The 55,944-nt window shown below is 73.0% G+C and carries 54 protein-coding genes (1 of these 54 only partly in view); 22 read left to right on the top strand and 32 right to left on the bottom strand.

From position 1 onward, the window contains the following. The 3 genes from PUR61_RS25490 to PUR61_RS25480 all read left to right on the top strand — a co-directional run. Positions 1-18: the end of an alpha/beta hydrolase gene (locus PUR61_RS25490; protein WP_329881726.1), read on the top strand. It extends 1,149 nt beyond the left edge of the window; 18 of the gene's 1,167 nt are visible here — the last part of the coding sequence; its start codon lies off the left edge, out of view; the stop codon is at positions 16-18. Between the two features lie 494 nt (positions 19-512). After that, positions 513-1,268 carry a hemerythrin domain-containing protein gene (locus PUR61_RS25485; protein ID WP_329881725.1) on the top strand — a complete coding sequence of 252 codons (756 nt, stop codon included), beginning with the start codon at positions 513-515 and terminating at the stop codon, positions 1,266-1,268. Positions 1,269-1,549: 281 nt separating this feature from the next. Next, on the top strand, positions 1,550-2,023 hold the full coding sequence (locus PUR61_RS25480; protein ID WP_329881724.1) for a hypothetical protein: 474 nt from the start codon (positions 1,550-1,552) through the stop codon (positions 2,021-2,023). A gap of 91 nt (positions 2,024-2,114) precedes the next feature. Here the strand turns inward: PUR61_RS25480 and PUR61_RS25475 are convergent, their stop codons facing one another. The 3 genes from PUR61_RS25475 to PUR61_RS25465 all read right to left on the bottom strand — a co-directional run bounded on the left by PUR61_RS25475 (position 2,115) and on the right by PUR61_RS25465 (position 4,187). Then, complete coding sequence (locus tag PUR61_RS25475) at positions 2,115-2,717, bottom strand: DUF6891 domain-containing protein (protein WP_329881723.1); 603 nt, start codon at positions 2,715-2,717, stop codon at positions 2,115-2,117. A gap of 138 nt (positions 2,718-2,855) precedes the next feature. Then, on the bottom strand, positions 2,856-3,401 hold the full coding sequence (locus PUR61_RS25470; RefSeq protein WP_329881722.1) for a DUF1707 and FHA domain-containing protein: 546 nt from the start codon (positions 3,399-3,401) through the stop codon (positions 2,856-2,858). Between the two features lie 225 nt (positions 3,402-3,626). Continuing rightward, positions 3,627-4,187, bottom strand: coding sequence for a DUF1697 domain-containing protein (locus PUR61_RS25465; protein ID WP_329881721.1), 561 nt, complete (start codon positions 4,185-4,187; stop codon positions 3,627-3,629). Positions 4,188-4,331: 144 nt separating this feature from the next. On the opposite strand from PUR61_RS25465, the gene PUR61_RS25460 reads away from it, so the two are divergent. Then, positions 4,332-4,802, top strand: a complete 471-nt coding sequence (locus tag PUR61_RS25460; RefSeq protein WP_329881720.1) for a pyridoxamine 5'-phosphate oxidase family protein — start codon at positions 4,332-4,334, stop codon at positions 4,800-4,802. A 72-nt stretch (positions 4,803-4,874) separates the two neighbouring features. Here PUR61_RS25460 and PUR61_RS25455 read toward each other — a convergent pair whose 3' ends face one another. Further along, positions 4,875-5,231 carry an arsenate reductase family protein gene (locus tag PUR61_RS25455; protein WP_329881719.1) on the bottom strand — a complete coding sequence of 119 codons (357 nt, stop codon included), beginning with the start codon at positions 5,229-5,231 and terminating at the stop codon, positions 4,875-4,877. Positions 5,232-5,486: 255 nt separating this feature from the next. On the opposite strand from PUR61_RS25455, the gene PUR61_RS25450 reads away from it, so the two are divergent. Together PUR61_RS25450 and PUR61_RS25445 are read left to right on the top strand one after the other, a co-directional pair. Continuing rightward, entirely contained in the window at positions 5,487-6,704 is a 1,218-nt protein-coding gene (locus tag PUR61_RS25450) for a cytochrome P450 (protein ID WP_329881718.1), read from the top strand. A gap of 227 nt (positions 6,705-6,931) precedes the next feature. Further along, positions 6,932-8,113, top strand: coding sequence for a PP2C family protein-serine/threonine phosphatase (locus PUR61_RS25445; protein ID WP_329881717.1), 1,182 nt, complete (start codon positions 6,932-6,934; stop codon positions 8,111-8,113). Between the two features lie 4 nt (positions 8,114-8,117). On the opposite strand, the gene PUR61_RS25440 is transcribed toward PUR61_RS25445, so the two are convergent. Continuing rightward, entirely contained in the window at positions 8,118-8,372 is a 255-nt protein-coding gene (locus PUR61_RS25440; RefSeq protein WP_329881716.1) for a DUF1049 domain-containing protein, read from the bottom strand. A 167-nt stretch (positions 8,373-8,539) separates the two neighbouring features. Then, positions 8,540-9,952, bottom strand: a complete 1,413-nt coding sequence (gene glnA, locus PUR61_RS25435) for a type I glutamate--ammonia ligase (RefSeq protein ID WP_329881714.1) — start codon at positions 9,950-9,952, stop codon at positions 8,540-8,542. A gap of 310 nt (positions 9,953-10,262) precedes the next feature. Here glnA and PUR61_RS25430 point away from each other — a divergent pair, with 310 nt between their 5' ends. After that, complete coding sequence (locus tag PUR61_RS25430) at positions 10,263-10,730, top strand: RDD family protein (RefSeq protein WP_329881713.1); 468 nt, start codon at positions 10,263-10,265, stop codon at positions 10,728-10,730. Between the two features lie 100 nt (positions 10,731-10,830). Here PUR61_RS25430 and PUR61_RS25425 read toward each other — a convergent pair whose 3' ends face one another. The 7 genes from PUR61_RS25425 to PUR61_RS25395 all read right to left on the bottom strand — a co-directional run bounded on the left by PUR61_RS25425 (position 10,831) and on the right by PUR61_RS25395 (position 18,805). Then, positions 10,831-11,520 (bottom strand): DUF4191 domain-containing protein, encoded by a 690-nt coding sequence (locus PUR61_RS25425; protein ID WP_329881711.1) that lies wholly within the window; start codon positions 11,518-11,520, stop codon positions 10,831-10,833. Between the two features lie 117 nt (positions 11,521-11,637). Beyond that, positions 11,638-11,823: a hypothetical protein gene (locus tag PUR61_RS25420; protein ID WP_329881709.1), complete on the bottom strand. Its 186-nt coding sequence runs from the start codon at positions 11,821-11,823 to the stop codon at positions 11,638-11,640. A 239-nt stretch (positions 11,824-12,062) separates the two neighbouring features. Next, positions 12,063-13,025 carry a lipoyl synthase gene (locus PUR61_RS25415; RefSeq protein WP_329881708.1) on the bottom strand — a complete coding sequence of 321 codons (963 nt, stop codon included), beginning with the start codon at positions 13,023-13,025 and terminating at the stop codon, positions 12,063-12,065. A gap of 197 nt (positions 13,026-13,222) precedes the next feature. Continuing rightward, the gene (gene lipB / locus PUR61_RS25410; RefSeq protein WP_443035234.1) at positions 13,223-13,993 is read right to left on the bottom strand and encodes a lipoyl(octanoyl) transferase LipB; all 771 of its coding nucleotides are present in this window, start codon (positions 13,991-13,993) and stop codon (positions 13,223-13,225) included. 189 nt (positions 13,994-14,182) lie between these two features. Further along, entirely contained in the window at positions 14,183-16,153 is a 1,971-nt protein-coding gene (locus tag PUR61_RS25405; protein ID WP_329881733.1) for a helix-turn-helix domain-containing protein, read from the bottom strand. A gap of 175 nt (positions 16,154-16,328) precedes the next feature. Beyond that, positions 16,329-17,720: an MFS transporter gene (locus tag PUR61_RS25400; protein ID WP_329881706.1), complete on the bottom strand. Its 1,392-nt coding sequence runs from the start codon at positions 17,718-17,720 to the stop codon at positions 16,329-16,331. Positions 17,721-18,043: 323 nt separating this feature from the next. Beyond that, positions 18,044-18,805, bottom strand: a complete 762-nt coding sequence (locus PUR61_RS25395) for a 3-hydroxybutyrate dehydrogenase (protein WP_329881705.1) — start codon at positions 18,803-18,805, stop codon at positions 18,044-18,046. 309 nt (positions 18,806-19,114) lie between these two features. On the opposite strand from PUR61_RS25395, the gene PUR61_RS25390 reads away from it, so the two are divergent. Next, on the top strand, positions 19,115-21,067 hold the full coding sequence (locus PUR61_RS25390) for a regulator (protein WP_329881704.1): 1,953 nt from the start codon (positions 19,115-19,117) through the stop codon (positions 21,065-21,067). A gap of 51 nt (positions 21,068-21,118) precedes the next feature. On the opposite strand, the gene PUR61_RS25385 is transcribed toward PUR61_RS25390, so the two are convergent. The 3 genes from PUR61_RS25385 to PUR61_RS25375 all read right to left on the bottom strand — a co-directional run bounded on the left by PUR61_RS25385 (position 21,119) and on the right by PUR61_RS25375 (position 25,230). Beyond that, the gene (locus tag PUR61_RS25385) at positions 21,119-22,351 is read right to left on the bottom strand and encodes a cation:proton antiporter (RefSeq protein WP_329881703.1); all 1,233 of its coding nucleotides are present in this window, start codon (positions 22,349-22,351) and stop codon (positions 21,119-21,121) included. A gap of 116 nt (positions 22,352-22,467) precedes the next feature. Then, complete coding sequence (locus tag PUR61_RS25380; RefSeq protein WP_329881702.1) at positions 22,468-23,799, bottom strand: NAD(P)/FAD-dependent oxidoreductase; 1,332 nt, start codon at positions 23,797-23,799, stop codon at positions 22,468-22,470. A 525-nt stretch (positions 23,800-24,324) separates the two neighbouring features. After that, positions 24,325-25,230, bottom strand: coding sequence for a TIGR01777 family oxidoreductase (locus PUR61_RS25375; RefSeq protein ID WP_329881701.1), 906 nt, complete (start codon positions 25,228-25,230; stop codon positions 24,325-24,327). Between the two features lie 150 nt (positions 25,231-25,380). Between PUR61_RS25375 and PUR61_RS25370 the strand changes: the two genes are divergently transcribed. Next, complete coding sequence (locus PUR61_RS25370) at positions 25,381-25,890, top strand: GNAT family N-acetyltransferase (RefSeq protein ID WP_443035233.1); 510 nt, start codon at positions 25,381-25,383, stop codon at positions 25,888-25,890. A gap of 226 nt (positions 25,891-26,116) precedes the next feature. Further along, positions 26,117-27,166, top strand: coding sequence for a DUF2510 domain-containing protein (locus PUR61_RS25365; RefSeq protein WP_329881699.1), 1,050 nt, complete (start codon positions 26,117-26,119; stop codon positions 27,164-27,166). A gap of 16 nt (positions 27,167-27,182) precedes the next feature. On the opposite strand, the gene PUR61_RS25360 is transcribed toward PUR61_RS25365, so the two are convergent. The 7 genes from PUR61_RS25360 to cobU all read right to left on the bottom strand — a co-directional run bounded on the left by PUR61_RS25360 (position 27,183) and on the right by cobU (position 36,256). Continuing rightward, positions 27,183-27,698, bottom strand: a complete 516-nt coding sequence (locus tag PUR61_RS25360; RefSeq protein WP_329881698.1) for a DUF4240 domain-containing protein — start codon at positions 27,696-27,698, stop codon at positions 27,183-27,185. Positions 27,699-28,018: 320 nt separating this feature from the next. Further along, a complete protein-coding gene (gene sucB / locus PUR61_RS25355) occupies positions 28,019-29,803 on the bottom strand; it encodes a 2-oxoglutarate dehydrogenase, E2 component, dihydrolipoamide succinyltransferase (RefSeq protein WP_329881697.1) in 1,785 nt (594 codons plus the stop codon). 57 nt (positions 29,804-29,860) lie between these two features. After that, complete coding sequence (lpdA, locus tag PUR61_RS25350) at positions 29,861-31,267, bottom strand: dihydrolipoyl dehydrogenase (RefSeq protein WP_329881696.1); 1,407 nt, start codon at positions 31,265-31,267, stop codon at positions 29,861-29,863. Between the two features lie 474 nt (positions 31,268-31,741). Further along, entirely contained in the window at positions 31,742-33,244 is a 1,503-nt protein-coding gene (locus tag PUR61_RS25345; RefSeq protein WP_329881695.1) for a leucyl aminopeptidase, read from the bottom strand. Positions 33,245-33,547: 303 nt separating this feature from the next. Beyond that, positions 33,548-34,393, bottom strand: a complete 846-nt coding sequence (locus PUR61_RS25340) for an adenosylcobinamide-GDP ribazoletransferase (RefSeq protein WP_329881694.1) — start codon at positions 34,391-34,393, stop codon at positions 33,548-33,550. A gap of 146 nt (positions 34,394-34,539) precedes the next feature. Beyond that, positions 34,540-35,655: a nicotinate-nucleotide--dimethylbenzimidazole phosphoribosyltransferase gene (locus PUR61_RS25335; RefSeq protein ID WP_329881693.1), complete on the bottom strand. Its 1,116-nt coding sequence runs from the start codon at positions 35,653-35,655 to the stop codon at positions 34,540-34,542. 28 nt (positions 35,656-35,683) lie between these two features. Further along, on the bottom strand, positions 35,684-36,256 hold the full coding sequence (gene cobU / locus PUR61_RS25330; protein WP_329881692.1) for a bifunctional adenosylcobinamide kinase/adenosylcobinamide-phosphate guanylyltransferase: 573 nt from the start codon (positions 36,254-36,256) through the stop codon (positions 35,684-35,686). A gap of 121 nt (positions 36,257-36,377) precedes the next feature. On the opposite strand from cobU, the gene PUR61_RS25325 reads away from it, so the two are divergent. Beyond that, a complete protein-coding gene (locus PUR61_RS25325) occupies positions 36,378-36,581 on the top strand; it encodes a hypothetical protein (RefSeq protein WP_329881691.1) in 204 nt (67 codons plus the stop codon). A gap of 25 nt (positions 36,582-36,606) precedes the next feature. Here the strand turns inward: PUR61_RS25325 and PUR61_RS25320 are convergent, their stop codons facing one another. Both PUR61_RS25320 and PUR61_RS25315 read right to left on the bottom strand, forming a co-directional pair. Further along, positions 36,607-37,305 carry a class I SAM-dependent methyltransferase gene (locus PUR61_RS25320; protein ID WP_329881732.1) on the bottom strand — a complete coding sequence of 233 codons (699 nt, stop codon included), beginning with the start codon at positions 37,303-37,305 and terminating at the stop codon, positions 36,607-36,609. A 215-nt stretch (positions 37,306-37,520) separates the two neighbouring features. Then, positions 37,521-38,120 carry a DUF3043 domain-containing protein gene (locus PUR61_RS25315; RefSeq protein WP_329881690.1) on the bottom strand — a complete coding sequence of 200 codons (600 nt, stop codon included), beginning with the start codon at positions 38,118-38,120 and terminating at the stop codon, positions 37,521-37,523. Positions 38,121-38,421: 301 nt separating this feature from the next. On the opposite strand from PUR61_RS25315, the gene PUR61_RS25310 reads away from it, so the two are divergent. Continuing rightward, entirely contained in the window at positions 38,422-39,225 is an 804-nt protein-coding gene (locus tag PUR61_RS25310) for a PspA/IM30 family protein (protein WP_329881689.1), read from the top strand. Between the two features lie 60 nt (positions 39,226-39,285). After that, positions 39,286-39,579, top strand: coding sequence for a PspA-associated protein PspAA (gene pspAA / locus PUR61_RS25305; RefSeq protein WP_329881688.1), 294 nt, complete (start codon positions 39,286-39,288; stop codon positions 39,577-39,579). 112 nt (positions 39,580-39,691) lie between these two features. Here pspAA and nadA read toward each other — a convergent pair whose 3' ends face one another. Next, the gene (nadA, locus tag PUR61_RS25300; protein WP_329881687.1) at positions 39,692-40,876 is read right to left on the bottom strand and encodes a quinolinate synthase NadA; all 1,185 of its coding nucleotides are present in this window, start codon (positions 40,874-40,876) and stop codon (positions 39,692-39,694) included. A gap of 231 nt (positions 40,877-41,107) precedes the next feature. On the opposite strand from nadA, the gene PUR61_RS25295 reads away from it, so the two are divergent. The 3 genes from PUR61_RS25295 to PUR61_RS25285 all read left to right on the top strand — a co-directional run bounded on the left by PUR61_RS25295 (position 41,108) and on the right by PUR61_RS25285 (position 44,226). Then, positions 41,108-42,031, top strand: a complete 924-nt coding sequence (locus tag PUR61_RS25295) for an NADP-dependent oxidoreductase (protein ID WP_329881686.1) — start codon at positions 41,108-41,110, stop codon at positions 42,029-42,031. A gap of 148 nt (positions 42,032-42,179) precedes the next feature. After that, positions 42,180-42,644, top strand: a complete 465-nt coding sequence (locus tag PUR61_RS25290) for an Lrp/AsnC family transcriptional regulator (RefSeq protein WP_329881685.1) — start codon at positions 42,180-42,182, stop codon at positions 42,642-42,644. Positions 42,645-42,843: 199 nt separating this feature from the next. Continuing rightward, complete coding sequence (locus PUR61_RS25285) at positions 42,844-44,226, top strand: pyridoxal phosphate-dependent decarboxylase family protein (RefSeq protein WP_329881684.1); 1,383 nt, start codon at positions 42,844-42,846, stop codon at positions 44,224-44,226. A 49-nt stretch (positions 44,227-44,275) separates the two neighbouring features. On the opposite strand, the gene PUR61_RS25280 is transcribed toward PUR61_RS25285, so the two are convergent. Then, positions 44,276-45,145 (bottom strand): GNAT family N-acetyltransferase, encoded by an 870-nt coding sequence (locus PUR61_RS25280; protein ID WP_329881683.1) that lies wholly within the window; start codon positions 45,143-45,145, stop codon positions 44,276-44,278. A 246-nt stretch (positions 45,146-45,391) separates the two neighbouring features. On the opposite strand from PUR61_RS25280, the gene PUR61_RS25275 reads away from it, so the two are divergent. Then, positions 45,392-45,745: a HesB/IscA family protein gene (locus tag PUR61_RS25275; protein ID WP_329881682.1), complete on the top strand. Its 354-nt coding sequence runs from the start codon at positions 45,392-45,394 to the stop codon at positions 45,743-45,745. 112 nt (positions 45,746-45,857) lie between these two features. Here PUR61_RS25275 and PUR61_RS25270 read toward each other — a convergent pair whose 3' ends face one another. Both PUR61_RS25270 and PUR61_RS25265 read right to left on the bottom strand, forming a co-directional pair. Then, complete coding sequence (locus PUR61_RS25270; RefSeq protein WP_329881681.1) at positions 45,858-46,589, bottom strand: hypothetical protein; 732 nt, start codon at positions 46,587-46,589, stop codon at positions 45,858-45,860. 115 nt (positions 46,590-46,704) lie between these two features. Continuing rightward, complete coding sequence (locus PUR61_RS25265) at positions 46,705-46,923, bottom strand: hypothetical protein (protein WP_327676422.1); 219 nt, start codon at positions 46,921-46,923, stop codon at positions 46,705-46,707. Positions 46,924-47,174: 251 nt separating this feature from the next. Between PUR61_RS25265 and PUR61_RS25260 the strand changes: the two genes are divergently transcribed. After that, positions 47,175-48,152 carry a carbohydrate kinase family protein gene (locus tag PUR61_RS25260; protein WP_329881680.1) on the top strand — a complete coding sequence of 326 codons (978 nt, stop codon included), beginning with the start codon at positions 47,175-47,177 and terminating at the stop codon, positions 48,150-48,152. On the opposite strand, the gene PUR61_RS25255 is transcribed toward PUR61_RS25260, so the two are convergent. Further along, positions 48,145-49,722 (bottom strand): cysteine desulfurase/sulfurtransferase TusA family protein, encoded by a 1,578-nt coding sequence (locus tag PUR61_RS25255; protein WP_443035232.1) that lies wholly within the window; start codon positions 49,720-49,722, stop codon positions 48,145-48,147. The two genes, PUR61_RS25260 and PUR61_RS25255, sit on opposite strands and share 8 nt — an antisense overlap. Positions 49,723-49,958: 236 nt before the next feature. On the opposite strand from PUR61_RS25255, the gene ctaC reads away from it, so the two are divergent. From ctaC to PUR61_RS25235, 4 genes are all read left to right on the top strand, one after another. Continuing rightward, positions 49,959-50,813, top strand: coding sequence for an aa3-type cytochrome oxidase subunit II (ctaC, locus tag PUR61_RS25250; protein ID WP_329881678.1), 855 nt, complete (start codon positions 49,959-49,961; stop codon positions 50,811-50,813). Further along, positions 50,810-52,585, top strand: coding sequence for an aa3-type cytochrome oxidase subunit I (gene ctaD, locus PUR61_RS25245; RefSeq protein WP_329881677.1), 1,776 nt, complete (start codon positions 50,810-50,812; stop codon positions 52,583-52,585). The genes ctaC and ctaD overlap by 4 nt, the downstream gene beginning before the upstream one ends. Further along, a complete protein-coding gene (locus tag PUR61_RS25240; RefSeq protein ID WP_329881676.1) occupies positions 52,585-53,001 on the top strand; it encodes a cytochrome c oxidase subunit 4 in 417 nt (138 codons plus the stop codon). The genes ctaD and PUR61_RS25240 overlap by 1 nt, the downstream gene beginning before the upstream one ends. A gap of 168 nt (positions 53,002-53,169) precedes the next feature. Further along, the gene (locus tag PUR61_RS25235; RefSeq protein WP_329881675.1) at positions 53,170-54,432 is read left to right on the top strand and encodes a L,D-transpeptidase; all 1,263 of its coding nucleotides are present in this window, start codon (positions 53,170-53,172) and stop codon (positions 54,430-54,432) included. A gap of 20 nt (positions 54,433-54,452) precedes the next feature. On the opposite strand, the gene PUR61_RS25230 is transcribed toward PUR61_RS25235, so the two are convergent. After that, positions 54,453-54,836, bottom strand: a complete 384-nt coding sequence (locus tag PUR61_RS25230) for a GntR family transcriptional regulator (RefSeq protein WP_329881674.1) — start codon at positions 54,834-54,836, stop codon at positions 54,453-54,455. Positions 54,837-54,960: 124 nt separating this feature from the next. Then, a partial coding sequence (locus PUR61_RS25225) for a cytochrome b N-terminal domain-containing protein (protein ID WP_329881673.1) occupies positions 54,961-55,944 on the bottom strand: 984 nt, incomplete at its 5' end.

Raw genomic sequence — 55,944 nt, 5'->3', positions numbered from 1 at the left:
GGACCGCAGGCCGACTGAGCCGTGCTCGGGCCGAGCCCCGCCGGCCTTCGTCGACCGCCCGGACGAACCCGGGCGGTCGACCAGATCCCGCAGTGACTCCAGCGGCACGGTTCCCGGGCCGCATCCCTCCTCCTCGTCAGCTCCCGCCGGCCCGCCGGCCTACCGCCGTGCGTCGCCCCGCTTCCGCCCGCCCCCCTTCCGCCCGCCCTCCCGTCCGGCGGGCCGGCGGGCGTCGTCCGGGCGTGGCTGTGCGCCTTCCGGTGACATCCGCCCTCGCCGTCCCTCCTCCGTTCCCCGGTGCGCCGGACGAACCTCATCCCCTGCACGGAGTGGGGCCGGAGGGATCTCGCGTCTCCCGAGAGTCCGGGGGGAACCCTGCGCCGGGCCCCTGACCTGCACGTCAATCGGACATTGATTCCGTCCTGATGTGCTCTGCCCACTGTGGTGGGACAGCCGGCCCGCCAGCTGTGCCCAGGTCGAGCCCAGCCCAGCCAAGCCGTGAAGAGAGTGCCATGCCCAGCCACCTGTTGCCCGTAGCGTCTCCGTCCGTCCCCGCCCAGGGGGGCTCGTCGCGTGAGCGCACCGCCGACGAGGAACCGCAGGCCGTCCGCTTCGCCGGGCTGAAGCTGGTGCACGCCGCGCTCCGCCGGGACCTCGCCCGGCTGCCCAACGCGCTCCGGCTGATCCAGCCCGGCGAGGACGAGAAGGGTGCCGCACTGTTGCGGCACTGGAACTTCGTCACCACCATGCTGACCTGCCACCACGAGCAGCAGGACACCCGGATCTGGCCGATCGTCAGCCGGTTCGCGCCCGAGCTGCGGCTGCTGCTCAACTGGCTGGAGGCGGACCACCACAACCTCGACCACTCCTTCACCCGGGTCACCACCCTGGTCCGGATCGCCAGCCGGGACGCCGGCTCGGTCTGGCCGGTGGCCTATGCGATCGAGGACCTGGCGGCGCGGCTGGAGACCCATCTGAGGATCGAGGAGCGGCAGCTGCTGCCCCGGATGGAGCGGGTCTTCACGGAGAACTCCCGGGTCGGCAGCCTGTCCGAGCTGCTGGACGTGCTGCACGTCGCGGGCGGGCCGGGCACCGCCGACGCGCTCGCCTGGCTGCTGGACGGCGTCGAACCGGCGACGGTCGAGCGGCTGGTGGCGGACTGCGACGACGTGGTGGCCCGGCACTGGCCGCACTGGCAGGCGACCTACCAGCGCTGCACGGCGCCGCTGTGGGGGACGCCCGAGTCCTGGGACGTCGCCGGGGACTGACCCGCGGGCCTTTTTCGTGGCCTCGTTCTACGCGCGTGGCACGGGACGCCGACACATGTCAGTGGCACATGCCGACGCGTCGGGGCACGGTTCGGTGCAGGACGGGCCGGGGGGAGGGCCTCGGTGGAGATCCTTTCGGACCTCCAACTCCGTTCGACCCCTAGGGGTTTCGACCCATCCGTCTCCGGGGTGCGACCGCCCGCGCGGTCCGGGGCCGACCAGGGAGCGGGTACCGCCGAGGGGCGATGGCCGGCGCGGGAGACGCCCCTACCGTCGATGCCATGACCAGTGCGCCGACCGCTTCGCACCGCGACCGCCACCGCCACGACGACCGTGACTTCGACCGATCCGACCACCCCGACCGCCGCGCAGGGCACCGGCCCGCTCCCGGGGCGGCCCGCCGCCTTGGCCCGGTCGCCCGCTCGGCCGCCCTCGCCGCAGGCGCCGTGCTGCTGCTCGGCGCCGGGCTCACCGCCTGCAAGGGCGGCGCCTCGCTCTGCCTCAGCGACGACAGCTGCGACGTCGTCGTCCGCACCGACAACGCCGACTCCACCCACACCGTCGAGGTATTCGGCGGCGACCGGACCGTCCGGCTGACCGTCGGCCGGATCACCGACACCACGGCCGAGGTCAGGCTCGGCGAGGAGACCAGGACCCTCACCGAGGACACCGAGACCGCCGTCGGTACGGCGAAGATCACCCTCCGCCATGCCGACGCACATGGGCACACAGCCGAACTCCACGTCGTCCGCTGACCGTCGGCGCCCCCGCTGCCGCCTCACGACCGCCGGGGAAAGCCAAGGGGGCAGCCGCTGCGGGCACTGTTGCCGTGGTCCCCGAACGCGGTCACTCCGGCAGGCGGTTGAGCCAGACCATCGGCGTGACCGTGATCGCCACCTCCGGCGAGCCGTCCCACTTCACCGGCAGCCCCACCTCCTTGAGCGCCGAGACCACCTCGCGCCCGACCCGGACCGTCCGCCGGACGGCCGCCTCCGTCGACTCGCCGTCCACCTGGAAACCGCCGTACCGCAGCATCAACGAACCGCCGGTGGCGACCCGTTCGGTGTCCTGCTGGTGGAAGAAGACGAAGCCGCGCGAGTCCTCGTCGGCCTCGCCGCCGATCTCCGCATATCCGCAGCTCGCACAGCAGGTGAAGTCCATCGCGGCGACGATGCCCTGCTCCTCCAGGGTGTCGAAGGCGGCCTCCAGCCGGTCGACGTCGGTCGTCTCCGGCCAGGACGCCTGTTCCTCCAGGCGTGCCCGCCACAGCGGAGCGACGATCCGCTCCGCCTCCTCCGCCGTCAGCCCCTGGTCGTCGAGGTCCTCGACCAGGGACTCGACTATCTCGTCCGGCTCCTGGAAGCCGCACCGGATCAGCTCGCGGGCCCGTTCCTCGGCGTCCCGCAGCGCGTCGGCGGCAAGAGTGGTGTGCGCGGTGTCCTGGTCCATGCCCGTATCCAAGCACCTACCGCTGACAATCCGTCCGGCCGTCCGGGGCCCGCGGAGCAGGGCCGCGGACCGGACCGCCGACAGGCCGGCGGACCGGTGCTGCCGTCTCCCCGGTCCGCCCCCTGACGACGCGTCCGCTCAGCCCGCCGCGAGCCGGAACTCCAGGTTGCCGAACCGTACCTGGTCGCCCGGTCGGACCCGCACCCCGCCGGCGATCCGGTACCCGTTCACATGCGTGCCGTTGGTCGACCCGAGGTCGTACAGCACCCAGTCCTCGCCCTCGCGCCGCAGCTCGGCGTGGTGCCGGGAGACCGAGGCGTCGTTCAGCCGCAGCCCCGACCCGGGGATCCGGCCTATCGTCAACTTCCGTGCGCCGACGTGCGGGAGGCTCAGGCCCGGCAGCCGTTCGACGCGCCAGGCCCCGCGCAGCCGCACCCCGAACGCCGACACCCGGCCGACCGCCCGCAGCACGAACCGTCCGACCGGGTTCCCGGCCGGCAGGTCCGCCATCGCGGCGTTCAGCTCGGACCGGCTGCTCGCGTGGAGGACGAGGTCCAGCCGTCCGAGGAAGGTGTCGTGCGACAGCCGGCCGCTGCCGGCGCCGTCCCTCAGCACGTCGAGAGCCTGCTCCCGCTCGGCCTCGGACGGCCGGACCACGTGTGTCCGGATCTCTGGAGACGTCATGGCCTGATTGTCGGCTCGTCTCCGCCCGCCTGTCCAGGCTCCCGTGCGCAGCCGACCGGTCGACCGTGCGCGGCGCCCCCGCCCTGTACGCCGCCCGGTACGCCGCTCGATCCGGCGCGGCTCCGTCCGTCGGCCCCGGCCCGGCGATCCGTACGAGCGGGTGGCCGGGCAGTGCGGCGAGGGAGGCGGACGCGCGGTGGGGCGCGGAGGCCGCCGGTGGCCGGATCAGGTCTTCCTGGCGGCTGCCAGGATCTTGACGGTGGTGTGCAGGAAGCGCGAAGTCGCCGCGCCCCGGTAGGACTTGCCGAAGAGGGAACCGCTGGTCACCCACTTGCCGTCCTTCAGGTGCACCACCACGTAGGCGGTGCCGGCGTCGGCCCCGATCACCTCGTAGTCGCCCTTCGGCGAGGTGTACGGGACCGGGAAGTCCGTGGGCAGCGGCTCGGAGAGGAAGTTCACCGTCAGCCGGACGTCCGGGGTCACCTCGACGCCGGCGAAGGGCTCGGCGGCGAGCACGGCCTCGACCTCGTCGACGGTCCGCAGCAGCACCGGCACGGGATAGCCGAGCGAGTCGGCCAGGTGCTGTTCGATCCGGTCGGTGAGGGCGGCGCGGTCCGCCGGGCCGAGGGCGTCGGCGGCGAAGAAGACGTTGCCGCTCTGGATGTACGAGCCGACGCGCTCCAGGCCGAGTTCGGCGAAGAGGGCGCGCAGCCGTTCCATCCGCACCGTCCGGCCGCCGACGTTGACGGCCCGCAGAAAGGCGATGTACGTGGTCGTGGTGGTCACCCGGCCAGTCTGGCACCGGCCACCGACACCCGGCCCGCGCGCACGCGCCGGTCCTCCGGCCCATGCCCGGGCCTCCCGCGTGCGGCGCGTGCGTGCGCGCCGCACGCCCGGGCGGCCGTCGGTACCGGGTGCCAGACTGGCGCCATGGCTACCTGGCAGGACTTCGAGCACGAGGCGCCGGACCTCGCCCCCGCCGTGCGGGCCCGGTTCGAGGCCAACAAGCACCACGTCCTGGCGACGCTCCGCAAGGACGGTTCCCCCCGGGTCAGCGGCACCGAGGTGGACTTCATCGGCGCGGACCTGATGCTCGGGTCGATGGGCGGAGCGGTCAAGGCCGCGGACCTCCGCCGCGACGCCCGCTTCGCCCTGCACAGCAACCCGAGTGACGAGACGCTCGCGGGCGGTGACTCCAAGGTCTCCGGCCGGGCCGTCGAGTTGACCGACGCCGCCGAGGTCGCCGCTTACGAGGCCGACCTCCCCGAGCCGCCGTCCGGCCCGTACCACGCCTTCCGGCTGGAGCTGGAACAGGTCGTGCACACCACCGTCGAGGACGACGCGGTACGGATCAGCTCCTGGCGGCCGGGCGAGCCGGTGAGGACCGTCGAGCGCCGCTGAGGGCCGTGCTCACCGGCCCGGCGCCCCGGGGGCGGGACTTCCCGGCACCCCGGCGGCGAACCCGTGACGGGCCTACGGCAGGACGGACCTGACCGCCTCGGGAGTCCGCGCGACGAGTGCGTGCCCGTCGTCCGCGGTGATGATCGGGCGCTGGATCAGGATCGGGTGCTCCGCCATGGCCGCGATCCACCGGGCCCGGTCGTCGGGCTCCCGGCTCCACTGCTTCATGCCGAGCTCCTTGGCCACCGGCTCCTCGATCCGGGTGATGTCCCACGGTTCCAGCGTGAGCCGCTCCAGGACCCGCTCCAGCTCGGCGGCGCTCGGCGGATCCTCCAGATAGCGCCGCACGGTGTACTTGACGCCCGCGCCCTCCAGGACGCCGAGCGCGGCACGGCACTTCCCGCAGCGCGGGTTGATCCAGATCTCCATCCCGTCAGCCTACCGACGATCCGCACCCCGGACGCCCGCCCGTGCCGTGCCCCCGTGTCCCCGCGCCCCGCGCCCGTGCCGTGCGTCGGCCCGACGGGCCCGCCGGCACGCCCCGGGGTCGTCGCGCGACTCCCGACGCACGCCCTCCCGTGCTCCCCTCCCCCTGCCTCCCGCACTCCCGCCGACCGGGAACTACCGCCCCCCTGTCGATGGTTGGTCCCCCGAGGGAGTCGGGTCTCTGGAGGGGAGCACCGGATGGACGGCGCAGCGATCATCGAGCAGCTCATGACCACCGAGGGGAGGATCGACCCCTACCCGCTGTACGCGCGGGCCCATGAACTGGGCGCCGCGGCCACGGCCGGCCCGGGCGGGATCATGGCGCTCGGCCATACCGCCGCCAACCAGGTGCTGCGCAACCCCGCCTTCGCCCTGGAGGACGCCGCGACCCTGGCGGGGGCCGAATCCGAGCTGTTCTCGCACGCGTCGATCGCCCTGCTCAGCCGGTCGATCCTGCAGCGGAACGCCCCCGACCACGCCCGGGTCCGTTCGCTGATCGCCTCGGCCTTCAACGCCCGCCGGGTGGCGGCGCTCCGCCCGACGATCGCGACGGCGGTGGGGCGGCTGCTCGGCGAGATGGCCGAGCGGGGTGCCGACGGCTCTCCGGTCGACTTCATGGAGGCCTTCGCCTTCCGGCTGCCGGTCGAGGTGATCTGTGAACTGCTCGGCGTCCCGGCCGCGGACCGATACCGCTTCCGCACCCTGGCGTCGGACCTCACCATCGCCCTGGAGCTGGTCGAGGACCTCGCCGAACTCGAATCCGCCGACACCGCCGCCGAGGAACTGTCCTCCTACTTCACCGAGTTGGTCGCCGAACGACTGGCCCGCCCGACCGGCGACCTGGTCAGCGACCTGGCCCGGATCGCCGCCGACTCCCCGGACCGGATCTCCGGCCAGGAGCTGCTGAGCAACCTCGTCCTGCTCCTGGTGGCCGGATTCGAGACCACCACCAACCTGCTCGGCAACGGCCTCGCCCAGCTCTTCCACCACCCGGAGGCCGCGGACGGGCTGCGCACCGGTGCGCTGCCCCCGGGGCTCTTCACGGACGAGGTGCTGCGCTTCGACTCGCCGGTCCAGCTCACCACCCGGGTCGCCGCCGCCGACGGGCTGACGGTGGCCGACCTGCCCGCGCCGCCCGGCACGGTGGTGTTCGTCATGCTGGGCGCGGCCAACCACGACCCGACCCGCTACCTGCGCCCCGAGCGCTTCGACCCGACCCGGACGGACAGCCAGCCGCTCAGCTTCGGCGGCGGGCCGCACTTCTGCCTCGGCAGTCAGCTCGCCCGCCTGGAGGCGGACGTCGCCGTGCCCGCCCTCCTCGACCGCTTCCCGAGGCTGGCCCCCGGCGGCGTGCCGACCCGCCGTGACCGCCTCGTCCTGCGGGGCTTCGACACGCTCCCCGTCACGGTCCGCTGACGCACGGGAGCCGCCCCTCGGCGTTCGCCCCCGCCCCCGCCCTGGTCCTGCCCTCGGCCACGAGGACTGTTTGGCGGATCGACCACATTTGCGCCGGTTTCCTCCCGTTCGTCTGTCGCTTTACCTATCCTTTGTCCCTAAGGAGAGGGATCCGGGGGGTGCCCGTCAGCCACCCCGTCGGGCTGGGCGGGGTTCGGCTCCCCGAGTCCGCCCGAAGGGAACACCCGATGGACGCCCGCCCCGTGCGCCCCCGCATACCCACGGACGCCCTCCTGCCGTACGCGCTGATCGCCGTCGTGACGGCGCTCGACGTCCTGGTCGGCGCCACGATCCTGCTCGCCCTGCTGGCGGCGCCACCGGCCCTCGCCGCCGTGGGCTCCGCGCCCCGGCGGGTCCTCCTCGTCGGAACCACCGCGCTCCTCGCCTGCCTGGGGGCAGCGGCCGTCAACGGCATCCCGACCTCGGAGCGCGCCTTCGTGGCCTACGGCGCGGTGGTCGCCGTGACGGCCGCGGGCGCCTGCGCCTCCGGCGCCCACCGCCGGGCCGAGGCGCACCGGCGGGACGCCGAGGAGCAGCGCCGCCTGGCCGAGCGCGACCTGGCCGACGCGCAGGCCGTCGCCGACGTCGCCCAGAACCTCATCCTCGGCCCGGTGCCCGCCCGCAACGGTTCGCTCGACCTGGCCGTCTCCTGCACCTCCGCCGCGGCCGGCGCCCGGATCGGCGGGGACTTCTACGAGGCCATCCCGGTGCCCGGCGGTGTCCGCGTCATCGTCGGGGACGTCCAGGGCAAGGGCCTGCCGGCGGTCACCGGCGCCGTCGCGGTCCTCCAGGCGTTCCGCGAGTCCGCCCCCACCACCACGAACGACCTCCGGACCGTCGCCGACCGGATCGAGGAGCGGCTGGCGCGCCGGACCGGCGGGGACGAGTTCGTCACCGCGGTGATCGCCGACTGCAGTCACACCGGCCAGGTCACCCTGGTGAACTTCGGCCACCCGCCGCCCCTGGTCCGCCGGGCGGACGGCACCACCCGCCTCGCGGAGCCGGACCTGCCGGGCCTGCCCCTGGGCCTGCCGTTCCCCGACGCGGACGGCCCCGGGACCTGCACGGTGCGGCTGAGCCACGGGGACCGGATCCTCTTCTACACCGACGGCACCGCGGAGGCCCGCAACGGCGACGGGGACTTCTTCCCCCTCCATGAACGCGGCGCGCTCCTGGACCACGACGACCTGCCCGAGGCCCTCACCGACCTGCGCCGCGCCCTCGTGGAGTACACCGGCAACCGCCTGGACGACGACGCCGCCATGCTCCTCCTGCGCTTCGCCCCCACGGCAGCCGACGCCGCCGCACCGCCGAGCCGACCGAGGGCCCGGATGCGCCCGGCGGCCCCCTCCCGCACACCGCGGCGGTAGGCCGCTAGCCCTTCGGGCGGCGCCGGGCGAGGAAGAAGCCGATGATCAGGCCGACCACCAGGGTCACCGTCAGGACCACCCACAGGGGCATCGTGACGTCGACGACCCACATGGTGATCGAGACCGACTCCGTGTTGGCCGCGATGAACCAGACAGCGAGGACCGCGAGGACGGCGATCCCGATCGTACGCAGCCGCAGGGCCCGGCCCTTGACCGTGACGGTCGGCGGAGCGTGCGGCGGCGGAGTGTTCTTCGCCATGCCCCCAGTATCGCGCGGCTCCCGCCGCCCCACCCGCCCAGTCGCCCGCAGCACGGCGCCGGGCCCCGTCGCACTCCGGTGAGAGCGACGGGGCCCGGGGGCGCCTGCGTGTCCGACCCGCCCGCGCCCCCGGCCGCAGCCGGGACACGCGTCGCGGTGTCCGCGGTCTACAGGTCGTAGTAGAGCTCGAACTCGTGCGGGTGGGGCCGGAGGGCGATGGGGGCGATCTCCTGGGTGCGCTTGAAGTCGATCCAGGTCTCGATCAGGTCGGGCGTGAAGACGTTGCCCGCGAGCAGGTACTCGTGGTCGGCCTCCAGGGCCTCCAGGACGGCCGGGAGGGAGGCCGGCACCTGGGGGACGTTGGCGTGCTCCTCGGGGGCCAGCTCGTAGAGGTCCTTGTCGACCGGCTCCAGCGGCTCGATCTTGTTCTTGATGCCGTCCAGGCCGGCCATCAGCATGGCGGCGAAGGCCAGGTACGGGTTGGAGGCCGGGTCGGGCGCGCGGAACTCGATGCGCTTGGCCTTGGCGTTGGAGCCGGTGATCGGGATGCGGATCGCGGCCGAGCGGTTGCGCTGCGAGTAGACCAGGTTGACCGGGGCCTCGAAGCCGGGCACCAGGCGGTGGTAGGAGTTCACCGAGGGGTTGGTGAAGGCCAGCAGCGACGGGGCGTGCTTGAGCAGACCGCCGATGTAGTAGCGGGCGGTGTCGGAGAGCCCGGCGTAGCCCTGCTCGTCGTAGAAGAGCGGGGAGCCCTCGGTCCACAGCGACTGGTGGACGTGCATGCCCGAGCCGTTGTCGCCGAAGATCGGCTTCGGCATGAAGGTGGCGGTCTTGCCGTTGCGCCAGGCGACGTTCTTGATGATGTACTTGAACAGCATCAGGTCGTCGGCGGCGTGCAGCAGGGTGTTGTACTTGTAGTTGATCTCCGCCTGGCCGGCCGTGCCGACCTCGTGGTGCTGGCGCTCGACCTCCAGGCCGGCCTTGGCCAGCTCCAGGGACATCTCGGCGCGCAGGTCGGCGAAGTGGTCGACGGGCGGGACGGGGAAGTAGCCGCCCTTGTACTTGACCTTGTAGCCGCGCGCGTCGCCCTCGGCGGAGCCGGTGTTCCAGGCGCCCGCCTCCGAGTCGATGTGGTAGTAGGAGGCGTTGGCGCTGGTGTCGAACCGCACCGAGTCGAAGACGTAGAACTCGGCCTCGGGCCCGAAGAAGGCGGTGTCGGCGATGCCGGAGGAGGCGAGGTAGGCCTCGGCCTTCTTGGCGACGTTGCGCGGGTCGCGGCTGTATGCCTCGCCGGTCACCGGGTCCTGGATGAAGAAGTTGATGTTGAGGTGCTTCACCTGGCGGAACGGGTCGAGCCGGGCCGTGGCGAGGTCGGGGACCAGGGCCATGTCCGACTCGTGGATGGCCTGGAAGCCACGGATCGACGAGCCGTCGAACATCAGGATCTCGGACGGGTCGAAGGTCGCCGCAGGTACGGAGAAGTGCTGCATGACGCCCGGCAGGTCGCAGAACCGGACATCGACGAACTTGACGTCGTTGTCCTGAATGAACTGCTTCACTTCGGTGGCGTTGTTGAACATTCGTCCTCCTCGGCGTGCGAATGGGGCTCACCCTAGGAATGGCCCGTTTCCGACCGGTGACCCAGTCGTTTCCTGAATGTTAACCGCCGTTGTCGGGCGGGCGGCAAAGACGTACGGGTCTGGACAAAACGCCTCGCCCTCCCAGGTGGGGCTCTCCAAGTGGTCTGGACCACTTGGAGGGGGTGACGGAAAGCCCGAGTGGCGCGGTTCACTCTTCGGTGGACTACCTCGGGACTACCCCGGGACTTCTCCGGGACTCCTCGGGGGAGCCGGTGGTGGTGCCGGGTGTATGCCCGGTTAGTGTGGATCGGTGGACACCAGAGAAGCGTTGGGATCGTGGATCGACGGCCCGAAAGCGGCCGCCGAGAAGATGGGCGCCGACTTCGGCTACCGCGGTGAGCGCCTCGGGCTGCCTCAGGAGGGCCCCGGCTCGGTCGGCGGCCCCGGCCGCCGGATGGGCGCGCTGTTCGTCGACGGCTGGCTGGTCGCGCTGGTCGCCTTCGGGCTGGTCTCCAAGGGATCCCCGGCCTCGGCGAACCTGTGGACCACCCCGCTGTTCTTCACCGTCACCGTCCTGCTGATCGCCACGACGGGGACGACCGTCGGCAAGCGGCTGTTCGGCCTGCGGGTGGTCCGCCTGGACGGCAGCCGCGCCACCATCCCGCAGGTGCTGCTGCGCACGCTGCTGCTCTGCCTGGTGGTGCCGGCCCTGGTCTGGGACCGCGACACCCGGGGTCTGCACGACAAGGCGGTCGGCACGGTCGAGGTCCGGATCTGACCGCCCGGACCGCGACCCCCTGATCACCGACCGGAAACACGGAACGGCCCCGCTGCGGAGTTACCGCGGCGGGGCCGTTCCGTGTCGTAAGGGGAGGGGGTCAGCGGGCCTGGCCACCCTTGGGCATCCGGGCGCCCTTGGGCATCGGGCCCTTGGGGATCGGCGCCTTGGAGAGCAGGTCGCCCAGCGCCCGCAGGCGGTCGTTGGTCTCGGTGACCTGGGCGGCGGTGATGGCACGGGGCAGGCGCATCAGGTGGATCTGCAGCTTCTTGAGCGGAATCTCGCCCTCGCCGGTGCCCACCACGATGTCGTGCACCGGAACGTCGCCGACGATCCGCGCCATCTTCTTCTTCTCCGACGCCAGCAGCTGGCGGACCCGGTTCGGGTTGCCCTCGCCGATCAGCGCGATACCGGCCCGGCCCACGGCGCGGTAGACCGCGTCCTGGTTACGGGTGACCGCGACCGGGGTGGAGTTCGCGCTCCAGCCCCGTCGGATGTTGTTCAGTACCGCCGCGACCGCTCCCGGCTGCCCCTCCATCTGTCCGAACGCTGCGCGCTCGGCCCGGCGCCCGAAGACGATCGCCATGGCGAGGAACGCCACGATGAAGCCCAGGATGCCCAGGTAGACAGGGTGGTCGATCGCGAAGCCGATGGCGAGGAACACGCCGAAGGTCAGCAGGCCGACGCCGGCGATGATCAGGCCGATCTTGGTGTCGACCTTCTTGGTCATGGTGTACGCCAGGCGGATCTGCTTCAGTCGCCCGGGGTTCTCGGATGTTTCCCTCGCCATAACGCTCATGGTACGTGGCGTGGGTACGGGATATCCAAGCCCGGGTACCCGTTCGCCCCGAACCGTGACCCGTGCGTGCTCGTACCGGCGCCTCGACGGCGTCCCGCAGGGGCTCCGTCAGCGGCCCGCGGCTTTCGCCCGGGCGGTCGCGACGAGCGAGTCCTGCTCCCTGTCCGCCGCGTACTGGCGGTTCTCGCAGACCGCTGACCAGGCATTCCGCCGGGCCTGGCGCTGGCCGCCCGCCAGCAGCACGCTCTCGGCCAGCCGCAGCGCGGTGCCCACCGACCGGATACCGACCCGCATGCCGAACAGCTCCTCTCGTGGCTCGGAAGTTTTCCTGCGAGGACCCGTTCGTCCCCGCGTCCGCGCGGCCACCACGTCTCGTGGCCGAGAAAAATCGAACGACCGCGGCGGACCCATCGTCCCCACCCCGTGTTACCAGTCCGTGACCAGGCAGTCAAAGCCCGGTGAAGCGAAAGGGGCGGAGCCGAAGCTCCGCCCCTCCGATGGCGTAAAACCGTCGGCCCGCACCGGAGCGCGACTCAGACCGCCGCCTGCTCGTGCTGCGCGCGGTGCTCCAGCGCCTGCCGGTACAGCCGCCCGGCGCGGTACGACGAGCGCACCAGCGGGCCGGACATGACCCCGGCGAAGCCGAGCTCCTCGGCCTCCTGCTGCAGCTCGACGAACTCGTGCGGCTTGACCCAGCGCTCCACCGGGTGGTGGCGCAGCGAGGGGCGCAGGTACTGGGTGATGGTGATCAGCTCGCAACCGGCCCCGACCAGGTCGGCCAGCGCCTGGCTGACCTCCTCGCGGGTCTCGCCCATGCCCAGGATCAGGTTGGACTTGGTGACCAGGCCGGCGGCCCGGGCCTGCGTGATGACGTCCAGGGAGCGCTCGTAGCGGAACGCCGGGCGGATCCGCTTGAAGATCCGCGGCACCGTCTCGACGTTGTGCGCCAGCACCTCGGGGCGGGACGAGAAGACCTCGGCGAGCTGCTCGGGCACCGCGTTGAAGTCGGGGATCAGCAGCTCGACGCCGGTGCGGCCGCTCTCGCGGCCCGCCGTCATCGCGTGCACCTGGCGGACGGTCTCGGCGTACAGCCAGGAGCCGCCGTCCGGCAGGTCGTCGCGGGCCACGCCGGTGATGGTGGCGTAGTTGAGGTCCATGGTGACGATGGACTCGGCGACACGGCGCGGCTCGTCGCGGTCGAAGTCGGCGGGCTTGCCGGTGTCGATCTGACAGAAGTCGCAGCGGCGGGTGCACTGGTCACCGCCGATGAGGAAGGTCGCCTCGCGGTCCTCCCAGCACTCGAAGATGTTGGGGCAGCCGGCCTCCTGGCAGACGGTGTGCAGCCCCTCCTTCTTCACCAGCGACTGGAGGGCGTTGTACTCCGGGCCCATCTTCGCGCGGGTCTTGATCCACTCGGGCTTCCGCTCGATGGGGGTCTCGCTGTTGCGGACCTCCAGGCGGAGAAGCTTCCTGCCGTCGGGTGCGACAGCGGACACGTGCGACTCCTAGAACTAGACGGGGTACCCCCAGGGTACGCCTGTGCTTGTACGGCCTTCGTCGGGGCAGCGGCCCTGCAATCGCAGGGCAACAGCGGTACCGGCGGGTAGATTCCCCGGAAGCCGCCCGGGACTTCGAGGTGGCGGCTCCGGGCGCGGGCGTTCGGGGCCGGGCCCCGGTGGGCGGCGGCCGGAGCTCAGCGGCGGAGTGCCGGCTCCGGGAGTTCCGCGAGCACCTCGGCCAGGTGCTTCTCGACCAGCGGCAACGCTTCGGCGACCGGGAGGTCCCGTCCCAGCTCACCGGCCAGCGAGGCGACGCCGGCGTCCCGGATGCCGCACGGCACGATCTTGTCGAACCAGGTCATGTCCGGGTCGCAGTTGAGCGCGAAGCCGTGCATGGTCACCCCGCGCGCGACCCGGACGCCGATCGCGGCGAGCTTGCGGTCGTCGCCGCGCTGCCCGGCGTTGGAGGGCGCGTACTCGGGGCCGGCGAGGCGCGGGTCGATGCCCAGCGGCAGGCCCATCCGCAGCGTGAGTTTGCCGATGTCCACCACCTGTGACGGGTCCACCACCGCGTCCGGGATGCTGTCGCCCAGCACCCAGACGCCGCTGCGGCCCTCGATCCGGGTGGTCTCCACGCCGAACGCGCCGCAGGCGCGGATCAGGGCCTCCTCCAACCGGCGCACGTACGCGATCACGTCGATCGGATCGGGCAGCTTCACGATCGGGTAGCCGACCAGCTGGCCCGGGCCGTGCCAGGTGATCTCGCCGCCCCGGTTGACCTCGACCACCGGGGTGCCGTCCAGCGGCAGGTCGGCGGGGTTGGTGCGCTTGCCCATGGTGTACACCGGCGGGTGCTCCAGCAGCAGCACCGTGTCCGGGATCTCGTCCGCGACCCGCAGGGCGTGCAGCCGCTGCTGCTCCTCCCAGGCCTCCTGGTAGGGCACGGAGCCCTCGCCTATGCCCATCCGCACGAAACGTACGTTCTCGCTCACCAACTGCTCCTTGCCAGGCGTTCGAGACCAACCTGGCCACTGTACGCCCGCCCGCCGAGGGGCCGTCCAGGTGCCTGCGGCCGTGCTCGCCCCCGTGCTCGCCCCCCGTCCCGCGCCCGGCCCGCGCCCGGCCCGCGACCGGGTCGCCGCCGTCGTGGCCGCTCAGGTGTCCGAGAGCAGCTGCAGCCGGAGGGCCAGCTGGAGCTCCAGCGAGCGCTCGGGGTGGTTCCAGTCCCGTCCGAGCAGCACTTCGACCCGGTCCAGCCTCTGTACCACCGTGTTCACGTGGACGTGCAGCTCGTCCTTGGCCCGGGTGAGGCTGCCGCCGCAGTCGAAGTAGGCGCGCAGGGTGCGGACCAGCTCGGTGCCGCGCCGGCCGTCGTAGTCCAGCAGCGGGCCGAGCGTCGCCCGGACGAAGCCGTCCACGTCGTGGCCGTCGCCGAGCAGGACGCCGAGGAAGCCGAGCGCCCGGGCCGAGGCGCCGTCCCCGGCCCGGCCCAGGACCCGCAGTGCCCGCACGCAGCGCAGGCCCTCGGCGTGGGCGGCGGCGAGCGCCACCGGTCCGGCGGCGGGGCGGCCGGCGCCCACGGTGACCGGGAACCCGGCCAGCCGGGCGAGCCGCTCGGCGGCCTGCTCGGCCGCCCTCAGGGCGGCGTCCCCGCCCTCGTCGGCGCCGTCGGGGACGAGCAGCACCACCGCCTCGCCGTGCTCCGCGCTGATCCCCCTGGAGCCGAACAGGTACCGTCCGGCCGCGCCGGCCAGCCGGGAGCGGTCGCCGGCGGCGGTGGAGGCCGCGCCCGCCGTCGTGGTTCCACCGGCCGGTTCGGCGACCAGGACCAGGTGCGGTCGGCCGAGGTCCACACCGAGCCGCCGGCCGCGCGCGGTCAGCCCGGCCGGGTCCCGGTCGGGGGCGGTGAGCAGGTCCGTCAGCAGTTCGCCGCGGACCCGGTTCTCCGTCTCGGCGACCGAACGGCGCAGCAGCAGGAGCAACGCGGTCACCACACCGGCCCGCTCGAACAGCCGCCGGTCGGCGTCGTCGAGGTCCGGGCGACCGCGCAGCACCAGGGTGCCGAGCTGCTCCTGGCCGGCCAGTACCGCGCAGACCCAGGCGTCGCCGTGCGGGACCGAGCGGCCCTCGGCGCGGGACGCGGCGGCGGCTTCGGCGAGCCCGGCTCCGGGCCCGGACCGTCCGGCCAGCGGCTCGCCCTCGGCGTCCAGGACCGTTATCCCGCCGCCGAGGAGGGCGGCCACGGCGGCCGCCACGTCCGGCACCTCGGCACCGCGCAGGACCAGGTCGGTCAGCCGGTCGTGGCCCTGCTCGGCGCGCTGGACGGCGTCGGAGTGGGCGCGGATCAGCGCGTTGGCGGTGTTCAGCTCGCCGAGCGCGGCCCGGGTGTCGGCCAGCGACTTGGCGGTGTCCAGGGCGATCGCGGCGTGTGCGGCCAGGGTGCAGAGCAGCGCGACCTCGTCGGGGGAGAAGGTGCGCGGCGAGCGGTCGGCGGCGAACAGGACGCCGATGACCCGGCCGCCGAGCAGCAGCGGCACTCCGATGATCGCCACCAGGCCCTCGTCCAGGACGCCCGCGTCGATGGTGCCGGTGTGGTGGAACCGGTCGTCGGCGCGGTAGTCGGGGGAGGCGTACGGGCGGGCGGTCTGTGCGACCAGCCCGCCGAGTCCGTCGCCGAGGCTGAGCCGCAGGGTCTGGAAGAGGACGGACACCGAGCCGTCGGTGACCCGCATGTAGGTGTCGCCGGCGGCCTCGTCCGGGAGGGTCAGGTAGGCGGTGTCGGTGCCGAGCAGCATGCGGGCCCGGCGGACGATGGCCTGCAGCACGGTGTCGAGGTCCCGGGAGGCGGCGAGGTCCCCGGCGGTGTCGAAGAGGGCGGTCAGCTCTGCCTCGCGGCGACGGTGCTGACGCAGCGTCCGGTGCACGCGCAGCGCCTGCCAGGTGGCCTCGTCGATCTCGTCCAGGACGGCGGCCGGCGCACCCCGGCGGCGGGCTTCGGCGAGCACGTCGGTGAAGTCCTCGGTGGCGGCGCCGGAGGCGAGCAGGTCGAGGAGCTTCCGGAGCGCCGGCGCCGAGCCGGGCTGAAGGTCGTTCGCGGCGCGGTCGTTCGCGGCGAGGTCATTGATGGCGCGGTCGTTGATGGCGCGGTCGTTCACGGGTGCGGCCGCCAATCGGCAGTGGGTCTCAAGCCCTGGGGAGGGAAGCGCGATCGTAGCTGGTCAGCCCGGGTGCCCGCGGGCGGCCTGCGCTCGCCCGTCGTGAGCGCAGGCCGCCGTACGTCGCGTCAAGCCGCCCGTGGTGTCAGGCGGTTGCCGCCGTCGCCGCCCCCTGTCCGGCCTCCGCCGCCGCGTCCCCCGACGTCTCCTCCTCCGCCTCCGCCAGGTCGTGCCCCCGCGTCTCCCGTCCGCAGAGCACGGCCAGCACGGTGATCACGGCGGCGATCGCCACGTACACCGAGATCGGGGTGGAGTTCCCGTGGTCCTTCAGCAGCGCGGTGGCGATCAGCGGGGCGGGCGCGCCCGCCGCGACCGAGGCGAACTGGGCGCCGATCGAGGCGCCCGAGTAGCGCATCCGGGTGGCGAACAGCTCGGAGAAGAAGGCGGCCTGGGGCGCGTACATCGCGCTGTGGAAGACCAGTCCGACGGTCACCGCCAGCAGGAGCGAGCTGAAGGATCTGGTGTCGACCAGTCCGAAGAAGACGAACGCCCAGGCGCCGACGCCCACCGCGCCGACCAGGTACACCGGTTTGCGCCCGACCCGGTCGGAGAGCGCCCCGAAGACCGGGATCAGGGCGAACTGGATCGCCGAGGCGATCAGCACGGCGTTGAGCGCGGTCTGCTTCGGCAGGTGGACGTGGTTGACGGCGTAGGCGAGGACGAACGTGGTCATGACGTAGTACGAGATGTTCTCCGCCATCCGGGCGCCCATCGCCACCAGCACCTCCCGCCAGTGGTGTCGCAACACCGCCACCAGCGGCGTCTGTTCGGGCTTCCCCAGGGCCGCCTCGCGCGCCTCGGCCCGGGCCAGGGCCTGCTTGAACAGCGGCGACTCGTCCACCGCCAGCCGGATCCACAGCCCGACGCCGACCAGCACCGCCGACAGCAGGAACGGCACCCGCCAGCCCCAGGAGAGGAAGGCCTCCTCCGACTGCACGGTGGTCAGCAGCGACAGGACGCCGGCCGCCAGCAGGTTCCCGGCCGGTGCGCCGCTCTGCGGCCAGGACGCCCAGAACCCGCGCCGCCGGGCGTCACCGTGCTCCGACACCAGCAGCACCGCGCCGCCCCACTCGCCGCCGAGCGCGAACCCCTGCACCAGCCGCAGCACGGTGAGCAGGACCGGCGCCGTCGCCCCGATCGAGTCGTACGTCGGCAGACAGCCGATCAGGGTGGTCGACCCGCCCATCAGCAGCAGGCTCACCACGAGCAGCTTCTTCCGCCCCACCCGGTCCCCGAAGTGCCCGAACACCAGGGCCCCGAGCGGCCGGGCCGCGAACCCGATGGCGTAGGTGAGGAAGGAGAGCAGCGTGCCGGTCAGCGGATCGCTGTTCGGGAAGAACAGCTTCCCGAACACCAGCGCCGCCGCTGTTCCGTACAGGAAGTAGTCGTACCACTCGATCGTCGTTCCTATGAGGCTGGCGGCCACGACTCGTGGCAGTGAACCTCTCGTGTCCTTCGGGGCGTCGGCGCTGCTCATGGTCACCACTTCCGGCTGGGGGACGGTGTTGCCACAAGGTAGGAACTCCCCTGCCCGGATCCTATGGTGGAGGCCGATACATCAATGGGCGGCGATATGGGCGGGGGGGCCATAGGCCGCGGAGGGTGGGACGCCCGACCGCGCGGTTGACGCGGCAGTCGCGATGCCCCGACGAGCCGGCGGGGCCGCCGACGAGTGGTTGCGACCACGGCACCTGCGCGGTGCTCCGACCGGGGATCTCCGGGCACTTGCCGCTGCGGACGCTGAGCAGTCGGCGGTCCTCGGCCCCGGCCCACTTCTGCTCGCCGGTCTTCGCCGCGCGGTCAACGGGCGGTCCAGCCGCCGTCGATCGGGAGGCTGGCGCCGGTGACGTAGGAGGCGTGCGGGGAGCAGAGCCAGAGGACCAGCCGGGCGACCTCGTCGGGTTCGATCAGGCGCTTGACGGCGGTGCGGTCGAGCATGATCCGTTCCACCACCTCGCCCTCGGGGATGCCGTGGGCGAGTGCCTGGTCGGCGATCTGACGCTCCACCAGGGGGGTCCGGACGTAGCCCGGGTTGACGCAGTTGCTGGTGACGCCGTACGGCGCGCCCTCCAGCGCCACCGTCTTGCTCAGCCCCTCCAGCGCGTGCTTGGCGGTCACGTAGGCGGACTTGAAGGCGCTGGCCCGCAGGCCGTGGACGGAGGAGACGTTGACCACCCGCCCCCACTCCCGCGCGTACATCTGCGGGAGGGTCCGGCGCAGGATCCGGAACGGCGCCTCGACCATCACCCGCTGGATCAGCAGGAACCGGTCGACCGGGAACTCGTGCAAGGGTGCGACGTGTTGGAGGCCCGCGTTGTTGACCACGATGTCGGCGTCGGCCGGCAGCGCCTCCACCGCCTCCGGGTCGGAGAGGTCGGCGACGTGGGCGACGCCGCCGATTCGCTCGGCGAGCCGGCGGGCAGGCTCGGCGGCGACGTCGACGACGTAGACCCGGGCGCCGGCCGCGGCGAGGGCTTCGGCGCAGGCGCGGCCGATGCCCGAGGCGGCCCCGGTGACCAGGGCGGTGCGGCCGTCGAGCGGGCGGTCTGAAGTGGTGTCCATGGCCCAGAACGGTAGGAATCCGGCGGCTTCCCTCCTATGTGGCGAACCCCTACAGCATCAGGGTGAACTGTGGTGATCGCCGTCATGACGGTCCATGGGCGGGAGGAGTCGTGAAAGCCAAACCGATCGCTGGGCGTCTTCCCCACAATGGGCGCGGATGCTTCACCCGTTCGGAGGATTGCTCGGTCAGAACCACCCATAGCGCCCGAATGCTCGCTACATTCACGCCGATTCCCGACAGGGGGCGTCGCCACAGGCAGCCGAACCGCTGGTGGAGCCGGTGCGGCGTCCGAGAGGTGTTGACTGACTATGCCCCAAAGGCCTGTAACCGACAGCCCGGCGTACGGACCGCTCGACCCGCTCGACCAGCACCGAGGTCCGGTCGGCCGGGCCCTTCCGGACGCCCCCGACACCCCGACCGCCGACGAGCTGCGGCTTCCCGTCCAGGCCACGCCCGACCGGCACCCGACCGTGCTCGCCACCGCCGACGAGCCGCCCCGGCCGGCCCAGGTCGACCCCGCGGGCGGCCGTCCGGCGGGCCGGACGGGAGGTCAGTCGGGCGGCCACTCCGGGTCGGCCACGCAGAACCTCCAACTGGCCGCCCTGATCGAGGAGGCGGGCTTCTCGCACGCCGGGCTGGCCCGCCGGGTCGACCAGCTCGGCCTGGAGCACGGCCTGGACCTGCGGTACGACAAGACCTCGGTCACCCGCTGGCTCCGCGGCCAGCAGCCGCGCGGCGCCACCCCGGCACTGATCGCCGAGGTGTTCACCCGCCGGCTCGGCCGCCGCCTCACCGCCCAGGACCTCGGCCTGGACGCCTGCGCCCCGGTCTACGCGGGCCTGGAGTTCGCCGAGACGCCGCAGGAGGCGGTGGACATCGTGGCGAGCATGTGGCGCAAGGACAACGGCCCGCAGTCGGAGCTGCGCCGGATCGCCTTCACCCCGGCCGGGCTGGTCGTGCCGAGCCGGGACTGGCTGATCGGCCGGACCGACGAGCGGGTCGCGCGGGACGGCTCCACCCTGGCCAGGCCCGATCCGGGCAGTGGCGCGCCGTCCGCCGGACCACCCGGCCCGGGTGCGCCCGGCGGCCCCGCCGCGCCTCCGGCCCGCGGCTCCGCCCCGGGCACCTCCGGCACGCCCGGAACGGGCCTCGGCCGGGCTGCGACCCCGGCCGGATCGGCCACCGGAGCGGCCCCGGCCGCCGCGGGCACGCCCGCCGGGGCGACTGCGGGGCCCGCCTCCGGGGCGGCCGCCGGCACGACCGCGCTCGGCCGGGTGCCGACCCAGAGCCGGCGTCCGCCCATCGCCGTCGAGCCGCCGTACCACGACCCGGCCCGCGAGCCCCGCCCGGCGCTGCGGGTCGGCCGGGGGGACATCGCGGCCATCCGCGCCGTCGGCGACCTCTTCCGCGCGCTGGACCACGCCTACGGCGGCGGCCACGCCCGCCAGGCGCTGGTGCGCTACCTGGAGAGCGAGGCCGAGCCGATGCTGCGGGGCCGCTACGGCGAGCAGATCGGCCGCGCGCTGTTCGGTGCCGTCGCGGACCTCACCCGACTGGCCGGGTGGACGTCCTTCGACATCGCCGCGCACGGCCTCGCCCAGCGCTACTTCGTCCAGGCCCTGCGGCTCTCCCAGGCCGCCGGCGACCGCGCGCTCGGCGGGTACGTCCTGGTGACGATGAGCCAGCAGGCCGTGCACCTCGGCCACGGCCGGGAGGCCGTCCAGCTGGCGAGGGTCGCCCAGCAGGGCGTCGGCGGAGCCGTGCCGCCCACGGTGCAGGCGCTGCTGCACGCCGCCGAGGCGCGTGGGCACGGCCTGCTCGGCGACGTCCGCTCCTGCACCACCGCGCTGGTCCGCGCCGAGCGGTCGCTGGCCGCGGCCCGGGCGGGCGACGAACTGCCCTCCTGGGCCCGGTTCTTCGACGAGGCCCAGCTCTCCGACGAGTTCGCCCACTGCTACCGGGACCTCCAGCAGTGGCGGACGGCCGCCCAGCACGCCGAGAAGTCGCTGCGGCTGCGCTCGCCCGCCTACGCCCGGAGCCGGATCTTCTGCCGGCTGGTGCTGGCCACCGCCAGGCTCGGGATGGGCGACCTCGACGAGGCCTGCGGCATGGCCACCGACGCGCTGCGGGCGGCGGGGGAGATGCGATCGGCCCGCTCGCTGGAGTACGTGCGGGACTTCCACCGCCGGCTCACCCCGTACCGGGGCAGTCCGGTGGCCCGGGCGTTCGAGGAGACCGTCCGTCAGGCGGGGGTGATCTGATCGGCATACGCCCGAGCCCCGGGCGGCGGAGCGCCTACCGGTTCTCGGTGTTCACCAGCTCTCGGCGTTCACCCGTGGCCGGTCGCCCTCGCCGGCGGCCGGCGGGCGGGCGTCCCCGCGCAGTCGCTGGGCGGTGAGCGGGAAGCCCAGCACCGAGAGCATCCCCGCGCCGACCAGTGCGGCGGCCGTGGAGGACGGCAGGTGCCCAGAGTCGACCTCGATGGTGGTGATGACCACGACCAGTGGCAGCGCCGTGGCGCCGTACAGCCCGAGCGCCACCCGGTCGCGCCGTCCGAGCCCGACCGGGGCGATCAGCGCCGCGGGCAGCCCGCGCACGGCCAGCAGCAGGGTCAGGAAGAGCGGGACGAGCAGCAGCGTGCCCGGATCGTCCAGCAGCGCCGAGAGGTCGAAGTTCATCCCGCTCACGACGAAGAACACCGGGACGAGGAAGCCGAAGCCGATGCCCTCCAGCTTGGCCTCGATCACCTCGCCCTCGGCCTCCGGGACGTCGGACAGCAGCAGCCGGGAGACGATGCCGGCGGTGAACGCGCCGAGCAGCATGTCGAGGTCCAGCCAGAGCGCGGCCGCGACCATGGTCGCGAGCGCGAGGATCACGGTACGGACGGCGAACTGGCCGGAGGTGCGCAGCGTGCGCCGGATCAGCCGGGTCATCCGGACCGGCCGGGCGCGCCGGGCGTAGCCGATCGCGACGGCGGTGATCACCGCGAAGGCGGCCAGGATGACGGCGGTCCTGGCCGGGGTGTTGCCGCTGAGCAGGACGGCGATGGCGATGATCGGCCCGAACTCGCCGACCGCGCCGGTGGCCATCACCAGCGAGCCGAACGGGGTGGGCAGCTCCCCGGAGTCGCGCAGGATCGGCAGGATGGTGCCCAGTGCCGTGGTGGTCAGAGCCAGCCCGGTGAAGGCGCCGTCCAGTGGGTCGGGGTTGACGAGCGCCCCGACGCCGAGCGCGGCCACCAGGGTGACCAGCCACGCGGTGCCCGCCTGCCGGAGCGGGCCGCCGCGCAGCTTGGCGAAGTCGATCTCGTACCCGGCCAGGAACATCAGCATGGCCAGACCGAGCTGGGAGAGCGCGTCGACGAAGTCGTCGGTGCGCACCCAGCCCAGGACGTCCGGGCCGATCAGGACACCGAGCACGATCTCGAACACCACGGTGGGAACGGCGATCCACCGCAGCAGCCGGTCGGCGAGCAGCGGCGCGGCCACCGCGGCGGCCGGGACCAGGATCAGCGCGAGCGGTTGGACCTCAGGCCCGGCGCTCACCGGGCGTCCGGCGGAAGGGGAGGAACCATCCGATCAGCGGTCATATCGGCATACTGGCACGCGGCCGGGCCCCTCTCCGGCAGCCCGGCCGCGTGCCGGTGACGGCAACGGGCCCGTCAGGCCGCCGCCTCCGCCTCCCGCACGGCCAGCGGCAGCCCGAGGTCACGGACCACGGCCTCGGCGGCCCGGCGCCCGGACACCAGCGCGCCCTGCACGCTGCTGGTGTCGCGGTGGTCGCCGCAGACGTACAGCCCGGCCAGCAGCCGGACCGGCCGCCGGGTGTTGTGCGGCGGGGGCATGGCCGGTACGGCGTCCGGGAGGTGCCGCACGCTCAAGAACTGCCAGCCCGCCACCGGTGTCCCGTACAGCTCCGCCAACCGTCCGCGGACCGCGGGTTCCAGCGCGGCCGGCCCGCCGGCGTCGAAGCTGCGGCGGCCGAGCACGGTCGTGGCGATCAGCGCCTGCCCGGCCGGCGCGTACGACGGGTGCAGCTCGCTGAGCACCAGCGAGTGCGAGACCAGCGACTGCTGACCGTTCGGGCGGTCCCCGTCCAGGAGGAGGACCGCCTCGCCGAGCGGGCTCCGGTCGGCCGCGTGGTAGAAGGTGGTGACGGGGTGGAAGCCGGGCAGCCGCAGGCCCGGCAGCAGGCCGGTGGCGGACCGGGGGTCGGTGGCGACCACCACGGCCTGGGCGTTGATCCGCCCGTGCCCGACGGTCTCCACGCCGTCGGCCGCTATCGAGGTGACCCGTACGCCGGTGCGTACGGTGCCGGCGGGGAGGGCGGCGGCCAGTTGGGTCGGCACGGCCGCGATCCCGCCGGCGGGCAGACAGAGCCGGCCGCGCGCGTAGCAGCGGAGCACCAGGTCGGCGACCCGGCTGCTGGTACCGAGGGCCGGGTCGCTGAGCAGGGCGCCGAGCAGCGGTCGCAGGAGGCCGTCGACGGTCCGCGGGGCGAGCCCGCGGTCGGCGAGAGCCCGGGCGGCAGTGGTCTCGGGTCGGGCCTTGAGGCGGGCGGCGGGGGTCGCCGCCAGCCGGTTGAGCCAGCTGCCGAGCCGCGCCTTGTCCAGCGGACTGCCCAGTGGGGCCCGGGCGGCGGCCTGCCGGGCGGTGGTCAGTTGTGGGTCCCCGACCCGGTACCGGCGCCCGGCGCTGTGCACGAGGACGCCGGGGGCGAGCGGGCGCAGTTCGAGGCGGTCGAGGTCGAGCACACGACGCGGCTCGGGGAAGGCGGTGTTCAGCAGGTGGCTTCCGTGGTCGAGCCGGAATCCGTCCAGCTCGTGGGTGGCTGCTCGGCCGCCGATCCGGTCCGAGGCCTCGAAGACCTGGACGGTCAGGCCGTGGCCGGTGAGGACGCGGGCGGCGGCCAGGCCCGCGAGTCCGGCTCCGACCACAACGACGTCCGGATCGGACTGCCGGCGGGTGCGGCGAATGAAGTCATACGTGGGCACGGGTGGCTCCCTCCCTGGTCCCGGGGTTTCGGGCCGGCGCAGGTAGCGGGGTGCTGGGACACGGTCCGACGATGTGATGCCCAGTCAGTGTGAGGGTCAGACAGGCGCATCGGGCCCGATCCGAAGCCGGGAAGAGGAGTGACAGCATCCGGTGGGGGCTCGGTCACGGACTGTGATTCGATCCGGGTGGGATTCCGGCCCGGCGGGCGCGCACGGTCACCAGGGGCGCGCAACGCGCCCGCAGCGTGCTCCCGTGCGCCCCCTCACGGAGCCCCGCCCGGACTGCGTCGGGCATATGCCCATGGCCAGGGCGGACGTCGTACGGCGCCTACGCGGTGGTGGGGGGACCGCGCATCGGCGCCGCGGCGGTCGTCGAACCCGTCGCGCCCGCCGCCCCCGGTCGGCCCGCTCCGCCCGCCCCCCGGCCGCCGCCCCCCGCTCCCGGCGGCCCTGTCCGGCGGCCCGTCCCCGCAGCTCCCGCTCCCGGCGTCGCACGCCCCGCCCCGTTCCCGCCGCGCCGTCGGGTCAGAGGGCCGCCCGCACCGCCGAATCCACGTCGGGATGCCGGAACCGGAAGCCCGCGTCCAGCAGCCTCCGCGGCACCACCCGGTGGCTGCCGACCACTTCGACCGCCAACTCGCCCAGCACGGCGTCCAGGAGTGCCTTGGGCACCGGGAACGGCGTCGGCCGGTGCAGCTCCCGGCCGAGCGCCGCCGTCAGCTCGGCATTGGTCACCGGCTCCGGGGCGGTGAGGTTGAACGCGCCGCTCAGGTCCTCCCGGTCGATCAGGAACCGCAGCGCCGCGACCTCGTCGGCCAGGGAGATGAAGCTCCAGTACTGCCGGCCGTCGCCGAGCCGCCCGCCGAGGCCGAGCCGGAACAGCGGGAAGAGCCGCCCGCCCGCGCCGCCGTCCGCCGAGAGCACCAGCCCGGTCCGCGGGTGCACCACCCGGACCCCGGCCCGCTCGGCCGCTCCGGCGGCGGCCTCCCACTCGACACAGACCTCGGCCAGGAAGTCGTCCCCGGCGGGCGACTCCTCGTCGATCACCCGGTCCCCGGTCTGTCCGTAGAAGCCGACCGCCGACGCGCTGAGGAAGACCCGCGGCGGCTCGGTGAGCCCGGCCACCGCGGCGGCCAGCGTCTCGGTGCCGAGCACCCTGCTCTCCCGGATCTCCCGCTTGTAGGCGTCGGTCCAGCGCCGGTCGCCGACCCCGGCGCCGGCCAGGTGCACGACGGCCTCCACCCCGGCGAGCCCGGCCCGGTCGACCTGACCCAGCAGCGGGTTCCAGCCGATGGCGGTGGTGCCGTCCGGTCGAGGGCCGGTTTTCGAGCGGTGCCTGACCAGCCGTACCACCTCGTGGCCGTCCGCCAGCAGCGAGTCGACGAGTGCCGAGCCGATCAGTCCCGTGGATCCTGTGACCGCGATTCTCATGCGGACATCCTCGCAGCCGGGACCTCGCAGACCCGGGCGCTGCCGGCCGGAGCGTCGCCGGCCGGGGCGCGGCCCGCCCGGACGTCGCGCCCGGACGTCGAGGCACCCCACCCGGTAATTCCGTGTACGCCCGGGGCCCCGCTGATTAGCATGACGCGCATGCGCGAAGCCGACGATCTGATCATCCGTCCCGCTCAGGCCGAGGACGAGAAGGAGCTCTCCGCCCTCAACCGTGCGGCGTGGACCTGGCTGGCCGACGTTGCTCCACGGCCCGACGAGGGTGCGGACGTGTTCGACGAGCGCCACAGCCCGGACCAGTTCCTGCTCGCCGTGCTCGCTGACCGCGTCGTCGGCTACGTCCGGGTCGTCCCGCCCACTCCGCTGGCCAGCAACGCGCACGTGCGCCAGATCCAGGGCCTCGCGGTCGACGCCGGGGCCCGGGGCCGCGGCGTCGGCGTCGCGCTGGTCGAGGCCGCCTGTGCCGCGGCCCGCGAGCAGGGCGCCCGCCGGCTCACCCTGCGCGTGCTCGGCCACAACGCTCCGGCGCGCAGCCTCTACGAGCGCTGCGGCTTCGTCGTCGAGGGCTCGATGGCCGAGGAGTTCCTGATCGACGGCCGGTACGTCGACGACATCCTCATGGCCCGCACCCTCACGGCCTGACCCCACGCCGCGCCCGGCCCCGACCTCTCGGCCCGACCCCGGCCCTCCGTGGGGCGGAACGGCCCGGCGGCGGGGCCGCCCGCCCAGGGCCGCCCCGCCCCCGAACCCGCTTCCGCCGCCCCACCAGGCGCGTTACCGGCGAGTCGTCAGATCCGGACGCGGGTGGTGCAGAGTCGTGACAGACCCGGCCTGTCTGGACCGTCACCCGGACGGGTACGGTACGGCCGTGAGCAACTCGACGCCTCCGGGGTGGTACCCGGTACCGGGTGCGGACGGCACGGCCGGTCATGAGCGCTGGTGGGACGGCAACGCCTGGACCAGCGAGGTGCGGCCCGTCCAGGCGGGCGGCGGTCAGATTGCCGACGCCCCGACACAGGTCTCCTGGCAGAACCCGACGCAGGCCTCCGCGCCCCCCTCCTACGGTTACGGTGCGGCGCAGCAGGGGCAGCCCGGGTACGGCTACCCGACGCAGAACCCGCCTTCCTACGGCTATCCGCAGGCCGCCTACACTCCCCAGCCCCAGTCGAACCGGATGAAGACGGGTACGGCCGTGGCCATCGTGGTCGGGGTGCTGGCCGTGGTCGGTGTGGTGGCCGCCATCGCGCTCAACAGCGGCGGCGGCACCCCGACGGCCGGTCCGACCACCCCGGTGGCGACCGTGACCGTCACGGACACCCCGAGCCCCACGGCCACCCGCACTCCGACCCCGACCCCGACTCCGACCCCGACCCGGGGAACCACGCCCACGACAACCGCGCGCCCGGCGCCGGCGGTCAAGGACACCGTGGCCGACCCTCAGCACGCCATCACGGTGCCGGTCTTCGACGGCTGGGACGCGACGACGGACGGCGCGCACTCGACGGTCTTCCTCGGCAGCGGCCGGTACACCTGCCCCGGCGGGGGATCCTGCATCCGCGGACAGTTCTCGGTCGAGAAGGACACCGTCTCGGGCGCCTCGGCCCGGGCGGCGGCCGAGGCCGCGATGCCCACCTACGCCGCGGCGATCTTCAGCAACATCTCGTCGCACACCGACGCCGGTTCGTCCAGCACGACGGTCGCGGGCATCTCCGGCTACGCGGTGCGCTGGCACATCGTCACGGCGGACGGCAGCAAGGGCTACGTCCTGATGGTGGCGGTGCCGGCCAAGGGCGGGGGCTACGTGGCCTTCGAGGGCGGGGTCGACGACGCCGCGGGCGCGCCCGACCCCACCGTGCTGGACCAGATCCTCAAGGGCATCAAGCAGGACACCGGCGCGGCGGGCGGCTCCACCACCTGACCGCCCGCCGCGGGGCTCAGTCCCCGTACCGCTCCCAGAGCTTGGGGAACCGTTTCGCCATGACGTCGGGGTCGTCGAAGTCCAGGGCGGCCCCGTACGGTCGTGCGGGCTGCCGCTCGCCCACCTCGGGCAGCGGCAGTCCGGTCAGCTGCTCGTACGCCTCGTCGGCGGCGTAGCCGAGGTCCTCGGCCTCGCCGTCCTCCTCCTCGTCGAACTCGGGCAGCAGGTCCGCCAGGTCGTCCGGTTCGTGCAGCCCGCCCTCGAACACGTCCCGGCCCTGGCCGATCAGCCAGCACCGGAAGTAGTCGAAGGTGTCCTCGGAGGCGCCGTCCAGCAACAGGTACGCCGCGCCCCACAGGTCGTGGCGGTAGGCGCGCTGGAACCGGGCCTCGAAGAGTCGCGCGAAATCGATCACGTCGTCCGGGGCCAGCAGGGCGAGCCGTTCCACCAGGCGTTCGGCCTGTTCGTCCGGATCGCCGTCGGAGGCTTCCCGGGTTTCGTCGATGATCTGCCAGAAGTCGGTCTCGTCCATCACCGCTCCAGCATCCCTGTTCCCCCGCACGTGCGCATGCGATGGTCGTGCGAATCACCCTGAACCACGCGAAAATCTCGAATCCGCGGGGAGATCCGTGGCCGCAGGCCGGTCCGCACCCGTCGGTGAGCACCGCCGGCGAGTACCCGTCGGCCCGAACCCTCCGGCGGGCACCCGTCGGTCCGCGCCCCCCTCGGGAGGCACCCGCCGGCGAGCGGCTGCCGGCAGGCAGCACCGGGAGCGGCTCCGGGGAGCGCGGAACCCCGCGCCGTCCGGGGACGACACGGGGTTCCGGTACCGCTGTGTACCTGCGGGGACCCTTACAGGCCGAGCTCGACCTCGAACTCGCCGGCCTCCAGGATCTCCTTGACGGCCACCAGGTAGCGGGCGGCGTCGGCGCCGTCCACCAGGCGGTGGTCGTAGGAGAGCGACAGGTAGGTCATGTCACGGATGCCGATGGCTGTGCCGCCGTCGGCCTCGATGACGACCGGGCGCTTGACGGTGGCGCCGATGCCCAGGATGGCCGCCTGGTTCGGCGGCACGATCACGGTGTCGAACAGCGCACCGCGCGAACCGGTGTTGCTGATGGTGAAGGTGGCGCCGGACAGCTCGTCCGGGGTGATCTTGTTGCCGCGCACCTTGGTGGCCAGCTCCGCGGTCTTCTTGGAGATGCCGGCGATGTTGAGGTCGCCCGCACCCTTGATGACCGGGGTCATCAGACCCTTCTCGGAGTCCACCGCGATACCGATGTTCTCGGTGTCGAAGTAGGTGATGGTGCCCTCGGCGTCGTTGATCCGGGCGTTGACGACCGGGTTGGTCTTCAGCGCCTGGGCGGCGGCCTTGACGAAGAACGGCATCGGGGACAGCTTCACGCCCTCGCGGGCGAGGAAGCCTTCCTTGGCCCTGCCGCGCAGCGACATGATCTTGGTGACGTCGACCTCGACCACGCTGGTCAGCTGGGCCTGCTCGTGCAGGGCCTTCAGCATGTTGTCGCCGATGACCTTGCGCATGCGGGTCATCTTGACCGTCTGGCCGCGCAGCGGGGACGGCGCGGCGGCGGCCTTCGGCGCGGCGGCCGGGGCGGCAGCGGCGACGGGGGCCGGAGCGGCCTTGGCAGCCTCGGCGGCGGCCAGGACGTCCTGCTTGCGGATACGGCCGCCGACACCGGTACCGGTGACGGAGGCCAGCGCGACGCCCTGCTCGGCGGCGAGCTTGCGGACCAGCGGGGTGACGTAGGCGTCACCGGCGTCGGCCACCGGGGCGGCCGGCGCGACCGGGGCAGCCGGAGCGGCGACCGGGGCAGCCGGGGCAGCCGGAGCCGGGGCAGCGACCGGTGCCGGTGCCGGGGCCGGGGCCGCCGGGGCGACCGGGGCCGGAGCGGCGACCGGTGCGGCCGGAGCCGGGGCCGGGGCAGCCGGGGCGACGGGGGCCGGAGCCGGAGCAGCCGGAGCGGCGACCGGAGCCGGGGCAGCACCCGCGGCACCGATCAGCGCGAGCTGGGCGCCGACCTCGGCGGTCTCGTCCTCGCCGACCAGGATCTTCACCAGGGTGCCGGCGATCGGCGACGGGATCTCGGTGTCGACCTTGTCGGTGGAGACCTCGAGCAGCGGCTCGTCGACCTCGACCGTGTCACCCTCGGCCTTCAGCCAGCGGGTGACGGTGCCCTCGGAGACCGACTCGCCCAGTGCGGGCAGCAGCACCGGGGTGGCGTCGCCGGCCGGGGCGGCCGGGGCGGCAGCCGGGGCCGGAGCGGCGGCCGGCGCCTCGGCGACCGGGGCCGGGGCGGCCGGAGCAGCCTCGGCGACCGGAGCGGCCGGAGCCGGAGCGGCCTCGGCGACCGGAGCCGGAGCGGCCTCCGGGGCACCGGAGCCGTCGTCGATGATCGCGAGCTCGGCGCCGACGGCGACGGTCTCGTCCTCGCCGACCTTGATCGAGGCCAGGATGCCCGAGGCCGGGGCCGGGATCTCGGTGTCGACCTTGTCGGTGGAGACCTCGAGCAGCGGCTCGTCGACCTCCACGCGCTCACCCTCGGCCTTCAGCCAACGGGTGACGGTGCCCTCGGAAACGCTCTCGCCCAGCGCGGGCAGTGTTACTGAGACCGCCATGGTTTCAGCGACTCCTATCAAGTCTTGCGTACTGGAAGTTTGGGGGGTGGGGCGCGATCAGTCGTGCGCGTGCAGCGGCTTGCCGGCCAGCGCCAGGTGCGCCTCGCCCAGAGCCTCGGACTGGGTCGGGTGCGCGTGGATGAGCTGCGCGACCTCGGCAGGCAGAGCTTCCCAGTTGTAGATCAGCTGAGCCTCTCCGACCTGCTCGCCCATCCGGGCGCCGACCATGTGGACGCCGACCACGGCGCCGTCCTTGACCTGGACGAGCTTGATCTCGCCGGCGGTCTTCAGGATCTTGCTCTTGCCGTTGCCGGCCAGGTTGTACTTGAGGGTGACGACCTTGTCCTTGCCGTACAGCTCGACGGCCTTGGCCTCGGAGATGCCGACGGAGGCCACCTCGGGGTTGGAGTAGGTCACGCGCGGGACGCCGTCGTAGTCGATCGGCACCGGCTTGAGGCCGGCCAGGCGCTCGGCGACCAGGATGCCCTCGGCGAAGCCGACGTGAGCCAGCTGCAGGGTCGGGGCGAGGTCGCCGACGGCCGAGATGGTCGGCACGTTGGTGCGCATGTACTCGTCGACGAGGACGTAGCCGCGGTCCATCGCGACGCCGTTCTCCTCGTAGCCGATGCCGGCCGAGACCGGGCCGCGGCCGATGGCGACGAGCAGCAGGTCGGCGTCGATCTGCTTGCCGTTCTCGGTGGAGACGCGCACACCGGTCTCGGTGTACTCGACGCCGGAGAAGCGGGCCTTCAGCTCGAACTTGATGCCACGCTTGCGGAAGGCGCGCTCCAGCAGCTTGGAGGAGTTCTCGTCCTCCAGCGGGACCAGGTGCGGCAGGGCCTCGACGATGGTGACCTCGACGCCGAACGACTTCCAGACCGAGGCGAACTCGACGCCGATCACGCCGCCGCCGAGGATGACGGCCGACTTCGGGATGCGGTCGAGCTTGAGCGCGTGGTCCGAGGAGATCACGCGGTTGCCGTCGATCTCCAGGCCCGGGATCGAGCGCGGCACGGAGCCGGTGGCCAGCACGATGTGGCGGCCCTCGACGCGCTGGCCGTTGACGTCCACCGAGGTCTGCGAGGAGAGCTTGCCCTCGCCCTGGATGAAGGTCACCTTGCGGGACGCCACCAGGCCCTGGAGGCCCTTGTACAGGCCGGCGATGACGTCGTCCTTGTACTTGTGGACGCCGTTGATGTCGATGCCCTGGAAGGTGGCCAGCACACCGAACTCGGCGGCCTCCTTCGTCTCGTCGGCGATCTCGGCCGCGTGCAGCAGCGCCTTGGTCGGGATGCAGCCGCGGTGCAGGCAGGTGCCGCCGAGCTCACCCTTCTCGATCAGGGCGACGCTCAGGCCCAGCTGGGCGGCGCGGAGCGCCGCGGCGTAACCGCCGCTTCCGCCTCCGAGAATGACTACGTCGAAAACGGTGCTGGCGTCGTTCGCCACGTCACGTCCTCCATGCAATGGGGTGTGGATCGCCGGGCCGGTCACGGTCCGGTAGTTCGGAAGCCTTTGTGGGGCGCCCAGTCGTGCCGGAAATACATCTTCGCACTTGTTCGCGGCGGCTGATGTCCGGGTCCGCCCCAGGGGTGTCCCGAGGGGCGGTCGCAGGGGTGGGGGCACCCCGGACGGAGGGGCATCGTCGCAGCTCAGGGCGGTGTTGACAGCGGGCCCGACGGAGTCGTCCGGGCCTGCGGAGCGCCCGGTTCCGCAGTGCGGAACAAAGTTTCGCCCGCAGCGAACAGGGGTGCGGACTCCCCGCCGTGTCCCCTACCGGCCGGTAACCGACTCGGGCGCGAGGCTCAGTCGGACGATGACCGCCGGGCGATGACCGCCGGCGCGAGGGCTGCCGGGTGGGGGGAAAGCCGGACGGGGTCCGGCGCGCTCGCGCCGGACCCCGCCCCGCCTTCGTCCCGCGCCCGCGGGCGCCGGTGTCGGTCAGGCCTTGCCGCCCGCCGCCTTCTGCTCGGCGAAGCGGACCAGGGTGCGGACCGCGGTCGCGGTGCCGCCCTTGGGGGTGTAGCCGAACGGCGCGCCCTCGTGGAACGCCGGACCGGCGATGTCCAGGTGCGCCCAGTCGATGCCCTCGGCCACGAACTCCTTCAGGAAGAGCCCGGCCACCAGGCCGCCGCCCATCCGCTCGCCCATGTTGGCCAGGTCGGCGATGGTCGACTCGGTCATGCCCTTGCGCAGCTCGGGCGGCAGCGGCATCGGCCAGGACTGCTCGCCCACCTCGCCCGAGGCGGTGTGCAGGGTCGAGCGCAGCTCGTCGTTGTTGGCCATCACGCCGAAGGTGCGGCTGCCCAGCGCCAGCATCATCGCGCCGGTCAGCGTCGCCACGTCGACGATGACGTCCGGCTTCTCCTCACCGGCCCGGACGATCGCGTCGGCCAGCACCAGGCGGCCCTCGGCGTCGGTGTTCAGGACCTCGACGGTCTTGCCGCCGTACATCCGCAGCACGTCACCCGGGCGGGTCGCCGAGCCGGACGGCATGTTCTCGGCGAGCGCCAGCCAGCCGGTGATGTTGACGGCCAGGCCGAGGCGCTTGGCGGAGACCACGGCGGCGAACACCGCGGCGGCACCGGCCATGTCGCACTTCATGGTCTCGTTGTGACCGGCCGGCTTCAGCGAGATGCCGCCCGAGTCGTAGGTGATGCCCTTGCCGACGAACGCCAGGCTCGCCTTGGCCTTCGGGTGGGTGTACGCCACCTTCACCAGCCGCGGCGGGTTGGTCGAGCCGTTGCCGACGCCCAGCAGGCCGCCGAAGCCGCCCTTGAGCAGCGCCTTCTCGTCCAGGACCTCGACCTTGAGGCCGTGCTCCTTGCCGGCCGCCTGGGCGATCGCGGCGAAGCCCTTCGGGTTCAGGTCGTTCGGCGCGGTGTTGACCAGGTCACGGGCGCGGTTCATCTCCTCGCCGACGACGAGGGCGCGCTCGACGGCCGCCTTGGCGTCCTTGCTGCCCTTGCGGGTCGAGAGCAGGATCAGCTCGCCGACCGGCTCCTTGCCGCCGCCGCTCTTGTAGGTACCGAACGCGTAGGCGCCGAGCAGGCCGCCCAGCGCGACCGCCTCGGTCTCCTCGGCCGACTCGGCCGGAAGGGCCAGCGCGGCCTTCTTGCTGCCGGCGAGGGCCCGTGCGGCGACACCGGCGGCGCGGCGCAGGGCCTCCAGCTCGTAGGAGCCCTCGGCGGCGTCACCGAGGCCGACCGCGAGCACGAGTGCGGCCTTCAGACCGGCGGGGGAAGGCACCTTGACGGCCTCGCCCTCGGCGCCGGTCGCGCCCAGCGTGCTGAGGATCTCGGCCAGCTTGCCCTCGAACGCCTCGCTCACGGCCTCGGCGCCGGGGGCCAGCACAATGCCCTTGGGGCCCTTCGCGACGCCGATCACCAGGGCGTCCGCACGCAGCGAGGCGGCGGAGGAGGTGCTCACAGACAATGCAGTCACGTAATGCGTCCTGTTCTTTCGCGGTCCACGGCCGGTCGCGGCGCGGGTGCCGCACCGGCGCAGCCCGGAACCGCCGGCCGGGCCGTCCGGCCGGCGCCCGCCGGACCCGGGGCCCCTGGCTGTGTGCCCCCGCCGGCTCCGCGGCGGACGCATACACCAGAGGCCCCGGCGCCCCAACGCGCGTCGGCCGGGCAGGACCTGCGACGGTGCAGGGCTGCGATGCTCCCCGCATGGTAGTCCGCATGCCGAGATCACGCGCCGCCCGGTGTACCGCCTCCGGGTGCCGGGGTTCCGGCCCCGTCCTCAGCCCGCCAGGGCGAGGACCAGCAGCGCACCGGTCGCGGCGGTCTCCGCCATCGCGCCGAGCACGTCGCCCGTGATCCCGCCGAAGCGTCGTACGCAGCGTCGCAGCAGGATCCAGGCGCAGCCCGCACCCGCGACAACGGCCAGCGGCAGTCGCAGGGATGACCATCCGTCAACGGCCCCGGCGGTCGCGGTCAGGAGCGCCGCCGCGGCGGTCGACAGCGTCGCCGCAGCCGGGGTCACCGTGCTCGCCACCATCGCACCGAGCCCGCCCGGGCGGGCGGCCGGCACCGACCGCAGGCATCCCCAGGTGAGCGCGCACCGCGCGGCCACCGCCGCCGCGAGCACCGCCAGCGCGCCGCGCAGGGGGGAGACCGCGAACTGCCCGGCGAGTGCGGCGACCTGCGCCAGCAGGACCAGCACCAGGGTGAGGACGCCGAACGGCCCGATGTCCGACTGCTTCATGATGCGCAGTGCGTCCTCGGCCGGTCGGCCGCTGCCCAGGCCGTCGGCGACGTCGGCGAGCCCGTCCAGGTGCAGTCCGCGGGTCAGTGCCGCCAGTACCCCGACGGCCGCGACCGCGCCGAGCGGGCCGCCCGCGCGCCAGGCCACCAGCGCCCCGGCGCCCGCGGCCGTCGTGCCGAGGACGAGTCCGACCAGGGGGGCGGCGAGCATCGCCCGGCCGCCCGCGGCCCGGTCCCAGCGCTCGACCCGGACCCGCAGGACCGACAGCGTCCCGAAGGCGAACCGCAGGCCGTCCACCCACCCGGCCCGCCCGTCCGGTTCCCGCTCGCCCGGCCCCTGTGCGCCCGGTCCCGGTGCGTCCGGTCCCCGCTCGTCCGTCATCGTCCGCGCCTCCACCGTGACCAGCCTCCCGCATTCCCCGGCGGTCCGCCCCCGCGCACGGCGAAGGCCCCCGGTCCGCCGGACCGTCGTCGTGGACGGCCGGCGGGCCGAGGGCCCGGGGTGTGTCTGACCGACTCCCGGCCGTCCTACAGCCGACCGAGCAGCTCCGCCGCCGACGGCAGCTTCGCCGGCTCCTTCGGTGCCGCCTGCACGAACGGCGCCGGCACCTTCTCCGCGAGCGTGTCCGACGCGGCCTGCAGCAACGGGAGCGCCATCAGCGCACCCACGCCCTCGCCCATGGTGATGCCCTGCTCCTGCAGCGGCGTCAGCGTCAGCCGGTCGTACGCCTTCGCCTGCGCCGGCTCGCCGCTGGACTGCCCGGCCCGCCACCACTCGGGCGCCCGGAACGCGATCCGCTGCGCGACCAGGGCGCACGCCGACGAGACCACGCCGTCCAGCACCACCGGCAGCTTCCGTACCGCGGCCTGCAGCAGGAACCCGGTGATCGCCGCGAAGTCCGCACCGCCGGTCGCACCGAGCAGTGCCAGCTGGTCGCCCAGCACCGGCCGGGCCCGCCGCAGCGAGTCCCGGACGGTCGCGCACTTGACCATCCACACCTTGTCGTCGACGCCCGAGCCGCGGCCGGTGACCGCCGCCGCGTCCGTCCCGCAGAGCGCGCCGACCAGCACCGCGGCGACGGTGGTCGCGCCGACCCCGAGGTCGCCCAGCACCACCAGGTCGGTCCCGGCGTCGGCCTCCTCGTCGGCCACGGCGATCCCGGCCCGGAACGCCTTGACGGTCTCCTCCGGGCTGAGCGCGTCCTCGACGTCGATCCGCCCGGAACCGCGCCGCACCCGGTGGGCGGTCACGTCGTCGGGGAAGTCGGTGGGGTCCGCGTCGACCGCGACGTCGACCACCCGTACCTCGGCACCGAACCGCCGGGCGAGCAGGGCGACGGGCGCGGTGCCGTCGAGGACGGCCCGGACGCGCGCAGCCGTACCGCCCTGGGCCGGCAGCCGGGAGACGCCGAGGGCCGCCACCCCGTGGTCGGCGGCGAACAGCACCACCTTGGGAGCCGAGAGCGGCCGCACGGGGGAGCGCCCCTGCACGGACGACAGCCAGGCGCCCAGCTCCTCCAGCTTGCCGAGGCCGTTGCGCGGCCGGTCCAGCTCCTGCCAGCGCTCCTCGGCGGCGCGCCGGGCACTCTCGTCGGGGCGTTCGACGAGCGAGGAGAACGTATCGAGATCCACGGTCGTGTCCATCGTCCGGAAGGCTACACGCCGCAGGTGTTCAGCCGACGGGCGGCTTGACGGTGAGCACCTGCCCGGCCACCACCAGGAGCACGCGCTCGGACGCGTCGGCGACCGCCATGTTGAGCCGGCCCAGGGTGTCGCGGAACCGGCGCCCGGCGGCGGTGGCCGGGACGACCCCCATGCCGACCTCGTTGCTGACCGCCACCACCGGCCGACCGGTCGCGGCCCACGCCGCGGCCAGCGCGTCGCAGCGGGCCTGCACCGCCGCCTCGCCCCCGTCGGCCCAGACCCGGTCGTCCCAGGCGCCGCACTCGTCCATGACGGAGGTGAGCCAGAGCGCCAGGCAGTCGATCAGCACCGGCGCCGGGTCGGCGGCGTCCGCCAGCACCGCCTCCAGCGCGCAGGTCTCGGCGGTGCGCCAGCTCGCCGGCCGCCGGTCCCGGTGCAGCGCCACCCGCTGGGCCCACTCGGCGTCCCCGTCCCGGGTGCCGCCGGTGGCCACGTACAGCACGTCCCCGTACGGGGCGAGCAGCTGCTCGGCCCTGGTCGACTTGCCGGACCGGGCGCCGCCGAGGAGGAGCGTGCGGGGCAGCGGGGCGTCATCAGTCATGCGCCCCATCCTCTCCCACCGCGCATACCGAAGATCCTGGTGGGCAACCTGAGGACTTAGGCTGCGCAGCACAAGCGCGTCATCAGCGATCGGCAGTGATCGCCAGTGGGAGGAGCCGGGCATGGTCTGGACGTGGCGGTACGAGAAGACGGACGGCACCGCGGTGGCCCCGGGCGACGGCCAGGTGGAGGAGTTCGCCGGCCAGGGGGACGCCGAGACCTGGATCGGGGAGGCCTGGAAGCAGCTGGCCGAGGACGGCGTGGACACCGCCGTGCTGCTGGACGACGGCCGTGAGATCTACTCGATGAGCCTGCACGAGGGGTGAGGCCCGGGGGTGACGGCTCCGGGAGCTACTTCATCCCGATGACGTGGAGCAACGCGGCGACCTGCCGGTAGGGGTCGGTCCGGCCGGCGAGCTCCTCGGCCTCCAGCAGCTGGGCGAGCTGCCGGCCGTCGACCGGCGGCGCCGCGTCGTCGGGCGCGTTGTCGGTGAAGACCCGGACGCCGTACCAGTGCCGCAGCGGTACGGACACCTCGGAGAGGGTCACCGCGAGGTCGGTGATCCGGTCGGCGCGGGCCGCCAGCCCGAGCCGGTTGTAGTACCGGTCGCTCTCGAAAGCGTGCAGGGCGGCCCGCCAGTCGCCGGCGGCGGCGGGCCGCAGGGCCAGCGCGTCGCGGTTGCGGACCAGCAGCGAGAGCAGCCCGCCGGGCGCGAGCAGCCGGGCGAGCGAGGCGATCATCGGATCGGGGTCCGGGAGGTACGTCAGGACGCCGTGGCAGAGCACGACGTCGAAGCTGCGGGCGCCGAACCAGCGTCCGCACTGGTGGCCGTCGCCGATGAGCAGCTGGATCCGGTCGCGGACCTCGTCCGGTTGCTCGGCCAGGGCCCCCTGGGCGACGCCGAGCGCGTCCGGGTCGGAGTCGATGCCGGTGACGTAGTGGCCGGCCCGGGCCAGCCGCAGTGCCTGGGTGCCTTGACCGCAGCCGATGTCGAGGACGCGCTGGGCGCTGCGCCCGGCGAGCTGCTCGGCGAGCTGCCGGGCGACCATCTCCTGCCGGACGAGGTTGCGCAGGGTGCCGAGGCGCTCCAGCCAGTGGCCGGTGCCGCCGGCGAAGGAGCCGCTGCGCGAGGGCAGCCGGCGCTCGTGGCCGGCCCGCTCCTGGGCGAACCGGTCGTGGCCGCCGTCGCCCTGCCCCGGGAGCGCGTAGAGGCCGGGCCCGTCCCAGACGGGAGGGGCCCAGCCGGAGTCCACCGGTTCGGCGGTCAGGGCTTCTCTCCGCGCCGCACCTGCGGCTTGGGCAGCCGCAGCCGGCGCATCTGCAGGATGCGCATCAGGCCGTAGGCGACCGCGCCGCGGGTGTTCTGCCCGGCGAACCGCTCGGCCAGCTGCTTGCGCAGACCGAAGCCGAGCCGGACGAAGTCCAGGATCACCAGGACGAAGAAGAGCAGGAACAGCACCGTGGAGAGCAGCTGGAGGGCCTGCACCTTGACGATGCTGAGGACCAGGATGAGGACCGCGGCGGGGAGGAAGAACTCGGCGAGCGACCAGCGGGCGTCGACGTAGTCCCGGGTGAACTTGCGCACCGGGCCCTTGTCGCGGGCCGGCAGGTGGCGCTCGTCGCCCTCCAGCAGCGCGGTGCGCTGCTTCTCGCGCTCGGCGCGCATCCGCTCGCGGGCCTGTCGGGAGGCCTCCTTGCGGTCCTTGGGCACGGTCACGCGGGTACGCCGGTGGGCTTCGGCCTCACTGCGCTTGGGCGTGGGCCGGCCCTTCTTCGCCTGCGGATCGCGGGGCTGGGTCGTCTCGTCCTGCTTCTCCAGCACGGCGGCGGAGGCAGCGGCATCATCTGAACGGCGTCGGAACACACCACCAGCGTACGGGGTGCGGGGTGGCTTCTTCCGATGTCCCCGGACCCAAACGCATATCGATCGGGTCGGATACCCCGCCGGTACGGGTTTCCCGGGGGTTTCCCGTAGGGGATCACTCCGCCGACCGGAGCGTGGGACTAGGACGGTATCCACCCCGCGGAGGAGGCCGTACGGGGGTCGGCTGTAGCAGGCTTGTTGCAGGCAGGTGCACTGCGGCGACGGGCTCGCTGCACATACACTCGTCGTGTCTGGTAACGAGATAGAGACCGCAGGCCGGAGAAGGGGGCACCCGAGGCCCATGAGCGACGGAATCATGAAGCGTATGGGGCTGATCTTCCGCTCCAAGGCGAACAAGGCCTTGGACCGCGCGGAAGACCCGCGAGAGACGCTCGACTATTCGTACCAGAAGCAGCTTGAGCTGCTGCAGAAGGTGCGACGGGGCGTCGCGGACGTGGCCACCTCGCGCAAGCGTCTGGAGCTCCAGCTGACCCAGCTGCAGCAGCAGTCGGCGAAGTACGAGGACCAGGGCCGCAAGGCGCTCTCGCTCGGCCGGGAGGACCTCGCCCGCGAGGCGCTGACCCGCAAGTCGAACATGCAGTCCCAGATCAACGACCTGCAGACGCAGTACCAGCAGCTGCAGGCCGAGGAGGAGAAGCTCACGCTCGCCTCCCAGCGGCTGCAGGCCAAGGTGGACGCCTTCCGCACCAAGAAGGAGACCATCAAGGCCACCTACACCGCGGCCCAGGCACAGACCCGGATCGCCGAGTCCTTCTCCGGTATCTCGGAGGAGATGGGCGACGTGGGCCTGGCCATCCAGCGGGCCGAGGACAAGACCGCCCAGATGCAGGCCCGGGCCGGTGCGATCGACGAGCTGCTGGCCTCCGGCGCGCTCGACGACGCCAGCGGTCTCGGCCGCAAGGACGACATCGAGGCCGAGCTGGAGCGCGTGGCCGGCGGTTCCGACGTCGAGCTGGAGCTGGCCCGGATGAAGGCCGAGCTGACCGGTGGCTCCCCGGCCTCCGGCCCGCAGGCCATCGAGCAGGGCCGTCCGCAGGACGCGGCCCCCCAGCAGGACTCCCCGCGCATCAACTACAACAAGTGATCTGAGCTCCACCCCGGAACACCTTCGGGAACATTCCCCAGGAACAGGGAGACGCACGGCATGATCATGAGGGTCATGGGTGAGGGGCAGTTCCAGGTGGGCGAGACCCATCTGAACCGGCTCAACGAGCTCGACGACGAGCTCCTCACCGCACTGGAGTCGGGGGACGAGGAACACTTCCGCCGGGCGCTCGGTGAGCTGCTCGGCGCGGTGAAACAGTTCGGCACCCCACTGCCGGACGACTCCCTGGAGCCGTCCGACCTGATCCTCCCGGATGCCGATGCGACGATCGACGAGGTCCGGCAGTTGCTGCGGGACGAAGGTGACGGCCTGATCCCGGGAGTTTCCGGATAGCCGCCGTCTCCGCGCCAGACACCAGGGCGGGCCCCCTCCACCAGGGAGGGGGCCCGCCCGTCTGCGGTCCCGCACCGGCCGGCCGCGACCGCGACCGGTGACGCCGGGCCCGCTACGGCAGGGCCAGCATCCGGTCCAGCGCCGCCTTGGCGTACTTCTCGGTCTCCGGGTCGACCCGGATCACGTTCGGCACCCGGCCCTCGACCAGCGACTCCAGCGCCCAGACCAGGTGCGGCAGGTCGATCCGGTTCATGGTGGAGCAGAAGCAGACCGCCCGGTCGAGGAAGACGATCTCCTTGTCCGGGTGCGCCTTGGCGAGCCGGCGGACCAGGTTCAGCTCGGTGCCGATGGCCCACTTGGTGCCGGGCTCGGCGGCGTCCAGCGCCTTGATGATGTACTCGGTCGAGCCCACCATGTCGGCCGCCGCGACGACCTCGTGCTTGCACTCCGGGTGCACCAGGACGGTGACGCCGGGGATCCGGGTGCGGACGTCGTTCACCGAGTCCAGGCTGAACCGGCCGTGCACCGAGCAGTGGCCGCGCCAGAGGATCATCTTCGCGTCGCGCAGCTGCTCGGCGGTGAGGCCGCCGTTCGGCCGGTGCGGATTGTAGACGACGCAGTCGTCCAGCGAGAAGCCCATGTCCCGCACCGCGGTGTTCCGGCCGAGGTGCTGGTCGGGCAGGAAGAGCACCTTCTGGCCCTGCTCGAAGGCCCACTCCAGGGCCCGCTTCGCGTTGGAGGAGGTGCAGATGGTGCCGCCGTGCCGGCCGGTGAAGGCCTTGATGTCGGCGGAGGAGTTCATGTACGAGACCGGGACGGTGACGTCGGCTATACCGGCGTCGGTCAGCGCGTCCCAGCACTCGGCGACCTGCTCGGCGGTGGCCATGTCGGCCATCGAGCAGCCGGCCGCGAGGTCCGGCAGCACGACCTGCTGGGCGTCGCCGGTGAGGATGTCGGCCGACTCGGCCATGAAGTGCACGCCGCAGAAGACGATGTACTCGGCCTCCGGGCGGGCCGCCGCGTCGCGGGCGAGCTTGAAGGAGTCGCCGGTGACGTCGGCGAACTCGATCACCTCGTCGCGCTGGTAGTGGTGGCCCAGGATGAAGACGCGGTCGCCGAGCGCGGCCTTGGCCGCGCGGGCGCGCTGGACGAGGTTCGGGTCGGAGGCCGGTGGGAGGTCGCCGGGGCACTCGACGCCGCGCTCGCTGTTCGGGTCGGCCTCGCGGCCGAGCAGCAGCAGAGCGAGCGGCGTCGGAGTGGGGTCGACGCCGTAGGTCTCGGTGATGGTGGTGGTCACGGGCGAGTGCCCTTCTGTGCGGCCGATCGGGCGTGCAGCCTTTTCGTCTATCTGACGCAATCTATGATAACCGGTTAGCGTCAGAGTGACGATGGCCGTCCTGTCGATGTGACGAGAACCGCTTGCCGGTTCGGAGCGCCGCGGGGGGTGCGCGGTGCGGCCGGAGGGAAGTTGCGACCCGGTCCGGCGTGGCCGAGCCGGGATCCGGCCGGACCGCGTTTGGCTGGGTGCATGAAGGCAATCGCGATCCGCCGCTACGGCGGCCCCGAGGTGGTGGAGTACACCGACCTCCCGGACCCGAAGGTCGGCCCGGACTCGGTACTGGTGCAGGTCAGGGCGGCCGGGGTCAACCCGGTGGACTGGAAGGTGCGGGACGGCAGGCTGGACGGTCTGCTCGACGCGCACTTCCCGCTGGTGATGGGCTGGGACGCGGCCGGGGTGGTGCGCGCGGTCGGCGGCGGGGTCACCGAGTTCGCTCCCGGCGACGAGGTCTACGGCTACGTCCGCAAGGACGCGGTCGAGCACGGGACCTACGCGGAACTCGTCGCCGCGCCCGTCCGCACCCTGGCCCGCAAGCCGGCCGCGCTGGACTGGGCGCAGGCCGGCGGACTGCCACTGGCCGGGCTCACCGCCCTCCAGGCCCTGCGGGCGGTCGGCGTGAGCGCGGGTGACACCGTGCTGGTGCACGCCGCCGCGGGCGGGGTCGGCCACCTCGCCGTCCAGCTCGCCCGGGCCGCCGGCGCCCGGGTGATCGGCACCGCGGGCGAGCGCAACCACGCCTACCTGCGCGGTCTCGGCGCCGAGCCGGTGGCCCACGGCGAGGGCCTGGCGGACCGGGTCCGCGCGCTGGCGCCGGAGGGCGTGGACGCCGCGCTGGACCTGGTAGGCGGCGACGCCGTCGAGGTCTCGGCCGGTCTCGTCGCGGATCCGGCGCGGATCGCCTCGGTCGCCGACTTCGGCGTGAAGGCGCGCGGGGGTCACTACGTCTGGGTCCGTCCGGACGCCGCCGGGCTGGCCGAGCTGGCCGAGCTCGCCGACGAGGGGCGGCTGACCGTGACCGTGGCGTCCACGTTCCCGCTGGCCCAGGCCGCCTCGGCCCAGGCGCTCAGCGCGGAGGGCCGGACCCGGGGCAAGATCGTGCTGCTGGTGGACTGAGGCGCCGGGGCCGGTCGACCGAAGCCCGTCATCTGCGAGCGGTGGACTCGGTCCTGTCATCCGCCAGAATGGTGCAGAACCGTTTCGGCGGGCCGTTGTCGCCCCGCCCCCGTCCCCGATGCCGCACGACCCGTGGAGCCCCGCACCGATGAGCAGCAGCCGAGCGCACGAGACGGTCGGGGCCTCCCTGGACGAGACCGACCGCCTGCTCCTCGCCCGGCTGGCCCGCGACGGCCGCGCCTCGTACGCCGAGATCGGGCTGTCGGTGAACCTCTCCGCCACCGCGGTCCGCCGCCGGATCGACCGGCTGCGGGCGCGCGGGGTGGTCCGCGGTTTCACCGTGGTGCTCGACCCCTCCGTCCTCGGCTGGCAGACGGAGGCGTTCGTCGAGGTCTACTGCCGCGAGCGGACCGCGCCCGAGGAGATCCTGGCCAGCCTGCGCCAGTTCCCCGAGGTGATCGCCGCCTGGACGGTCACCGGCGACCCGGACGCCCTGGTCCACCTGCGCGCCGCCGACATGCGCCATCTGGAGGCGGTCATCGAGCGGATCCGCCGGGAGCCCGGCGTCCAGCGCAGCCGTTCCTCCGTCGTCCTCTCCCAGCTCATCGGCTGACCTCCGGACGGCCCGGTCCGGCCCTGCGCAGGAATCCTGCGCGGGGCGCGTCGAAGACGCCCGAAACCTGCCTGACCGGCCGCGATCCGACGCGCGGCGGAGGCCCCGCGCTGCCTACGCTGATCACGTCCGGCAGAACGGTGCCCGTTCCCGTGCCGTCGGGCCCTCCCCGACCCCCCCACAGCCGAGAGGGACACCCGTGTCCGCAGCACCCGACCGCATGCACCGGCCCGACAGCGACCTGGTCGACCTGGTTTTCGACTACATGCGCGACCGTCTGCAGTACGACCCCGTCCCGCTCGACCACCCCGGCGACGGGGAGCACCTGCGTACCCAGCTGTCCGGCCTGATCAACCAGGACGGCAACGACCCGGCCGACGTGCTCAAGCTGTACGACCACGAGCTCTCCCGCGCGGTGATCTCCGCCGACAGCCCGCGCTACCTGTCGTTCATCCCGTGCGCCCCGACCAAGGCCGCGCTGCTCTTCGACATGGTCGTCTCCTGCGCCTCGCTCCAGGGCATCTCCTGGCTGGAGGCGGCCGGCGCCATCGCCGCCGAGAACCAGGTGCTGCGACTGATCGCGGACCGCGCGGGCATGCCCGGATCGGCCGGCGGCACCTTCGTCTCCGGCGGCTCGGCCGGCAACCTCTCCGCCCTCGTCGTCGCCCGCGACACCGCCCGCCGCCGCCTCGCCGAGCAGGGGCTGCCCAGCGGGCCGGAGGTGCGGCTGCGGGTCGCCGTCGCCGACCAGGTGCACTCCTCGGTCAAGAACACCTTCAACATCATCGGCGTCGAGGCCTTCAAGGTCCCGACCGTGAACCGCCGGTTCACCGGCGAGGCGCTGCGCACCGCCCTGGCCGCCGACCCGAACCCCGAGACCGTGATCGCGGTCGTCGGCACCGCCGGCACCACCAACGAGGGCATCGTCGACGACCTCCAGGGCCTCTCCGAGGTCGCCCGCGAGCGCGACCTGTGGTTCCACGTGGACGGCGCCTACGGTGGCGCGGGCCTCTTCGCCCCCTCCGTGCGCGCCCGCTACAACGGCATCGAGCACGCCGACTCCTTCGTGGTGGACCCGCACAAGTGGCTGTTCGCCCCGTTCGACTGCGCCGCGCTGATCTACCGCAACCCCCAGCTCGCCCGCGCCGTGCACACCCAGGACGCCTCCTACCTGGACGTGCTGCACACCGAGGGCGACGAGTGGAACCCGACCGACTACGCCTACCACCTGACCCGGCGGGCCCGCGGCCTGCCGCTCTGGTTCTCGCTCGCCGTGCACGGTGTCCAGGCGTACACCGACGCCATCGAGGCCGGCCTCGAACTGGCCCGGGACACCGCGCAGCTGATCCGCGACACCGAGCACCTGGAGCTGCTGTTCGACCCGCAGCTCTCCGCCGTCTGCTTCAAGCGGACCGGCTGGACCAACGCCGACTACTACCGCTGGTCGCAGCAGCTGCTCGCGGACCAGATCGGTTTCGTCACCCCCACCGGCTGGGACGGCGAGACGGTCGCCCGGTTCGCCTTCCTGCACCCCGGGACCACCATGGAGATGGTCCGCGAGATCCTGGACACGATGAGCTGAGGTCACGCTCGCCGAACCCCCGCCGGGCCCGCCCGGCGGGGGTTCGGCGTCACAGCAGCGCGCCGTTCGGCAGGTACGGCGCCGGCGGGCGCATCCCGCGCAGGCCCAGGTAGCCGCGGGTCTCCAGGGTCAGGCCCAGTTCCAGCCCGACGTCCAGCGCCCACTCCTGCTCGGCGGTCAGGTGGTCCACCCGGGCCTCCGTGCCGTCCGGCACCCGGGCGAGTGCCTCGCGCAGCAACCGGACGGCGATCCGCTTCGAGGACGCCGCCAGCAGCCTGATCTCGCCGCCGTCCCGGTAGCAGTAGCCGCTGCCCGCCAGCGCGTCCGCGACCAGCAGTTCCTCGCAGTGCGCCAGCATCAGCTCGTGGTCCGGGCCGTGCGCGGCGCCGCGCAGCCGCCGGTCCACCGAATCCAGCAGGTGCCGGTGCGAGGCGTTGCCCGGGTGCACCGGGATGTCCCCGGGGTCGAGCAGCCCGGCCCGGTCCACCTTGCCGGTCAGCCGCATCGCCGGGTGCAGGGTGAACCCCGCCAGCCGGTAGCGGCGGGCGGCCGCCGGGGACGGCGGGGCGCAGAGCATCCCGCGCAGGCAGCCCCGCCCGTACGCGGCGGCCCGCTCCAGCAGCAGCCGGCCCACCCCCCGGCCCTGTGCCCCCGGCACCACCGCGAACAGGGCTAGCACCCACACCCCCTCGCGGCGCAGCGACAGCACCGTGCCGATCGGCTCGCCGCCGATCTCGGCCAGCCAGCAGCCCTGCGGGTCGGTGCGGACGAGATGTCTGGTCCGGGCCAGCGGCAGGACCGGGGAGCGGGTCCGGTCACCGGCCCCGGGGGAGTCGGGCAGCGAGGCGGAGGCGGCGCGGGCGATGTGCTGGACGACCTCCGCGTCGGCGGCGGTGTCCTGGACCAGGCGCAGGATCATGGCGTCCATCCTGGCGGCCCGGGTGTCGCCGCGGGGCCGGTTCGCCGGGATCGGACCGCTCGGGCGGTGACCGTTCGCCCCGCCGGTGTGCGAGCATGGGGAGCGTAGGGGAGCGGCTGGCACACCCGGCCCACGGAAACCCCGCCGCCACGAACCAGTCGAAGACGTTCGCCGTCCGGGAAATGAATCCGGGCGGTTGTCGGTTGGTACTGGCGGCAGACCGTCGTCAAGACCGGGAGAAAGCAGATGACCGTCCAGGACGAGACCACCGTAGAGAGTGGCATCCTCCTCACCGACGCCGCCGCGGGCAAGGTCAAGGCCCTGCTGGAGCAGGAAGGCCGCGAGGACCTCGCACTTCGGGTCGCCGTCCAGCCCGGTGGCTGCTCCGGCCTGCGTTACCAGCTGTTCTTCGACGAGCGTTCGCTCGACGGCGACGTCCTCAAGGACTTCGACGGTGTCAAGGTCGTCACCGACCGGATGAGCGCCCCGTACCTGGGCGGCGCCACCGTCGACTTCGTCGACACCATCGAGAAGCAGGGCTTCACGATCGACAACCCGAACGCCACGGGCTCCTGCGCCTGCGGCGACTCGTTCAACTAGTCGTCCGAATTCGTTCGGTCGATGATCTGAACGACGGCGGCCCCGGGACTCCCGGGGCCGCCTTCGTCGTGTCTGCGGGAACGTTTCCGCAGAGGGTGCGCGGGGTCTTCCGCTACGGGGTGCCCGCGATCTCCGGTCCGACCGGCTCCGCCCCGACGTGCGGGTCGGTCTCCAGCGGCACCTCACGGCCGGTCGCCAGGTCCGTCACCGTGCGGCCCTGCAGGGGCTGCTTCAGGTCGGACACCACCGTCTGCCGCTTGGCCAGATCGGCGCAGGCCTGCCCGGCCGGGACCGGGGCCGCGACGGTCACCCGGATGTCGACCCGGCCCGGGTGCGACTCGTCGGCCTTGAGCGCGTACCGCTGGCAGATCCCGCCGTAGAACCAGACCGTCAGCCTGTTGCCGTCCACCCGGTAGGTGATCGCCGGGTGCACCTGCGAGCCGTTGGGCGGCGGCTCGCCGACCGCGATGCCGTTGCCGCCGGGGGGAGTCTGCGCCGGGGTCGGCGTCAGCGCCGGTGCCGGGGTGGTGGTGGCCGGTGGCGGACTGGCCGGCCGCGGATCGGGGGCGGTCGCCGTGGGATCGGCCGGCGGGGTGGTCACCGGAGCCGGGGCCGACGGGGACGCCGGGGCCGACCCGGGCGCCGACGGGGTCTCGGCGGTGCCCGCCGCGGGAGGGGCGGGCGCGCTCGCCGAGGGCACCGCGGTACCGGAGGCCGCCGCGTCCGAACCCGACTTCGCTCCGTCGCCGCACCCGGCCAGCACGGTCGCCGCCGCCAGTACCAGACCCGCCAGTGTCACCGCGCGTGCCCGGCCGGAACGCCGGGGCATCGTCTCCAGATCCATCTGTACTTCCTCCCGAGGGCTCAGCGGCACGCCTCCGGGGCCGCACCGCGCCGATGTGACGTGCGCCGGACGAATCCGGTTCCCGTCCGAGCCCGGCGGGTGCTCCGGCAGGGGCCTACAGCCCGTACTCGGGCATCCCCGCGACCAGCCGCTGGGTCCGCGAGGGGACCCTGAGCGCCGCCCGGGCGGGTGCGGCGTCCTGCGGACCGGTCGCCAGCAGCGGCCAGAACCGCCTCAGTCGCCGCGAGGAGTCCACCAGCGCGTCCAGCGAGTCGCCGTCCGCGTCGCCGAGCAGGGCGGGCGGGACCCGCAGCGGGTGGTGACTGGGCATCATCGGCCATCACTTCCGATCCACCGGTGCCGTGACGGGGGTGCCACGGGCCTGGGCGGGGCCGGGAACGGCCCCCTGTCTGCGACCCTAGGCCGGTCGTCCGGCCCCCACCAGAGCTACCGGTTGGTAGTACACCGTAGGGGGCGGAGGGTGCCGCCGAAGGCGTTCTTGCTGGCTCCCGCCCCCTGCCGGGTACCGTGAGTGGGTTCACCCACCGCCCTTCCACGGCCCTGCCGCCCTTCTGAGGAGACCCCGTGCGTATCGCCGTCGCCGGCTCGATCGCGACCGACCACCTGATGACCTTCCCGGGCCGGTTCGCCGACCAGCTCGTCGCCGAGCAGCTGCACACCGTGTCGCTGTCCTTCCTGGTCGACACCCTGGACATCCGCCGCGGCGGTGTCGCGCCCAACATCGCGTTCGGGATGGGCGTCCTGGGCCTGCGCCCGGTCCTGGTCGGCGCGGCCGGCGCGGACTTCGCGGAGTACCGCAGCTGGCTGGAGCGCAACAACGTGGACTGCCGGTCCGTCCACATCTCCGAGACCCGGCACACCGCGCGCTTCATGTGCACCACGGACGAGGACCACAACCAGATCGCCTCGTTCTACACCGGCGCCATGGCGGAGGCCCGCAACATCGAGCTCAAGCCGATCGCCGACCGGGTCGGCGGCCTGGACCTGGTCCTGATCGGCGCGGACGACCCGCAGGCGATGGTCCGCCACACCCAGGAGTGCCGCACCCGCGGCTACGCCTTCGCGGCCGACCCCTCCCAGCAGCTGGCCCGCCTCGACGGCCACGACATCCGCCAGATCGTCGACGGCGCCGCGTACCTCTTCACCAACGAGTACGAGGCCGCGCTGATCGAGACCAAGACCGGCTGGGACGCCGACGAGATCCTCGGCCGGGTCGGCACCCGGATCACCACCCTCGGCAGCAAGGGCGTCCGGATCGACCGCAAGGGCGAGACCCCGATCGTGGTCGGCTGCGCGCCCGAGAACAGCAAGACCGACCCGACCGGCGTCGGCGACGCCTTCCGGGCCGGTTTCCTGGCCGGCCTCTCCTGGGAGCTGGAACTGGAGCGCGCCGCCCAGCTCGGCTGCATGCTCGCCACCCTGGTCATCGAGACCGTCGGCACCCAGGAGTACGAGCTGCGCCCGAACGCGTTCCTGGAGCGCTTCGAGGGCGCCTACGGCGCGGAGGCGGCCGCCGACGTCCGGGCGCACCTGGTCAAGTAGTCCGCCGCACCAGGTAGGCCACGCCCCGGTCGCCCCCGTACTCGGCGGCCGGGGCCTCGCCCAGGTACTCCTGCCCGCGCATCCCGCACCAGGCGGGTACGTCCAGCCGGGCCGCCTCGTCGTCCGCCAGCACCGCGACCGTCCCGCCCAGGGGGACTCCGCCGATTCGCCGGGACAGCTCGATGACGGGCAGCGGGCAGCGCTTGCCGAGGGCGTCGAGGACGGTCGTCCCCCCGGCCGCGTCCGGATCCCCGCCCGCGTCCGGCTCCCCGGCCGGACCCGAGGGACCGGACTCCGGCGCGCGCTCCGGGGGCGGCGTCAGGTCCAGCCCCAGCGGGGCGCGGACACCGGCCACCAGGCCGGGCAGCACGGTCAGGAAGCGCTCGACGTCCGCCTCCGCCGCGCCGAACGGCAGCGAGACCCGGACGTTCCCCTCGGTGAGGACGCCCATGGCGGCCAGGACGTGGCTGGGGGTCAGCGTGGACGAACTGCAGGAGGAGCCGGAGGAGACCGCGAACCCGGCCCGGTCCAGCTCGGTCAGCAGCACCTCGCCGTCCACGTACAGACAGGAGAAGGTGACGACGTGCGGCAGCCGCCGCACCGGGTCGCCCACCACCTCCACCTCGGGCACCAGCTCCGGCACCCGGGTCCGGATCCGTTCGACCAGCGCGTGCAGGCGGGCGTTCTCCCGGTCCGCCTCGGCCCGTACCGCGCGCAGGGAGGCCGCCGCGGCCACGATCGCCGGCACGTTGACGTACCCCGGGACCCTGCCGCCCTCGCGCTCGTCGGCGGGCAGCGGCGAGGAGTACCGGACGCCCTTGCGCACCGCGAGCACCCCGACCCCGGCAGGTCCGCCCCACTTGTGCGCGGAGGCGGCCAGCAGCGACCAGCCGCCCGGCACGTCCACCCGCCCGGCGCTCTGCGCGGCGTCCACCAGCAGCGGCACGTCCCCGCACACCTCGGCCACCTCGGCGACCGGCTGGACGGTGCCGACCTCGTGGTTGGCGGACTGCAGCACGGCGAGCGCGGTGTCCGGCCGCAGCGCCGCCGCGAACCCCCCGGGGGCGGCCCGGCCGTACCGGTCCACCGGGACGACCGAGACCTCGCCACCGGCGGCCTCGTGCCGTTCCGCGGCGTGCAGCACGCCGGAGTGCTCGACGGCCGAGTGCACCAGGTGCCCGCCGCGGCGCCGGTTCCCGGCCAGGGCGCCCAGCACACCGAGGTGCACCGCCTGGGTCCCGCTCGCGGTGAAGGCGATCTCGTCGGCCCGGCAGCCGAGGACCCCGGCCACCGTCTCGCGGGCGGCGTCCAGGAGCATCCGGGCCTGCCGCCCGGACCGGTAGAGCCGGGCGGGGTCGGCCCATCCCTCGTCCAGGGCGGCGGTCAGCGCCTGCCGCGCGACGGGGTGGAGCGGTGCGGTGGAGGCCACGTCGAAGTACACGGTCACATTTAACGACACTCCCGGGTGTATTCCGGCGTGCCCCGGGTGCTTACCGACCGTCAGTCGATCACCCCGAATGTCCGAATAGTCCACGTCCGACGGACTGTCACGTACGTCGTCCGAGGTCATCCCCCGATCGGGCGTACGGACCCCTAATGCCTAGGATGACCTGCGGCGCAGCCCCTGCCGGGCCTGATCGGGTGTCCGGGCGGCGCGTTACCGGGACCTGCCCGTCAGCAGCGCATAAGGCTGGAGTAGGGTTTGGCCCGCATAAGCATTCAAACCGTGCCCGTGGTCGGGTCGCCGGGAGGCAGCAACCTCTCCGGGGCGACGCGAAGGCGGGCGAGACTTCGGGAAGGCGCTACGTGAGTCCCAACGGCTCCGACCGCTCGCCGCGGCGCACGATGCGGCGGAAGCTGCCTCAGGCGCTGGCACTGGGCCTCGTCATCGCGACCGCCACCGGCTGCTCGGCCAACGACCTCCCCAGGCTTGGCCTCCCGAGTCCTGTCACCGAGGAAGGGCCCCTGGTCCTCCACATGTGGCAGGGCTCCTGGATCGCGGCGCTGGTGGTCGGCGTACTGATGTGGGGTCTGATCATCTGGAGCGTGATCTTCCACCGGCGCAGCCGCACCGGCGTGCAGATCCCTCCGCAGACCCGGTACAACGTGCCCATCGAGGCGCTCTACACCGCGGTCCCCATCATCATCGTGTCGGTCCTCTTCTACTTCGTCGCCCGCGACGAGTCGAAGCTGATCGCCGTCTCCGAGAAGCCGCAGCACACCGTCAACGTGGTGGGCTTCCAGTGGAGCTGGGCGTTCAACTACGAGAACACCGAGAACCCCGACCCGGCCAACCAGGACGCGGCGTACGACGTGGGCACCCCGCAGGCGGCGCCGACCCTGTACCTGCCGGTCAACGAGACGGTGCAGTTCCGCCTCACCTCTCGTGACGTCATCCACGACTTCTGGCCCATCAACTTCCTGATGAAGATGGACGTCGTGCCGGGCGTGGTGAACAAGTTCGAGGTCACCCCGACCGTCAAGGGTGAATACATGGGCAAGTGCGCCGAGCTCTGCGGCGTCGACCACTCGCGCATGCTGTTCAACGTGAAGGTCGTCGACCGTGCCGAGTACGACCTTCACCTGAAGGAGCTCCGGGCCAAGGGGCAGACCGGCGCGGTGCCCTCCGGCATCACGACCATGGGAAGTGAAGAGAAGTGACCATCCTCAACGAGCCCGCCGCGGCCGGCGGGGGCGCCGGGGCCGTCACGGTCGGGGCGCAGCGGACCCGGAAGCCGGGTTCCACCATCATCAAGTGGCTGACCACCACTGACCACAAGACGATCGGCACCCTCTACCTGGGCACGTCGTTCGCCTTCTTCCTGATCGGTGGCGTCCTCGCCCTGGTCATGCGCGCCGAGCTCGCTCGTCCCGGGACCCAGATCCTGTCGAACGAGCAGTTCAACCAGGCGTTCACCATGCACGGCACGGTCATGCTGCTGATGTTCGCGACGCCGCTCTTCGCCGGCTTCGCGAACTGGATCATGCCGCTCCAGATCGGTGCCCCGGACGTCGCGTTCCCGCGTCTGAACATGTTCGCCTACTGGCTGTACCTGTTCGGCTCGCTGATCGCCGTCGCCGGCTTCATCACCCCGCAGGGCGCCGCCGACTTCGGCTGGTTCGCCTACGCGCCGCTGTCGGACGCGGTCCGCTCGCCGGGCATCGGCGCCGACATGTGGATCATGGGTCTGGCCTTCTCCGGCTTCGGCACGATCCTCGGTGCGGTCAACTTCATCACCACGATCATCTGCATGCGCGCGCCCGGCATGACGATGTTCCGGATGTCGATCTTCGTCTGGAACGTCCTGCTGACCGCCGTGCTGGTCCTGCTGGCCTTCCCGGTGCTGGCCGCCGCGCTGTTCGCCCTGGAGGCGGACCGCAAGTTCGGGGCCCACGTCTTCGACCCGGCGAACGGCGGGGCGCTGCTCTGGCAGCACCTGTTCTGGTTCTTCGGTCACCCCGAGGTGTACATCATCGCGCTGCCGTTCTTCGGCATCGTGTCCGAGGTCATCCCGGTCTTCAGCCGCAAGCCGATGTTCGGCTACTCCGGCCTGATCGCGGCCACCATCGCGATCGCCGGTCTGTCCGTGACGGTGTGGGCCCACCACATGTACGTCACCGGCCAAGTGCTTCTGCCGTTCTTCTCGTTCATGACCTTCCTGATCGCGGTCCCGACCGGTGTGAAGTTCTTCAACTGGGTCGGCACCATGTGGAAGGGCTCGCTGAGCTTCGAGACCCCGATGCTCTGGACGGTCGGCTTCCTGGTGACCTTCCTCTTCGGTGGTCTGACCGGTGTCCTGCTGGCCTCCCCGCCGATCGACTTCCACGTCTCGGACTCGTACTTCGTCGTCGCCCACTTCCACTACGTGGTCTTCGGCACCGTCGTCTTCGCGATGTTCGCCGGCTTCCACTTCTGGTGGCCGAAGATGACCGGCAAGATGCTGGACGAGCGCCTCGGCAAGATCACCTTCTGGACGCTGTTCATCGGCTTCCACACCACCTTCCTGGTGCAGCACTGGCTCGGCGCGGAGGGCATGCCCCGCCGCTACGCCGACTACCTGGCGGCCGACGGGTTCACCACCCTGAACACCGTGTCGACCATCGGCTCCTTCCTGCTCGGCCTGTCGATCCTGCCGTTCCTCTACAACGTCTGGAAGACCGCCAAGTACGGGGAGAAGATCGAGGTCGACGACCCGTGGGGCTACGGCCGTTCGCTGGAGTGGGCGACCTCCTGCCCGCCGCCGCGGCACAACTTCCTCACGCTGCCCCGGATCCGCTCGGAATCCCCGGCCTTCGACCTCCACCACCCGGAGATCGCGGCGCTGGACTACCTCGAGAACCACGGTGAGCCGGCCAAGCACCTCGCCGGTGTGACCCCGGCGAAGTACGACGCCCCGCAGCTGGGCAAGGGCAAGAAGGGTGGGGACGCCTGATGAAGGAACAGGGCAAGATCTTCCTGGGCCTGGCGGTCTTCGTGCTGGCCATGGCCATCACCTACGGGCTGTGGACCAACAACTCGGACACCGGCATCGAGGCGGCGGGCACCACCGCGCTGTTCCTCGCCTTCGCCCTCTGCGCCTTCATCGGGTACTACCTCGCCTTCACCGCCCGCCGGGTGGACAGCGGCGCGGGTGACAACCCCGAGGCCGAGGTCGCGGACGACTCCGGCGAGCTGGGCTTCTTCGCCCCGCACAGCTGGCAGCCGCTCTCGCTGGCGATCGGTGGCGCACTGGCCTTCCTCGGTGTGATCTTCGGTTGGTGGCTGCTGTACTGGTCGATCCCGGTGATCCTGATCGGCCTCTTCGGCTGGGTCTTCGAGTTCTACCGCGGCGAGAACCAGAACCAGTAGGTCCCCGCCACTCGCACAGGGCCGGGTATCCCGCACGGGATGCCCGGCCCCGTTGCGTCCCCGGAGTGACGGGCTCACCCTCCCGGCGCAACGGCGCGCCGCCCGGATGTCGCTCGGCCGGACCGGTTCCTACGATCTGATCAATCGTGCGAACCCCCGGAGGCGGTCATGGCCGACAGGCGCGGAATCGCGGGTATCGGCGGCATCTCGCTGGCCCTGGCAGTGCTGGCCCCGCTGGCCGGCTGCACGTCCGGAAGCGGCGACGACCTCGCCGGGACCGTCCGTACGGTCGACGCCGCGCGGCTGGTCCATCTCTCGGCGACCGAGCAGGTGGACCCGTCCCAGCCGGTCACCGTCACCGCCGAGCAGGGCAGCCGGCTCACCGACGTCACGGTGGTCGGCCCGGACGGCCGGGTGGTCGCCGGGCGGCTCTCCGAGGACCAGCGCAGCTGGCAGACCACCGGGCGGCTCAAGGCCGCCACCACGTACACCGTCCGGATCGCCGCCGACGACGGCAAGGGCGGCCGCGGTGAGACCACCGCGGGGTTCGCCACCGTCGCCGCCCAGCGGCTGCTGGCCGCCAAGCTCGGTCCGGACTCCTCCGGCAGCGGCGTCTACGGGGTGGGCCAGCCGCTCACCGTCCAGCTCTCCGAGGCGGTGAAGGACCCGCAGGCCCGCCAGGAGGTGGAGCGGGCCCTCACCGTCACCTCGCAGCCGGCCGTCACCGGCGGCTGGTACTGGGTGGACGACAAGAACCTGCACTTCCGCCCGGAGCAGTACTGGCCGACGGGCACCACCGTCAGCCTCGCCTTCGAGGGCACCGGCAGCCGGATCGCGGACGGCCTGTACGGCGGCGACCGGGCCGCGCTGGCGCTGCGGATCGGCGAACGGGTCGAGACCGTGGTGGACGCGGCGGCCCACGAACTCACCCTGAAGCGTGACGGCCAGGTGGTCCGGACGATCCCGGTCACCACCGGTAAGCCGGGGTTCGACACCCGCAACGGCGTCAAGGTGGTGCTCGGTCAGGAGCGCAAGGTCCGGATGAGCGGCGAGACGATCGGGATAGCGGCCGGCAGCGAGGAGTCGTACGACCTCGACGTCGAGTGGGCGACCCGGGTCACCTGGAGCGGCGAGTACGTGCACGCGGCGCCCTGGTCGGTGGGCGCTCAGGGGGTCGAGAACGTCAGCCACGGCTGCACCGGCATGAGCACCGAGAACGCCCGCTGGTTCTACCAGAACACCAGGGTGGGGGACCTGGTGACGGTGGTGAACAGCCGCGGCAAGGGCATGGAGTCGTTCGGCAACGGCTTCGGGGACTGGAACATCGCCTGGACGGACTGGGTCGGGCACAGCGCCCTCGGGCAGCCCGTCAGCACCACCGCGCCCGTCACCCGGGCCCCCGCCACCGGGATGATCGCCCCGCAGCTCTGAGGGGCCCGCCGGGCCCCTCCTCAGCCCTCGCCCGCCCCGTCGCGGTAGGCCAGCCGGAGCGCGGTGTCCACGGCCCCCAGGGCGTCCGGCAGTGGCAGCCCGAGCCGCCTGACCCGCTCGGCGTACTCGGCGGCCGCCGCGGCGGCCAGCCGGTGCGAGGCGTCGCCGACCGCGGCGATCAGGGTGCCGCGCCGGCCGTGGGTCTCCACCACGCCGTCCGCCTCCAGCTCCCGGTAGGCGCGGGCGACCGTCCCGGCGGCCAGCCCCAGTTCCTCGGCCAGCGCCCGGACGGTGGGCAGCCGCAGCCCGGTCGCCAGCTCGCCGCTGCGGGCCTGCCCGGAGATCTGGGCGCGGATCTGCTCGTACGGGGGAGTGGTGGAGGCCGGGTCGACGGACAGCTGCACGGAAGGGCTCCTGAGGTTCGGGCGGGTCGGGGTCGGTCGGGATCGGGGCGGAACAGCCCGAGGGCCGCCGACCAGATGAACTCTGGTCAGCGGCCCTCGGGGGTGACGCGGGGTGCGTACGGGATCAGTGGTGGCCGTGGCCGCTGGTGATCTCGTGGTGCTCCTCGGCGGTGGGCTTGGAGATCTGGCTGCCCTCGCCGTAGAAGCCGCGGGAGAGCTTCGCCCGGGTCCGGGTGATGACGTTGGCCTTGCGGGCCACGCCGTTCTCGTCCGTCGCGGCCGGCAGCTCGAACGGCTGCTGCTGCTCGTGCGCGGTGAGCGTGTGCAGCTCCTTCTGCGGCAGCTGGGCGTGCACCTCGATGAACTCGCCGTGCGGCAGGCGCTTGATGACGCCGGTCTCGCGGCCGTGCAGCACCTTCTCCTTGTCACGGCGCTGGAGGCCGAGGCACCAGCGCTTGGTGATGATGAAGACGAGCACCGGGATCACGAACATGCCCACGCGGACGAAGTACGTGACCGAGTTGATCGACAGGTGCAGGTGGGTGGCGAACAGGTCGTTGCCACCGGCCATCAGCAGGATCAGGTAGAGGCTGATCCAGGCGGCGCCCAGACCGGTGCGGACCGGGGCGTTGCGCGGGCGGTCCAGGATGTGGTGCTCGCGCTTGTCGCCGGTGATCCAGCCCTCGATGAAGGGGTAGACCGCGATCGCGGCCAGCACCATCGGGAAGATCGCCAGCGGCACCATGACACCCAGGTTCAGGGTGTGGCCCCAGAGGCTGATCTCCCAGCCCGGCATGATGCGGATCAGGCCCTCGGAGAAGCCCATGTACCAGTCGGGCTGGGCGTCGGTCGACACCTGGTCCGGCCGGTACGGGCCGTACGCCCAGATCGGGTTGATCGTGGCGATCGCCGAGATGACGGAGATGAGACCGAACACCAGGAAGAAGAAGCCGCCGGCCTTGGCCATGTAGACCGGCATCAGCGGCATGCCGACGACGTTCTTCTCGGTCTTGCCGGGGCCCGCCCACTGGGTGTGCTTGTGGTAGAAGACCAGGATCAGGTGGGCGACGAGCAGGCCCAGCATGATGCCCGGGATCAGCAGCACGTG

It is taken from the genome of Streptomyces sp. BE20, assembly GCF_036322525.1.
Taxonomy (GTDB): domain Bacteria; phylum Actinomycetota; class Actinomycetes; order Streptomycetales; family Streptomycetaceae; genus Kitasatospora.
Note: the sequence above shows the minus strand (reverse complement) of the source record. Positions and strands in the feature narration are given on the sequence as shown.

Excerpts from the sequence above, each read along its gene's own strand:
- PUR61_RS25255 (WP_443035232.1), bottom strand. The coding sequence starts at position 49,722 with ATGACCTCGGACGACGTACGTGACAGTCCGTCGGACGTGGACTATTCG.
- PUR61_RS25280 (WP_329881683.1), bottom strand. The coding sequence starts at position 45,145 with ATGATCCTGCGCCTGGTCCAGGACACCGCCGCCGACGCGGAGGTCGTC.
- PUR61_RS25310 (WP_329881689.1), top strand. The coding sequence starts at position 38,422 with ATGAGCGACGGAATCATGAAGCGTATGGGGCTGATCTTCCGCTCCAAG.
- PUR61_RS25485 (WP_329881725.1), top strand. The coding sequence starts at position 513 with ATGCCCAGCCACCTGTTGCCCGTAGCGTCTCCGTCCGTCCCCGCCCAG.
- PUR61_RS25265 (WP_327676422.1), bottom strand. The coding sequence starts at position 46,923 with ATGATGCCCAGTCACCACCCGCTGCGGGTCCCGCCCGCCCTGCTCGGC.
- PUR61_RS25340 (WP_329881694.1), bottom strand. The coding sequence starts at position 34,393 with ATGACGGACGAGCGGGGACCGGACGCACCGGGACCGGGCGCACAGGGG.
- PUR61_RS25295 (WP_329881686.1), top strand. The coding sequence starts at position 41,108 with ATGAAGGCAATCGCGATCCGCCGCTACGGCGGCCCCGAGGTGGTGGAG.
- pspAA (WP_329881688.1), top strand. The coding sequence starts at position 39,286 with ATGATCATGAGGGTCATGGGTGAGGGGCAGTTCCAGGTGGGCGAGACC.
- lipB (WP_443035234.1), bottom strand. The coding sequence starts at position 13,993 with ATGGGCATAGGCGAGGGCTCCGTGCCCTACCAGGAGGCCTGGGAGGAG.
- PUR61_RS25290 (WP_329881685.1), top strand. The coding sequence starts at position 42,180 with ATGAGCAGCAGCCGAGCGCACGAGACGGTCGGGGCCTCCCTGGACGAG.
- glnA (WP_329881714.1), bottom strand. The coding sequence starts at position 9,952 with ATGTTCAACAACGCCACCGAAGTGAAGCAGTTCATTCAGGACAACGAC.
- PUR61_RS25390 (WP_329881704.1), top strand. The coding sequence starts at position 19,115 with ATGCCCCAAAGGCCTGTAACCGACAGCCCGGCGTACGGACCGCTCGAC.
- sucB (WP_329881697.1), bottom strand. The coding sequence starts at position 29,803 with ATGGCGGTCTCAGTAACACTGCCCGCGCTGGGCGAGAGCGTTTCCGAG.
- cobU (WP_329881692.1), bottom strand. The coding sequence starts at position 36,256 with ATGACTGATGACGCCCCGCTGCCCCGCACGCTCCTCCTCGGCGGCGCC.
- PUR61_RS25470 (WP_329881722.1), bottom strand. The coding sequence starts at position 3,401 with ATGACGTCTCCAGAGATCCGGACACACGTGGTCCGGCCGTCCGAGGCC.
- PUR61_RS25395 (WP_329881705.1), bottom strand. The coding sequence starts at position 18,805 with ATGGACACCACTTCAGACCGCCCGCTCGACGGCCGCACCGCCCTGGTC.
- PUR61_RS25325 (WP_329881691.1), top strand. The coding sequence starts at position 36,378 with ATGGTCTGGACGTGGCGGTACGAGAAGACGGACGGCACCGCGGTGGCC.
- PUR61_RS25360 (WP_329881698.1), bottom strand. The coding sequence starts at position 27,698 with ATGGACGAGACCGACTTCTGGCAGATCATCGACGAAACCCGGGAAGCC.
- PUR61_RS25475 (WP_329881723.1), bottom strand. The coding sequence starts at position 2,717 with ATGGACCAGGACACCGCGCACACCACTCTTGCCGCCGACGCGCTGCGG.
- PUR61_RS25370 (WP_443035233.1), top strand. The coding sequence starts at position 25,381 with ATGACGCGCATGCGCGAAGCCGACGATCTGATCATCCGTCCCGCTCAG.
- PUR61_RS25235 (WP_329881675.1), top strand. The coding sequence starts at position 53,170 with ATGGCCGACAGGCGCGGAATCGCGGGTATCGGCGGCATCTCGCTGGCC.
- PUR61_RS25480 (WP_329881724.1), top strand. The coding sequence starts at position 1,550 with ATGACCAGTGCGCCGACCGCTTCGCACCGCGACCGCCACCGCCACGAC.
- PUR61_RS25270 (WP_329881681.1), bottom strand. The coding sequence starts at position 46,589 with ATGGATCTGGAGACGATGCCCCGGCGTTCCGGCCGGGCACGCGCGGTG.
- PUR61_RS25400 (WP_329881706.1), bottom strand. The coding sequence starts at position 17,720 with ATGAGCAGCGCCGACGCCCCGAAGGACACGAGAGGTTCACTGCCACGA.
- PUR61_RS25445 (WP_329881717.1), top strand. The coding sequence starts at position 6,932 with ATGGACGCCCGCCCCGTGCGCCCCCGCATACCCACGGACGCCCTCCTG.
- PUR61_RS25375 (WP_329881701.1), bottom strand. The coding sequence starts at position 25,230 with ATGAGAATCGCGGTCACAGGATCCACGGGACTGATCGGCTCGGCACTC.
- PUR61_RS25450 (WP_329881718.1), top strand. The coding sequence starts at position 5,487 with ATGGACGGCGCAGCGATCATCGAGCAGCTCATGACCACCGAGGGGAGG.
- PUR61_RS25420 (WP_329881709.1), bottom strand. The coding sequence starts at position 11,823 with ATGCGGGTCGGTATCCGGTCGGTGGGCACCGCGCTGCGGCTGGCCGAG.
- PUR61_RS25320 (WP_329881732.1), bottom strand. The coding sequence starts at position 37,305 with ATGGTCGCCCGGCAGCTCGCCGAGCAGCTCGCCGGGCGCAGCGCCCAG.
- PUR61_RS25425 (WP_329881711.1), bottom strand. The coding sequence starts at position 11,520 with ATGGCGAGGGAAACATCCGAGAACCCCGGGCGACTGAAGCAGATCCGC.
- PUR61_RS25240 (WP_329881676.1), top strand. The coding sequence starts at position 52,585 with ATGAAGGAACAGGGCAAGATCTTCCTGGGCCTGGCGGTCTTCGTGCTG.
- PUR61_RS25275 (WP_329881682.1), top strand. The coding sequence starts at position 45,392 with ATGACCGTCCAGGACGAGACCACCGTAGAGAGTGGCATCCTCCTCACC.
- PUR61_RS25440 (WP_329881716.1), bottom strand. The coding sequence starts at position 8,372 with ATGGCGAAGAACACTCCGCCGCCGCACGCTCCGCCGACCGTCACGGTC.
- PUR61_RS25455 (WP_329881719.1), bottom strand. The coding sequence starts at position 5,231 with ATGGAGATCTGGATCAACCCGCGCTGCGGGAAGTGCCGTGCCGCGCTC.
- PUR61_RS25460 (WP_329881720.1), top strand. The coding sequence starts at position 4,332 with ATGGCTACCTGGCAGGACTTCGAGCACGAGGCGCCGGACCTCGCCCCC.
- PUR61_RS25335 (WP_329881693.1), bottom strand. The coding sequence starts at position 35,655 with ATGGACACGACCGTGGATCTCGATACGTTCTCCTCGCTCGTCGAACGC.